Raw genomic sequence first — 57671 nt, forward strand, 5'->3', positions numbered from 1 at the left:
CAAAGTCTCTTCCAACCCCAGATCCTCTGAAGTGATGCGGGGCGCTGAACTTTATGAGAATGAAGGATGCGATCTCATTGTGGCCGTCGGAGGCGGTAGTCCTATGGACTGTGCCAAAGCAATAGGTGCTGTAGCTTCAAATCAATGTAGTGTTCTGGAACTTGAAGGTGTGGATGAAGTTGCTATGCCCGCCCCACCTTTGATATGTATTCCAACCACTGCAGGTTCTTCTGCTGATGTATCCCAATTTGCTATAATCAACGATGAAAAAGAGAAGCGTAAATTTGCCATAATCAGTAAAACCATGATAGCAGATCTGGCTCTTATAGATCCCGAAACCACGCTTTCAATGGATTCTCAACTGACTGCTGCTACTGGTATGGATGCTCTTTGTCACGCTTTTGAATCATATGTTTCAAATGCCTCCTCTGTGATGACTGACATGTATGCACTGGAAGCAACAAAACTAATATCGGAGTATTTGCCCAAAGTTTATGATGAACCTGATAATCTTGTTTACAGGGATAAGGTAATGCTTGGCAGCATGTATGCAGGACTTGCATTTTCAAACGCCAGCTTGGGTCTTGTTCATGCAATGGCTCATAGTCTGGGTGGATATAAGGATTCTCCGCATGGGGAATGTAATGCTCAGCTCCTGGGTCCGGTTGTCGAGTTCAATTATTCTTTTGCATCTGAAAAGTATAAGGAACTTGAAGCAGCTATGTTGGGAACTAAGTCTGTAGGTGACAAAGGCCCCGAAGGGGTTGTAAATGCGCTTTTGGACATTACTGAACATCTGGAAATAAAACCCGGATTGGCATGCATGGGCGTAAAAGACAGTGATATTGAACTTCTCAGTAAAAATGCATTCAAAGACCCGTGTCTGGCTACGAATCCCAATCCGGCTAAAATTGAAGATATAGCGAGAATTTTCCATGATTCACTCTGAAGAGGATGTTGAAATGAATGATCTCAGGCAGAAAATCATTGGATTAACTGAGACCTCCCATCGCAAGAGTTATTATCCTCAGCTTAAGGAACAAATCAATGAACTTAGCATTGCCATGGATGCCCTGCAGGAAAGTGAAAATAAGTACCGTACTCTTGTTGAGAATGTGAACATTGGTATAATCAGAACCGAACCCTGGGAAGGTGGAAGAATTATTCAGGCAAACCCGGCTCTGTGCAAGATGCTGGGATTTGAGAATGAAGATGAACTATTGAATTATCCTGTAGAAGGCATATATCTTCATCCGGAAGATCGTGCAGAGTTGATGGATAAATTGAAGCAACTTGGAAAAATTAAAGATCATAAAATCAAATTTAAGGTAAGGGATGGTTCTACTATTCTCTGTTCTCTTACCCTTTCCGCACAATATGATTCTGATGGTAATATCAAGTTTGTGGATGGTGTAGCTGAAGACATCACCGAGAAAGAACAAAAGGCAGAAGCCCTCAGGCAGGCAAACAATAAACTAAATCTTTTAAGTTCGATAACCCGTCATGATATAGTTAATCAGGTAATGGTTCTGGAAGGATATTTACTGCTGCTGGCAGAGAAAGTAAAAGATCCTGAACAACTTGAACTGATACAGAGAATGAAGGGCAATATCAGGTCTATAGATAAGCATATAATGTTCACCAAGGATTATCAGGAAATAGGAATTCATGCACCCGAATGGGTAAATCTTCGGGCTGCTCTGAAGGATGCTATGGTATCATTGGATAATTCTCTGGTTGATATTCATATAGAATCAGGGAGCTATATGATTTTCACCGATCCAATGGTTAGGAAAGTTTTTTACAATCTCGGAAACAATGTGGTGAAACACAGCCGGGCTGAACACCTTTACATTACTACTGATGAACAGGATGATCAGTTGCTGGTTGTTTTCCAGGATGATGGAATCGGTATTGAGGACAAGAAAAGGTTGTTTAAAAAAGGTAGTTCCTCTTCTGGATATGGACTTTTTCTTTCAAAAGAGATCCTTTCAATTACAGGCATTGGAATAAGAGAAATCGGCGCTTCTGGTGAAGGTGCTCGCTTTGAAATCATTTTTCCGCAAGGACAGTACAAATCTGTTCAATAATGTCCAGTGATATGGATGCTTACAGCATAATTTAAGTATGTATTTATAGCAAAACTGACAGAATTCATATACATGTCAGTAATTACTCTCACTACTGATTTTGGTTCCCTTTATCCTGCATCCATGAAGGGCGTGATACTCAGCATAAATCCGGGTGCTACAATTGTTGATATAACTCATTCAGTTCCTCCAATTGATATAAGAGCAGGTGCTTTTGCTATCTATTCTGTGGTCAAGCATTATCCTGCCGGAACAATTCATGTGGGTGTTATTGATCCGGGAGTAGGCACCGGCCGCAATGCAATAATTGTCAAAGCAGCTGATCATTGGTTTGTAGGACCTGATAATGGTCTTTTGATACCTCCGGCACGTCTGCTGGGGGATATTGAGGTCTATGAAATTATAGAGGGAAAGCTTTCTGAAAATATCTCATCAACGTTCCATGGAAGGGATGTTTTTGCACCGGCAGCTGCATATTTGTCAAATGGCAGGGAAGTTCTTGAAATTGCCCGCAAGACTGATGACTATGTTGATATGGACTTTTCAGGTTACATTATAGAGAAACAATTCATCGAAGCAACTGTTATTTATGTGGATGATTTCGGGAATATAATCACCAATATACCCGGTGACAAGGTTCTTGATGAAATAGAGCCGGGCACGATTCTCTCAATATCCGGCAGACAAATGTCTTTCCTGAAAACGTATGGGGAAGTTTCAAAATGGGGTCTTATTTCGCTAATCGGAAGTCACGGGTTCTTTGAGATAGCTGTGAACCAGGGCAGTGCTTCACGTTTGCTCCATCTGAGCAATGGAAACAGCTTAAGAATAGGAATTATGGGCAGAACTTAACTGCCCATATTCATTGTTTTGTCCTGAGGATATACACACAGCACATTGCAACTATGGCTATTATTGCACCGTTCTGCCCGGTTTTCGGACTTTCTTCTTCAGATGTGGTTTCCATATCAATTTCCTGAGTCTCCATTTCCACATCACCGACTGCTATCTCTGAATTTATTATTGTTACTGGTAGCTTGTCTCCTGCAGAGTTGGTAATAACTACATTTTTCATCTCAAGACCAGTAATTCCGGAATTGTCCTTTGCCTGAAGCTTGATGGTGGCAAAAACATCTCTGTCAAGCATGGTATCATCTCCCATTATTACTGAATAGATATTGGTTACAGTTCCGAGTTCATTGTCTATTGTTCCTTTTGAGAATATTGTGCTTTCTCCGCCCTGCTTGAAGAAGTTGCCTTCGGTTATGGATACTACTTCTACAAGTGTGGGGTCATATGCCAGTTGCATCTCTGCACCGGAAACATTGGCATCACTTTCTATCATTATATCAAGCGTGAATTCTTCGTTTTCCTCAACCTGTAATTGTGATGGGCTCAGGGTAACTGCTATCTCCGCACTTGCAGTCCCTGCGAGTAACAAGCTTAAAAGAATAAATAAAGAAACGGTTGTGAATATCCTGCATTGTCTGATATATGGAATATGATCACCTTCAATTATTCTATATAATTATTGGTGAGTTATTATATTAAAAACATTGCAGGTAATATCCCTGGTGAATTGGTCTTCACATCCATTCATAGTGCCTTGCAACTTCGGTATTGAAATTATACATGAGGCTGTTTTCAACATAACCAAAGAAAAGGCATTTCTGGCAATTATGGGCTTTCTCTTTTCGGAGGTCCTTTGTCCTTTCCCAAAACTTTGCAATACCTTCGTTGATGTGTCCGATTTGTTCCCGATATACCCTGCAGTTTTCTATACTGCCATCGGCCGTTACGTCAAGTATAATGTCATTTGCATGGCAGGTAAAATCAGGTTTCAGGTCACGGACCATTTTAAGATATGTATAAGAGTTAATTATCGGATAAGCTTCCTTTTTCATCTCGATTATCCTGTCTACGGTCTGATGATATTTTGCGATATCTCGAATTCCCATTCTGTTCCATGTGTCTGTTTCTATTCCCTGGAATTCGTACATTGGCTCGAATGATATTTTCACATGCAGGTCTTTTGCCATTGTTATGAGTTCTTCGATATCCTCTAGATTCTTTCCGCTGATTACGCAATTAAGGAGAAGTGGATTTTCAATTCTGTCTTTTGCTTTAAGGATTCCTGGCATTATCCTGTCAAGATCAACACCTCTGATATCCTTGTAACTGGAGGTCCCATCAACAGAAACAGAAAGATAGTCAAGGTCTGTGAGTTCATCTATCCGTTTTTCAAGTAAAAGTCCATTGGTTATGAGGGATGTTACCATTCCAATGCTTTTAGCATGAGCCAGAATTTCAGGAAGATCTTTCCTGAGAAGTGGTTCCACTGTCCATGCATTATATACAAGAATTCCAAAATCTCTGGCTTCATCAAGAAGTTTGAAGATGTCCTGGAGTTCCATCTCCGAACCTTCTGTTTTCCAGTACTCGCAGAATGAACATTTCATGTTACATCTGGAATTGATGGCATGGGACAACACAAAGGGACGTTTTCTGATATGCATTTGCCAGACAGCTTTTGCAGCAATGAATGGTGAATATTTAGCCATAGTGATTATCCGTTTTTATTGTTCTACCACTTTCTATTTTATATATCTTGGTTTTGATGATTCGGGAAAAGGTAATACGAATATTAATGATGTTAGTTCATTAAGTATATATACTTCCTAGTGTGTATCCACAAGTGTTACAAAATAGGACTATTTTCATATCATGTTTATAACTTAATGAGGATTTAAAATGCATATTCCGGATTCCTTTATACCAATTGGTCAGGCAATTGTTTATTGGGTGATTGCTCTGCCTTTCATATTTATGTCCCTCAAATGGGCTAGAAAAGAACTTGATGACATGAAAGTGCCCATTCTCGCAGCACTTGCAGCAGGCATATTTGCCATACAGGCATTGAACATTCCAATCGGGATGGGTACCAGTGGTCACATGGTTGGTGCAGTCCTTGTTTCCATTATATTTGGAAGTCCGTTTGCAGGCGTTCTCGTACTTACACTTGTGCTACTGGTTCAGGGTTTCATTTTTGGTGACGGAGGAATCACAACAATGGGTGTAAACATCTTTAATATGGGTGTCATCTCCGGTTTCACTGGATACTACCTGTTTGTTGCACTGAAGAACAAGATCGGTATCAAATCAGCTTCGTTTGTAGGTGCATGGATTGGTCTTCTGGTCTCTGCTCTTGCCTGTGCGGTTGAAATGTCAATTGCAGGTACATTCCCACTTGTAGCAGGTCTTACAACAATGGGTCTTTACCATCTGATCATCGGTGTAGTTGGTGAAGGTCTCATTACAGCAATTGTGATCACAGCAATTGAAAAGTCAAGACCTGATCTTTTAGATTCATCAGTTACAAATTCAAAAGGTGTGAGGGCATGAGTGTGACAGCAGGTTCCAATATGAACATGAAATTCCTTTATGCAGGAATTGCCATTGCTTTGTTGATTGCTATTGCAGCTCCTTTCCTGGCATCTTCAGATCCCGACGGTCTTGAAAGTGCAGCAGGGAGTGTTGTGGAAGAATCAAAATTAGCTGAAATGGAAGAATCAGCTCCTTTTCTAGAGTCTCCAATGCCGGATTATGCAATTGCAGGACAGGGCAAAATGGGTGAGGTAATTGCAGTGGTTGCAGGTACTATCCTTGTTCTTGGCATCAGTTTCGTATTAGGGAAAGCAATGAAGAAGGAATAATTATTTTCCTTTCTTTCCTTCCTTTCTTTTTTTCTCCATTTTATTCTCAGGCTAAAAAAGCCACAACCATTATTCCAATGGTAATCATCGAGAACAGAATATCACTTGTTTTCAGCTTGTTTTTATGCACATATATTTTATCTGCACTTGAATACCCTCTGCATAACATACTGATATAAGTTCTTTCACCCTGTTCGTATGAACGAATGAATAATGAACTGATGGTGTATGCAACCTGTTCGAGTATCCACTTATGTGGTACATCCTTGTTCCATAAGTAGAACAGACGAGTCTTCTGTGCAACTCTGATACGTTTAAGGATGATCCAGAATACGAAAAGGTATCTGACCATCATTGATAGGATGAGTGTAAATTCTGCTGGCATTCCAAGACGCCTTGCAGAAGTTACCATGTCGTTCATTTTCATAGTAGATGACATTAGTACAATTGCAGTGATGCAGACAATATATTTTGCAAGAAGTATGAGACCAAAAGATATGCCTTCATAGGTTACTGTTATGCCCAACGGGAGATCAAGCGGATAAACTGTGAATGAGTCTATAAATGGTTGTCTGACAAAAGGTTGTATCAGGACTATGGCAAGTCCAAATGGCAGTATTGAAAGAAATCTCATTATGGTATAAACTGGATTAAGTCTTGCAATTGCCATAAGTGTTATTATATAAAGCTCCAGAATTATCAGCTTTGAGAAATTTGTCTCATCCATGCGTGGCAAACTTACTGCAAAAACGATAATTGCAATGACTGCAAGTATCTTTGCTCTCCCATCAAGTCTGTGGATGGGGCTATTCTTGTATGCTTCCCTTTCAATGTCCGTGAGTGTGATTTCCATTGGCAGGCCTTTTATTTATTATTAATAAGTCGAATGATCTCATCCTTTGCATCAGGTGGTGTGATCTTTATATCAGCATCAAACCCTGATTCCTGAAGTAATTCGAATACCTCTGCAATACGCGGCATTCTAAGGTGGGCATTTTCAAGCAACTCATGTTTTTTGAATATCTCTTTTGCAGTCCCTCTGGCTTCTATCCTGCCGTGATGCATAATATAGACCACGTCTGCAAAAAGAGGAACAATATCTACATCATGCGTTGAAAGAATGACCGTTATGCCGAACTTTTTGTTCATGCCATCGATTATTTTCATTATATTCTCGGCACTCTGGGGGTCAAGTCCTGCGGTTGGTTCGTCAAGTACAACAACTTCCGGTTGCATTGCAAGCACTCCTGCAATAGCCACCAGTTTCTTCTGTCCTCCACTGAGGTGATGTGGTGAACGTTCTTCAAAACCTGAAAGGTTTACAAGTTCCAGAGCTTTCTTCACTCTATTGTTCACTTCTTCCATATCAAGACCCATGTTAATTGGTCCGAAAGCCACATCCTGCTCAATTGTCGGCGCAAGAATCTGGTCATCAGGATTCTGAAAAACGATGCCCACTGTGTGGCGTACTGTCCTGATGTTCTTCTTTGATATCTGCTCCCCTTTTACAAGTATTTCTCCGGATGCAGGTTTTAATATCCCGTTGAGATGTTTGAAAAGTGTGGATTTGCCTGCTCCGTTTGCTCCCAGAATTGCTATCTTCTCCCCAGGATAAAGGTCAAGGTCTATGTTGTCAAGAGCTTTTGTTTTGCTGCTTGCATAAAAATAGGATACTCCTTTTAGCTGAACTATGGGTTTTTGGTTCATTTTGGTCACGCTGCTTTGCAACCGGCCAAAAAGCCTGTTTTTGACAGGGAGCTTTTCATTCTACATAAGAATCCTGTTATAAATACTTGTTTGGTGTTACCAAATGAAATTATTTTTTTATTCAAGTGATTAAAAAATGAATTAGTTTTGCAGTTTTTACCTTTTTATCAGGTGACAAGAATTATTATAATGATACTAAGCTATATCTACTAACAGGACAAACATAGTATCGATGTTCAGGAAGATCCGCAGGTACATTACTATTTTCAGGGTATTTTCAAAGTATAATCTTTTTAGCCTTATTTATAGTGAGGTTAACCAGTATTATGTTTCCAACAGAAGAAACCCCTGTGTACTGGATTCCAAGAACAGGGACAATGCTGTAAAACTCAGAAAAGCCCTTGAGGAATTGGGACCAACATTCATAAAACTGGGTCAGATACTTAGCAAGAGGCCTGATATTGTTCCTGCTATATATATAGAGGAACTGGGGAATCTTCAGGATAATGTGAATCCTCTTGGTTTTGATACGATGAAAGTGGCTTTTGAGGGTTTTAGTTGCAGCATTGGAACTGAGGAGATCAATGAAACTCTTGAGCATTCTAATTTTGACATTCATGAGATTTTCGATGAATTCAATACTGAGCCAATAGCATGTGCTTCAATAGCCCAGGTCTATGAAGCAAAACTCGATGGAAAAAAGGTCGCTGTAAAGATAACAAGGCCCAATCTGATAAATACAATAAATCTTGATCTTGCAATTCTCAGTGACCTTAAACCTCTGATTGTGAAGATGCTGGGTCTGGGTAAGAATTTTGACATTGATGGTTTCCTTTATGAATTCAGTGAGCTTCTCAGCCGTGAGCTCGATCTGAGTAATGAAGCAAGGAATATCAGGCGTTTTGAAGAGAACTTTGCAGATGTGAAAGAGGTTCATGTTCCGCATATCTATGACGATTTTTCCAATGAGAATGTTCTTGTCATGGATTATATGGAAGGCGTTACCATCAGGAAACTTTCAGATGTGTCTGCTGAAAAGAAAAAATGGTATGCAGATATCATCAGTAAAAGTTACCTGAAACAGGTTTATATTGATGGGTTCTATCATGCTGATCCTCATAGTTCAAACATAATCCTGCAGGAGGATGGTATTGCTTACATCGATTTTGGTGCTGTGGGTACTATTGATGATGAACTTCGGCGCAACATGCTCAACCTTTTTTATGGTATTTACAAGAAAAGACTGGATGTTGTATTTGAATCATTCATGAAGATTACGGGAATAAACAAGGAAGATATCAATGTACGTCGTTTCAAGCTGGATCTTGATGACATTATATCGAAGCAGAATTATTCATCCGGTGAACGTCAGAGTGATAATTATGCGACCCTGGGACTGAAGTATGATCTGTCTCTTCCAACTGAGTTCTCAACACTTGAAAGGGCTCTTATTCTCATCGAAGCTAATTGTCTTGAACTTGATCCAAGATTTAACCTGCTGGAAAATGCAAAACCTGTTATCATGAAGGTTTTGATGAAGCGGTATTCACCATTTGAGGCTTTTGAGTACCTGCAGCTTGAAGGTGACAGGTATCTGGAAATTATCAAGGAACTGCCTCAGGGTGTCAACGATGTTATTGAGACCATCAGGGGTTATAAAATCGAAAGATTTGAAAAGAAGACCGATGAAATCAGGAAGTATAAGACAATTGATTCAATTTCAAAATATACCTTCCTTCTTGGTATTCTTCTTGCATCTTCATACTTTGCAATAAGTGGTGAAGGCTACCTGCCTGTAATGGGTATTGTGGGATTTATGAGTGCTATATTCCTTTTTGCAGTTATGTTTGTGAAGGATTCCTGATTATTTTTTAGTTCATAGATTCAATAATTGTAAATTTTATTTATGGTCAGGTTCATACTAATTATGGGAGTAAGCAGTTAATCCTGATTTCTGTTAACAATTAATAGGGGAAGGTGTGTTAAAATCAATCATGTAAAAGGAAATAATTTTGGATGGTTATTTGGTGGAAGACACTATGATTTTTTTGCAACAATCCTTGGTTTTGGAAATACATATTACAATCAGGTAGCTGAAGCTCTTCCGCTTGAAAACAGAATGTCTGTTCTGGATCTTGGATGTGGGACTGAATCTGTAGGTATTGCAATTTCCAGGCAGCTTGGAGGGGATGTGGAAATACATGGGCTTGATCTGTCGGGTACACAGCTGGATTATGCAGCTATAAAAAGCTCAAAATCAGGTACTTCTCTGAATCTTTATAGGGGTTCAATGGATCTTCTGCCATTTACCGATGAATCTTTTGATCTTGTAGTCACTTCTGTGGCATTCTGTGAGACAACGTCTGAAGTACGAAAGGGTGCTATCAGGGAAGTTTCTCGTGTTCTAAAGGACAAGTCCTGTTTTGCAATTGTTGATTGTGCAAAACCAATAATGGGACTTGATACTGTAATGATGCTTCCTTTCTTTATGTTTAAAGAAACAGCTGAAAGCTGGAATAATCATTATCCTGATATTTGCAGGGAAAACAACCTGATTCTTGAAAATGAGATTTATATCAAATCTTATGTAAAATGCCAGCTTTACCGGAAAGCTGATTAAAAAAAGAATATGTTGTCCGCACAAAGGCGGACAAGAAGTAGTTTGTTTATCCGAAAAGTGCTCCGAGACCAGCCATGCCGCTCTCTTCTGCTGCATCGTCTTCTTCTTCTTCAGCTGCTTCTTCTTCTGCTGGAGCTGCCTCTGCTGCTGCAGGTGCTGCTGCTGCAGGTGCTGCTGCGACTGCTGCTGTTGCCATTGCTTCCTCGATGTCTACGCCATCAAGAGCTGCGACAAGTGCTTTTGCACGTGCGTCGTCGACGTCTATGCCAGCTGCCTGGAGTACTGCTGTTACTGCTTCTTCTGTAATGTCTTTGCCTGCTTTATAGAGTAAAAGTGCTGCATATATGTATTCCATGTGAAATCACCTTTTATTTATATCAAAGTAAATTTTGTAGTTTGTAAATTCTGATTATCCAAAGAGTGCTCCAAGTCCGGCCATGCCGTCTTCTTCAGATGACTCTTCTTCTTGTTCTTCTTCCTTCTCTTCTTCTTCAACAGTTTCCGCTGGGGCTGCTGCAGCTGCGCTTGCTGCCGCACCAAGTGCTTCCTTTAGTTCATCGTCAACTGCTTCTTCATTGTTAGCAGATGCAATTGATGCAACTGAAAGCATTTCGGACTGTGCTTTTCCAAGAAGCACATCGACGATGCCTGGTTCCAGTACCACTGCGTTGACACCAAGGTTTCGTGACTCTGTGGTTGCTTTTGCAATGAGTGTCTTGATGTTTTCTTCAGTTGGATATGCTGCGAACACGGATGTGTTGAATGCCTGCTGTGCTGCCAGCACAATGTCTGAGAAGTATTTGTCTTCGTCGATAGCCAGTACATCTGGTGTGAAGATCATTCCGTTCTCAAAGGCTGCTCTGAGGTCAAGACCTACTTCCATTGGATAGATCTCAAGTCTTGTAAGCATTGCAGCGAGTTTCTGTGAAACTGCTTCGCCTTCTTTTGCTACGGCCTTTGTTTCTCTGATTACCACCTTTCCACCGTCGATAGCTGCAGGAATTCCTGCTGCCTGCATATCTCCGAGTATTGGTCCTGGTGGGAATGATGTTGGGCCCTTTTCGACGATAATGTCACGAGGTGCAATTGCACCTGCTTTGATTGGGGATGGGCTCTTGCTCTTTTCCAGTGTCTTGAACAGCTTGAATGGGTTCTGCTCTGTGAATACAAGGGCGGTCTGTACGTCTACGTACTCTTCCATGTCCTTTACTTCACTGGATTCGTCAAGTGCTCTTCTGATAAGTGTGTTTCTCGCAACTTTCAAAACAGCCTTGCCTTTAAGATCCCTTCTCATTTTCTGAAGTTGTTTTGCTGGGATTCCACCAATGCCAATGACACCAAAAATAGGGTATTCCTTGATGAGTTCCTTGATTGCCTCAACTTCATCCTTTTTCCACTGAGGGATGTGGGTTGTGTGGTGTTCTTCAGCCATTTTATACCACCTTCACTGACTTACCCATAGTGGTTGTAACATAAATTGATCTTATGTTGTGCTTGCCCTTTTCAAGGGAGCCTTCCACTCTATTAAGGACTGTTTCTACGTTCTCTGCAAGTTTCCGGACTTCCATGTCTCTGCGGCCAACGGATACGTGGAATGTAAGCTTGTCTTTTGATCTTATTCTGATTGAGCTTCTTGCGCTGTTGATAAGATCAGCCACGTTCTTTCCTGGCGGCAATGGAGTTGGCATTTTACCTCTTGGTCCCAATATGGCACCAAGTGCCTTACCGATCTGTGCCATATATTGAACTTCTGCAATGAAGAAGTCAAACTCATTGGCAACTGATCTTGCACGTGACTTGTCATCTGCCATATCTGCAAGATCTTCCTCTGAGAATACGGTTTCTGCGCCAGCATCTTTTGCCTGAAGGCCAACCTCACCTTTCGCAAATACTGCGATCTTGAGGTCTTTACCCAGACCGTGTGGGAGTAAAATCTCTTCATCAACACGGTTTTTAGGCTGACTCATGTCCAGATTCTTTAAGTTAATAGCGAGCTCAATACCTTCTGAGAATTTTCTCTCAGGTGATTCTGCTAATAACTTCTCAATAGTTTCTACTATATTTTCGTCTGCCATTCTTTACCTCCCGTAGTGTGAACTCATGGTTCAGGCAGGACCTTAACGGTCTACTACGGCTTTGTCTAGAGTTTCAGGTGTTCAAACCTTATCTCTGTCTATAAGTGGGCACACCAATTAACAGTATTTATATTAAAGTTATTGGTCAAAGCATGGAATTACCATGCTTCCTGTGCCAGTACATCGTCAAACTGTCCCTCGTCGATAGCTTTCTGGCATTCCTGTGGGGACATACCTTCTGCTGTAACGCCCATTGGGACACAGGATCCAAGAACCTCTTTTACAGCAGCTTTCAGCTCGTATGAAAGGATATCATCCTTCTTCATGCGTGCAATCTTTGCTGCCTGTGGGATCGTAAGGTTACCTACGATTGTTGTGTTTGGTTCGCCAGATCCCTTCTGGATTCCGATTTCCTGCATTATAAGTGCAGATGTAGGTGGAGTTCCGACTTCTATCTCAAAACTCTTGTCGTCTGCAACTATAACTTTTACCGGGACTTGCATCCCATTGAAATCTTTAGTCTTCTCGTTGATCTTGTCGATCACGTCTTTTATGTTAATTCCAAGAGGACCAAGTGCAGGACCAAGTGGTGGACCTGGATTTGCTTTTCCTCCTGGGACCAATGCTTCTACAACATTTGCCATTTGAATATCACCGTTGGATTAAATAATAAATATAAATTCAATTTTCATGCTTTCAGGAATTATTCTCTTCATCTTTCCTGAGGACTCTTACAGTATCTCCGCGAATAGTTATAGGTATCGGTACAACCGCATCGAACAGTTCTACTGTTATTTCCTCATGTCCTTCATCGACTCTCTTCACACGTGCCTTTTCACCTTTGAAAGGACCGGATGTTATTTCGATGATTGCGCCTTCGGAGATACCTGTAACAGTTGGTTTTGGTGTGAGGAAGTGTGATATCTCCTCTATGGAAGATTGCCCTTTTACCAATGCTCTGGCGTGTGGCACGGTCTGTATTGCCTGTTCCACATCTCCGGGAGACGAAGCTTCTATTAGCACATATCCTTTCAACTCATCCGGTGCAAGTATTGCCCTGATGTCCAGATGCTCTTTCCTTGCAGATTGAGTTATCATATTTGCTACTGATCTTTCCTGATTCGCAGTTGTTTTAACTACGAATATTGCTGACTCTGCGGTCATGACTACACCCATTTAGGCATTTCCACCAGAAGTACATATATAAGGAAACCTACGAATCCGATAGCAAGGATTCCCAGACCCGCAACCTTGGCTATGGTCAAGAATTCCTCTCTGGATGGTTTCTTTGTTAGTTTGAGTACCCTCAAATATGTCTTCAGGGTTTGGTTTATGTTTGCGCTATTGATGTTGCTTAAATCAAATGAATTTTCTGCCAAAGTACTTCACAACCGGTTATGATCATTTAATAATGCATGCGTTTATTTTGAAGCCGTATAATATCAGAACTTTGTGTCTGCTGTATATAGCGCCATCAAAACTACGTCTTTAATAAAATACCTTTCGATTGGATCGCGTATATGTGCAACCCCCTCGAAAGATTCTATGTTAAAAAAGGGAGAGATTCTATTTAACAAAATCGATTCCGTATTTTCGGGTTACGTTCTTTGCGCCACCGTGGCCATATATCTGTGGTGATTTCACACCAGTGACCACTATCATTGTGCGCACAGTCTGCTCAAGTTCATCGTTGACCTGAGCTCCCCATATAAGTCTTGCCTCTGGGTCGATTCTGCTGTATACCTCCTGCACAACGCTTTCTGCTTCTGCAATTGTCATGTCCGGTCCACCGATTACATTGACAAGAGCTGAAGTTGCGCCTGATATATCAACATCCAGAAGAGGACTGCGCAGTGCTTTCTGTACGGATTCAACTGCTTTTACTTCCCCATCTGCTTCGCCAAGTCCTATCATTGCCACGCCACCATTCTGCATGACTGTCCTGACATCAGCGAAGTCAAGGTTAACAAGACCTGGTTTTGTGATAAGCTCTGTGATGCCTTTTACAGCTCTCATGAGAACTTCGTCGGATACTTTGAATGCTGCTTGGAGTGGTAATCTTGGAACAACTTCAAGGAGCTTGTCATTTGGGACTACAATTACCGTGTCTGCAACTTCCCTGAGTCTCTCAAGACCTGCTTCTGCATTTGTTCTTCTTACCTGGCCCTCTACACTGAAAGGCAGTGTGACAACGGCAATGGTGAGAGCTCCGGCATCTCTTGCAGCTTCTGCAACAATCGGTGCTGAACCTGTTCCGGTTCCTCCCCCAAGTCCGCATGTAATGAACACCATGTCACTGCCGTTCACCACGGCTGCGATTTCATCAACGCTTTCAAGAGCTGCATCCTCTCCTATCTGTGGGAGACTTCCTGCACCAAGGCCTCTGGTCTTCTTCTTACCAATGAGTATCTTCTGATCTGCTCTTATATTCAGAAGGTGCTGAGCATCTGTGTTTACTGCAATGAACTCTGCGCCTTTTATTCCCTCTTCGACCATTCTCTGAGTACTGTTGGAGCCTCCTCCACCACAACCTATCACCTTGATATTGGTGTGTAGCTGACGTAGCATCTCCTCTAATTCTGCATTTATGTCTTTATGCTCGGGGCTTGCTGCAGGTGAACTGCGGATGTTTGCCTCCTGTTCAGACCTTGCAAGTGCCTCTTCTACTATGGATCTCATTCTTTTTCTCCCTCAAATGAAAATCGTATATTGGATTACAGGTATGATTATATATATTTAATCGGACAACCGGATACGCTTTATTTTTCTTTTGTGTACCATCTCGGGCGTGATGGTCTTGCCCTCTAATACTACCGGGTTACCTTTTGCAAGTTCCCCAAGCATTGGCCCGGGAGGGATATCCAGTTCATTTGCTGCTTTCGGATCAAATTTTTCACTGATGATACAAAGTATATTATCATCAGGAATATATTTAATTTCATAATGCTCTTTTAGTATTTTAATGCATTCATTTGTAACGTTCTGCATAGCACTTTTAGTATCTTCGCCTATTCCCAGGATGGTATTTGAAAGAGTTCCGTTATTTCTTTTCATGTAGATTGGTGCACAGCATGCAAGTATTTCTTCAGTACGCTTCCTGCTAGCTTTTACTGATTCCTGGAATAATTCTTCATTAATGCTGCACAGGACAATTTCACCGTCTGGTTTTTCAGTCTCCTGTCGAGATTTTTCAATTTGAGATATAAACATCTCAGTGGCTCTGAACTTTCCATCGGGGCAGAGTTCATTGCACTTATTCTTAATGTTCATAAATATGTTCCAGGGTATTTTTCCAATCTCTCTGATGTCACTTTCTCTTAGTATTATATAGTGCAGTTCATTCATGAGTGCGGAAAGTCTTTCCCTTTCTTTTGCACTCATAGATTTTTTGTCAAAATATGCAAAATCAGCACATGACTTCTCAAAAGCCTGAATTATCATCTTTTTGTCTACAAAGGCTAGTTGATAGTCCGGGAAATTATGCCCGAATGTAACTTCTGAATCAAGTATCAGTTCTGTTTGCCTGGATGCATAATGCCCTCCTCCAAAACCAACTGCTACCGGGATATATTCTCCACATTCTTCCCGGGATGTGAACTCTTTAACGGCGTTTATTATAACTTTTGATGCAATATTTCCTGCTTCTGAATCATTCCACTGTTTTTCAGAACTTCCTATCTCTGCATAGATCATTGGTGTTTTTAAGTCCGTGGGTCCGTGATGAGTAGACTCCATATTCACCTCATAATCTACTTTATCAGAGAATGTTTTCATATTTCTCAGAATAAGGCGCAACATATGTGGTGCAGCCACCGATAACTCCTTGGGTCTTCCTCCGAAATCTGCTTTATCCGGGTTTCCTGTGAAATGGGCAGTAAGTACAGATCTTCCATCTCCACTTTTGTGTTTTGAGGCGACAACTATCAGATCAGTATCATATCCTGATGACTTCATCTTCTCATCAATTCTGTCTTCGTAAATATGATGTCCTTCAATTTCCAGTATTCTCATTTCCTGATTTTCATAAACTGAAATGAGTTCTTTCCAGTTATCCGGAACCTGCTCAATTTTTTTCCAATATTCATTTTGAAGCAGGTGGTATTTTATGTTCTGGCTTGCTGCATCGGCAGCAGAACATAATATGTTGATCTTTTTCATGTTCAGTATCCCTGTCTCTCCGGTCAGTATCAGTGACTTTGATAATTAATTATCTCTCAGTAGCTTTAATGCTTATGATGTATTCATTTGGAATGAAGTTTTATCATTGTATTGGTCTTTTTGCGCAACTGTATTTGTGCATTGAGGCAGATACTGGCTGGAATCTAACTATTATCTCAAATTATTGTAGTAACATAAAGATGTGATACTTTGGCTGAAATAACAATTAAAGGTGTATTGATAAGAAAACTGGAATATGCAGGTTTCATGGTAAAGTCCGATGAAATGGTCCTTTATATTGATCCAAATGGCCTTGGAGATGAACAAATTCCAGAAGAGAATATGGCAGACCTAATTGTTATCACGCACGAACAATATGGTCACTGTGATCCAGATTCTATCAGGAAGGTTCGCAAATCCGATTGTACTACTCTTATACCTGAAAAAATGAGCTTGCAGTTCAGGGGTGATGCCAGAAGAGTTATGGAAGGCGATTCATTAACAGGTGAGTTAAGCATCAAAGGTGTGGATATTGAAGTTCTCCCTGCTTACGCCTCATGTGAGTCAGGTCGAACTCTGGGTGAAGGTGTGGGTTATTTCTTCACATTTGGGGATCTTAGTATTTATCACGCCGGGCATTCATGTGATATTGCAGATCTGGAATCTCTCTCTCCCGATATTGTAATGTTGCCGCTTGGTGATGAACAGCTAATTAGCATACAAAAAGCAGAAGAAGCAATAACTAAACTTTCACCAGATTATGTTATTCCTATGTGTTACGACGATGCAACTAATATTAATATCTCTGGATTTGTGGATCGAATAAAGTCAGAGTGTCCATCCACAGAGGTCTTATTTTTTAAGTCATAGGTGCTTATTCATGGCAAGATCTCGAAAAAAAAACAAGGCAGTAGCTCGCAGCATTGCACAGGAGAGAATCGAGTATCTATTCTCCCTTGCAAAAACAGAATTTCCAACGAATCCTGAAATGAGTAAAAGATATGTCTCTCTTGCACGTAAAATTGGGATGAGGCACAGGGTTAGTATTCCTTCAGAACTTAAAAGAACTTTTTGTAAAAGCTGTGGTTCACTATTAGTGCCTGGAAATAATTCAAGGGTGCGTCTGAAGGGTAACTCTATAATTATATCGTGTTTGGATTGTGGTAATATCAAAAGATATCCTTATGGTAAAGAAAAAAGTGAATGATTATGGATTTATCCATGCAAGCAATTTTGTTGCCAGAAAAGCCACAGCAAATATTATTGCTCCCATGGCTAAATAGAGAAATATATTCCTGAATACTACTTCTTTTTCGGAACCGGCTTTTATTCCAAGCCCGCCGCAGCACCCTCCTCCGCATGATGTGCAGGAAACATTGCTACTGGATTCAGATTCATTATCTGCTTTGTTCAATAAAGGAATTACTGTTTTTTCAGACATTGTATCATATTCTCTCCTTTATTCTATTAGCTCTTTTGCTACTATGGGATGATTACATCTGCTCTATGGTTTTGATATTTAAAAAATCAGACGACGAGAGGGGGATTCGAACCCCCGAGGCGCAAAGCACCACAGGATTAGCAATCCTGCGCCATACCGGGCTTGGCTATCTCGTCACATTTGTAGTGTTCGTTCCTAAATGCAATTCAGGTATTTAACGTTTTCCGGGTTTAAGTGACAGGCACGCCCGAAGTCGCTGCTTTTTCCATTATCAGGTGGTCTGAAATTTCTTCTCCACCCCGCAGCCCTCCAAGCGACGATTGTCTATGGTAGGCCTGCTCCCTTCCGGGCCTGGGCTGGTTCCCACAGTTAAGATATGAGTACATTCTCTCCAGAAAGCACCTATATCAACGTCATCCAAGCAGGACGGGGTTTCTCAGTTGAAATTACAGGTTTGAAAATGGTCCAAACATCTTCTTCAGGCTTCGTCCCCCGCGTATCGGCGATTTCGGGTTACAGGTAACGCCGGGCTACCCAGACTAGCCTGCCACCCTTAGATATGCATTACAGGTTATAAAAGTATCCATTAGTGGAATTTGTATCGGTGTCTTTGATAATGTTTTATTTATCCCGCGATTGACATGTAAAAGTAATATATAGAATGCTGGACAATATTAGATAGGAGGCCTAAAATGGAAGAATTGATTGGATTTGTAACTGGTAACAAAAATCGCCAGAAATTACTTGCTCTCTTAGGTTCTAAACATCAGCTTGATGCAGGAAAACTTGCCAAGAATATGCACATTGCACGTCCATCAGTGGAAAAAATTGTGGGTGAGTTACTCGAAAAAGAGTTGATAGTTCAGGAATCTGATATGTATATGCTTACAGAATTGGGAGAGTCTCTGGAACGCAAGGTTCAGAGCATTTAACTATATTCAACTCTCTTATTTTTTAGTATCAATCCTCAGATTCATATCAAGGTATCTGTTCTGAGTTTGATTCCACTCTCTGTTATTGCATATTCTTTTATGGAGCGCTTATGCTTTGCACCTCTGGATTTAGTAACACACATGTATCTGCGGTCTCTTGCTTTGGAATTATGTAATATTAGTACGGAATCCATGATAGATGAAATGTCTATTTTTTCATTTCCCGGACATTCAGAAGGGGCTATGTCTGTAGTGAACAAAGAAGTGATATTCTTACTTTTGAGGTAACTTGTAATTGAATATATGTATCCTCTAAGTTCAAGGATGTCAGGGATAGATATCTCCATGTGGTTAGTACCATCGAAAAAGACTCTTTTAATATCATTTAATTCTGTAATTTCCTTAATCCTGTCCGCATGCTCTGCAGGATACAATTGGTTTGGGTTTGTGCAGATAAAATGCAAAAGTCCATTGTCTATGTACTTTTCTAAGTTCCATCCTATCCTTCTGGAATCCAGTATCATTTGATGGGGTGTATCTTCAAAAGTTATGATCATTGCAGCTTCATTATTGTCTAACCCTTGCAATATGAATTGCAATCCGAACAGTTTCTTACCAGTGCCGGGAACACCTGCCACCAGCAAGCTGTTGTATCGGTATAAGCCACCTTCAAACATACTATCAAGACCAGGGACTCCAATTTCGACCCTGGTGTCATCAAGATTAATTTCCTTTACTGGTCTTAAGTGTGGATATACCGTAAAACCGGATGAGTTGATGTTGTAAAGATATTTATGTGAGGTAATCTCAGAACGTTTCCCAGGATCAATTCCTCTCATTTTTATGAATTCTAGACGATGATCTGCTCTTGTGTTCCTGTCTTCTCTGGTCAGATATACTATTCCGTCAGAGAGGTGACTGACAACAGAATTATGGATCTCTGATTTTTGCAATTCCCCAACAAGGAATGTAATCATATTCCTCTCTTGCAACATGGAATCAAGTGTATAAAAAAATCTTCTTTTTTCCTGTTCAATAAAACCATATCCAAGTGGAGTAATGGGATCAATTACAAGTCTATCTGGTTTTGTCGACTCAATGATGTTTCCAATTTCTATTAATGTAGTCAATGGATCTTTTTCAGCCAATTGTCTGTTAATAGGGTGGACTTCAAAAGAGTCTTCATAAAAATCGAGTGTTGAGTTGTAAAGTTTCAGTTTTTCAGGATTTTCGGTTGTAATTGGAATGTAAAGTGCTTTCTCTCCATTTTTGGAAGCGTTTGATAACATCTGGAGTGACATTATGGTTTTTCCCACTCCTGCAGATCCTGCTATGAGTATTGTTGAGGGCGACATGATTCCCCCAAGGATTGTGTCAAGTCCTTTGATTCCACACGAAATATGTTTCAATTGGTCCATGTTATCTCTGGTTTTTCTGTCGTCTGAATAAATGTTTATTCGTTAATTTAATATATACTTTTATATAATTACTTGTTGGTGAAAATGGTGAATTACAGATGCCCTGTTTGTGAAGGTAAAATGAATCGTTGGAGATACCCTGTATTAAAAAGGTATGATCACTTTGGCCGCTCACTTGCAATTTACAAATGTGTAGAATGCGGCCATGAGGAAATGTTCCCTGATTTATGATCACTTAAAACATTGAATATACTTCTTCATGTGGATGGATAACAAATCCACCAGGGGTTATATCGTATGGGTGGATCTTCTTACTATGATCGGATCCTCTCATTTTGTATATTTCCATGCTTCGCATTCTGACGTTCTCATGCCGCTTATAATATAGTACTATAGTACCGTCAGTGACGAAGTTTTCGACACCAAATCTTGAAGGTTTGGATTCGTCAATTAATTCGCAGGTCATCATTGAAGTAAGGCCAATAACTTCCAGTGTGGTGCTGAGTTTGAGAAGTTCAATTCTGATTTTTGCAGGATCCTGCAGGTAGAAACTAACAGATGTTGTAGAATCAACAAGCGCACGTTTAGCATTAATTTCTTCCTGTGTAGCAATAATCTGATCCATCATAGATCTGATGTCAAATGGTCTCACATCAACATATTTTTCCTGAGAAGGAATGCCTATCTTGGTTGAACATGCATCAATTATTACAAGTTTGTTTTCATCTTCAAGTGCCTGAAGATCCCATCCGAACTTAAGGACATTTTCCCTTATCTGTTCAGGTCTTTCCTCAGTTGCCACAATTATTCCATTCTCACCGTATTTCGTGATTCCGTTGTAGATAAATTGTATGGAAAAATTTGTTTTTCCTGCACCTGATGTGCCTGATATAAGATATGTTCGGTCGCGTATCAGGCCACCACCACATAATTCGTCAAAACCAGGAATGCCTGTTTTTACACGATTTGTTTCATCTTCCATTGATATTTCTTCAGAAACTGCACCATCGAACATTTTATTGTTTCACTCCTAATGATTAGTAATATCCCTCATTATGTCGAAAATTTTCTGAATTATGCCAGACTTTTATTTCATGTCTCTTTTATGTAATAACATATATAAATATGTTGAACTATTCCAGCTTTAATGGCATTGATTTTATAGACATTATTCCACAATTCAAGTTTTGACATCGACGATTTGTGAAGATTAATTCATCATTTGTCTGTTTTTTCATTTAAATTCCAAAATGAATTCGACATTTACCGTTAATTGCATCGATGTTTGCCAATGCAATGCGATAATTGTTCATAATTAGACCACAAAAGATTTAATACGGCAATTGTTTAATAGAACACTTGTAATCCAATATGACGGGATTAGGAGGGTGATGAAGTCTCCTTCGGCAAAAGACGAACTCTAATGTTTATCTCAAGCTAGAAGATCAATAGGGCGAAATTCGCTTTATTTTTTGATTCTCACTCTTTTACACGAATTAAATACGGAGGAAAATTTAATGAAAAGATTTACAACAATCGCATTAGTTGCTCTTCTTGCTCTTGCTGCATTAGTAGTGCCAGCAACAGCTGTAGACGCAACAGTAGAAGTGCGCAGTGAAGTCTTCAATGGAAGTAACTTTGCTGACATCTTCGATCAGGAAACAGGCGATATCGTAATCAACAGCACGAACTTTGCTGGATTCTGGTATGATATCGATGACGACCTTTCAAGTGAAACACTCACAATCATAAATGACTCATCTGTAAGTGGAGAGGCTATTGAAGAAAATGGTCTTGTCTACAATGCAACAATCGTACAGGCAGACTATGAGGGAGACTTTGGTGGAGAAGCTGGTACAAACGCTGATGGTGACAATATCACATACCCACTCGTCGGTCTTTTTGCAGACAAGTATGTTGCAACAGATGATGAAGATGCAGGGGAACTTGTAAAGCTTCTTCTCGACACCGATGACAAGTACACTCTCAGAACCGGATCCGCAATCGAGCTCGCTGGTGGCTATGAACTTACCGCAAAGCAGATCGATGTAGAAGGTGACAAGGTCTGGATGGAACTCTCCAAGGACGGAGAATTCGTCGAGGATGAAGTTATCGATGTTACAGACGGTGAAGCAACCTGGGACTACGACGTTGATGTCGGAGACCAGTCCGATGTAATCGTCTTCAGATGTCTTATCACCGATGTTTTCCAGGGTCAGGTAGACAGCCTTGCTGTTGTTGAAGGTCTCTGGCTCATTGACTACGAGGACATCATGGAAGTTGAGACTTCAGATGAGTTCGGAGAACTTGAGGTCGACGCAGTTAGTGACACAATTACAATGAAAAACTCCGGTACAATTACACTTTCACAGGATAAGACAGTAGATATTGCAGAAGGACTTATGTTCATAACTGCAGATTCCACTGACCTCAGATTCGCTCTTGTAAAGGAATACACCGATGCTGGTACCTATGAAGTAAGAGGTTCCATTGCAGGAACAGGTACTACTACATGGACTACAAACGAATTTGCAGGTTTCTGGTATGATCTTGATGACAACGAGGGTTCAGAAGAACTTGCTATTCCAGTATCTGGTACAACCGTAGCAGAAGAAACAATGTTCTACAACACAACCATTGTCCAGACCTCCTATGAGGGAGACTTTGGTGGAGAAGCTGGTACAAACGCTGATGGCGATAATATCACATTCCCTATCATTGGTCTCTTTGCAGAGGAATACGTCTCACTAGACGATGAAGATGCAGGAGAACTTGTAAAGCTTCTTCTTGACACCGATGACAAGTACACACTCAGAACCGGTTCCGCACTCGAACTCGCTGGTGGCTATGAACTTACCGCAAAGCAGATCGATGTAGAAGGTGACAAGGTCTGGATGGAGCTCTCCAAGGACGGAGAATTCATAGAGGACGAAGTTATCGATGTAACCGATGGCGAAGCAACTTGGGACTACGACGTTGATGTCGGAGACCAGTCCGATGTAATTGTCTTCAGATGTCTTATCACCGATGTTTTCCAGGGTCAGGTAGACAGCCTTGCTGTTGTCGAAGGTCTCTGGCTCCTTGACTATGAGGACATCATGGAAATCGAGTCTTCCGATGAGTTCGGAGAACTTGAAGTTGATTCAGTAACAGATACAATTTCAATGTTCAACTCAGGTACCATTACTCTCTCACGTGACAAGGAAATCACTCTTGCAGAAGGCTTCATGCTTAAGACAGCTGATGATTCAACACTCAGATACTACCCATTCGTCGAGAGAACAATCGGTGGAACTGTAGCTGAAGAAGAGGAAGAAGAAACTCCTGAAGAAGAAGTAGTTGAAGAAACTCCTGAAGAAGAAGTAACTGAAGAGACTCCTGAAGAAGAAGTAACTGAAGAAATGCCTGAAGAAGAACCAGAAGAAGAACCTGAAGAAGAAACCGCTGATGACCAGGCACCTGGATTTGAAGCAGTCTTCGCAGTAGCTGGTCTCCTTGCAGTAGCATACCTCGTCAGAAGAGACTAAATTTCTAAAATGAAGAAGGGTTAATCCCTTCTTTTTATCTTTTTTAATAATGAGTTATTTTTCAAAGAGGTGTAACCATGAAAAAAATATTATTGGTATTAATACTAAGCATTTTAATGTTATCAATCTCCGGTTGCACGGATGAAGTAGTCGAAGAAACGTCTGTGACGACGGAAAATGTTTCTGAATCCGAAGTCGTTACAACGGCAGATACTATTGCTGATTCAGCAACAATTGTTGATCTTGTACCAACTGAGAATCTTCCGGCAAACTATGAATTACTTGGTACTCGTGAACTGTCCGCAGAAACAGTAGGTTCTGATTATTCAGTGGTAGAGGGCGTTGTAGGGGGATTAGAAGGTCTCTATACCTATATGGAATCCACAGATGTTTATGTCGATGTTATTGAAACAAGCAGTGCTGAAAATGCTGAAGAATTTATATCTTCATATAAGGATGAATTCAGTAACCTCGTAGTTGGTGACAGATTTACTGAAACGTCTGTTAACGGGCACTCTGCTGTGCAAATACTTGATTATGCAACAATAGGTACAAACGACGTTAAAAGATATACTTACATATGGAGTAATAGTAAGTTTGTATTTGTTGTAGGCGGCGCAACAGATGATTCTGATGTTCTTCTCACATTGGCCGAATCAACCGGATATTGATCCGGGCCAATATCCTTTTTAGTTCCAATTTTATTCTTTTGACAGTCTCTCTTTCAATCGATATGCTTTAATATTACCTTGTCCTTTTAGGTGCTGCACTGCCCGGATAGCCTAGTTGGTTGGGGCGCCAGACTCATAGGGAATAAAATTCCGTGCGTCCAAAATCTCCTGAGATATCTGGAGGTCGCGTGTTCGAGTCACGCTCCGGGCACTCTTCCTTATTTTTCTTTTATTTCAACGCAAAGCATATATGTTGCAAGTCAGTAAGGTTAGTCATGAACTTTCAGATACTGGATGCTGATTACATAGGGCATGAAAGCGGTCCTGTGATCCGTCTTTTTGGTCGAGCTGAAGATGGACAAAGCGTCTGCTGTTTTGTACCGGGATTCGAGCCTTATTTCTATATGAATGCAGAAGGGGAGCTTGATAAGCTTGCCACTATGTTAAAAGAAAGATTTGATGTAATCAAAAAGGTTGAGATTGTCCCTAAATATGAACCTGTAGGTTATCAGGTTTCAAAGAAACCAATGTTATGTATCACTACAATGGAACCACGCAATGTTCCTGAAATACGTGATGATGTTCTTACTCTCCCCGGTGCTAAAGAAGTATATGAAACTGATATTCTTTTCAGAAATCGTTTTATGATTGATATGGATCTGCATGGGATGGGTTGGGTCACTGCTGAGGAAGTTTCAGATAGTCAATTTTCCAACGATCACATTTATTGTGATTCTGTTTTTACGGCTTCTTCTCTCAAAGAAACTGAAAAGCTCTCCATTGCTCCACTTAAGCATGTATCGTTCGATATAGAATGTCTTCCCATAGACGGCTCAATGCCTGTTCCGGAGACATCCCCTGTTATCATGATTAGCATGTCTTTCAGTCCTGCATTCAAAGGTCATGATACTCTTGTTCTGGTCTCAAAGAAGGTGGAAGGTGCAGGGGAAGATGTCATGTGTTTTGATTCCGAAACTCAAATGCTTAACAATTTTTTTGAGTTATTCCAGGAGTATGATGCTGATATAGTATCAGGTTATAACATAAATGATTTCGATATTCCTTATATTGCTGACCGTGTTGCTATTCTTTCCAATTCCGGTGAAATCCTCCGGCCAACAGTTGGACGTGATGGCAGGGTATTGAGCTACCGTAAGATTGGTAATAGAACAATGGTTTCAATTCCGGGTAGGGTTGTAGTGGATGCATTGCCGCTTATACGAAGCCAGTACAGTCTTAAACGTTACACACTCAGGAATGTCTCAAAAGAGCTTCTGGATATGGAGAAACTGGATGTTGCACCATCTGAGATGGAGGAATACTGGCGAGACGATGGTGAAAAACTCCTGAAATTCATAGATTATGCACGTAGGGACTCTGAGCTTGCAATAGAGCTTTTCCTTAAACTTCGTCTTCTCGACAAGCACATAGCAGTGGCTCAGGTGAGCGGTTCTCTTCTACAGGAAGTTGTTGATGGCGGCCAGACCTCAATGGTTGATAATCTTCTTTTGAGGGAATATGGTAAACAGGGTAGAGTTATTCCTCCAAAACCAAGTGATGAGCTTGTAGCAATGAGAAATCGCAGTAGTGAAGGCTTGAAGGGTGGCGAGGTGCTGGAACCTAAAAAAGGCCTTCTTGAGAATGTTGTAATTCTCGATTACAAATCACTTTATCCTACTATTATGATGGCTCACAATCTCTGTTATACGACTGTTGTGGAGCAAGACCGTCCTGCAGAAGATGAAACTATAGTTCCTCCGTCTGGTGGTGAGTTTGTATCTGCAGATGTTTCTAAAGGTATAATGCCATCAATTCTTGAAAGTCTGCTTCAGAGGAGAGTTGAGACCAAAAAGAAAATGAAAAATGCATCAGATGCATCTGAATATCGTGTACTTGATGCTACTCAACTTGCACTGAAAATTCTGCTTAATAGTTTTTATGGTTATTCCGGATATACCCGTGCAAAACTTTACAGTCTGACCCTTGCAAATGCTGTTACCAGTTTTGGCAGGGAAAATATTCTCAATACACGAGCTCTTGTTAATGGTGGTATAAGTAAGGTTATTCTTAAGGATGGTTCTGCTTATTTCACAGAGGAATTATCATCCATTGATCCTGATGATCACGTAGTATCCCTGTCAGTTGTTTATGGTGATACTGACAGTGTCTTTGTCCAGTGCAGTTCAAAACAGCAAATCTCTCTTGATGATGCCGGTCTGGTGGGCAGTAAAATAGCTGCAACAGTTTCAGCTTCTCTTCCTGATCCAATGGAACTGGAGTTTGAATCCATTGCAAAACGCGCTTTGTTCATTGCAAAGAAGCGTTATGCTATATGGGTTTTTGAACGTGCCGGGGATGAATGGAAAGATGATATAAAGGTAAAAGGTATGGAAACAGTGCGCAGGGATTGGTGTGAGCTCACATCCAAGACTCTTAACCGTATCCTTGAGCTGGTGCTTAAAGAAGGTAATGTAGAGGCTGCTGTACAACATGTTCGAACTGTGGTAGATGGTGTAAGAAATATTGATGTCAAGAATGATTCTGATATTATTGAAGATCTGACTATGACTCGCATGTTCTCAAAAAAGGCAACCAGTTATAAAAATAAACAACCTCATCTGACTGTGGCGGAAAAAATAGAAGAAAGGACAGGAACTCCTCCTCCGGTTGGGGAACGTATTCCTTTTGTGATCATAGCAGGCAAGGATCTTTTTGTGAACCGTGCTGAAGACCCTGAATACGTCAAGGATAACAATATTCCTATTGATGTGGACTATTATATCAAAAAGCAGCTATTGCCGCCTGTAGAGCGCATTCTGGGCGTTTTTGGAGTGGATATGGCAAACCTTGACTATGATTCAAAGCAAAAAGGTTTGTTTGACTTCTCCGACAAGCCACAGGAATCTCCCGTTAAAAAGTATGAACAAAAGGAATCAGAAGTAAAAACTCAGCAAACACCTGTGAACAGGAAGTCACAGAGTTCGCTGTTTGATTTCTAATATTTTAGTTGCTTTTTAAGTTCAATTAAGATCTTTTCTTTTGGCTTCTGCAATGTAAACTATACTTTCACATATATTGCATGCATGATCTCCTATTCTTTCAATGTAACGGAGCACAAACAGGAGGTGTGATGCGTTGGTAATTATGCTTTCATCTGCAACCATCATTTCAATAAGCTCTTTTTCAATGGAATAGAACATTCTGTCTATTTCATCATCTTTTTTTGCAGTGGCTTCCGCAAGTTCGGCATCATTAGTTTCAAAGGCTGTCATTGCCTTTTCAAGCATTCCACTAGCAATTTCTGCCATTTTAGGGATGTCTACAAGTGGCTTGACATGATCTCCTTCCATCCTTTCTGCAATTTCTGCTATATTGACTGCAAGATCGCTCATTCTCTCTATATCTATTGCTATTTTAAGGCAAGCTGTAACAAATCTCATATCTTTTGCAGTAGGACTTTGAAGCGCTATTATTTGGGATATTGATTTCTCAATTTTCATTTCATAGTCATCAATTGGTTGATCTCCGTCAATAACGCTTTTTGCAATTTCTGTGTCAATCTCTTTTAATGATTTAATGGAATTATTAATAGCCTCGGTTGCAAGTTGGCCCATGTTTATTACGTCATTTTTCAAAATATCAAGAGATTCATGGTATTTCTCACGTGTCATTTTGTCTCTCCTCGTTCTCTTTAGTTCACTCAATATATTATGGTTAAATTTTATATTTTTGTAGATTTATATGTTTGGAATGATCGTGTCACTATATATTATATATAGTCATATTTAGTTTATTTATTTATCATGCTATAAATAAAATGTGATTTTGTATGATGTCTTTTTAAGATGGCATCTATGCTTGATTCAAGCATTATTATCCATTTTTAATAGTTGTTTAATCTTCCAGATAGCAGAACTAATCTGGTATTTAGAAAAGTGAAAGTTCGGTTTAACCATTATAATAATTTATATCTGGTTAAACCTGATTGCCTGTTGCAATTAATTAAGATTTACTCTTTTGCCTTCAGTCATGTACACAATACTCTCGCAGATATTGCATGCGTGATCTCCCATTCTCTCAAGATAACGTAATACCAATAGAAGGTGGGATGCATTGGATATAATGGCCTTGTCCTCAATCATCATATCAATAAGCAGATTCTGGGTTCCATAAAATAGACGGTCAACTTCATCATCCTTTGAAGCAGTGTCTTTTGCCAGCTCTTCATCAAGTGTTTCAAAGGCCTTGATAGTCTGTTGCAGCATCTCGTCACATAGATTTGCCATTCTTGCTATATTATTCAATGCTTCTGAGTCTTCTTTTTCCATACATTTTGCAACATTGGAAATATCAACTGCAAGATCACTCATTCTTTCAAGATCAATTGCTATTTTAAAGCAGGATATCACAAGTCTCATATCGCCTGCAGTCGGATTCTGGCGTGCTATTAACTGTGTAGTGCATTTTTCGATTTTCAGTTCGTATTTGTCAATTTCCTCATCGCCCTGAAATATCTTCTCGGCAAGTTCCGCGTCCTGTGTTTTGAGAACCTGCACAGAGTCTACAATAGCATTATGGGATAATTTCCCCATTTCAATTACGAATTCTTTAAGTGTATTCAGATTTTGCTGGAATTGATCACGTGGCATATAACTTCACCCGAATCTGCCGGTGATATAATCTTCAGTTTCTTTCTGCTGTGGATTTTCAAAAATCTGGTTTGTTTTACCAAATTCTATCAGGTCACCCAGCAGGAAGAATGCTGTATAGTCAGATATCCTGGCAGCCTGTTGCATATTATGTGTTACAATGACGATTGTGTAATCTTTTTTGAGCTCGAGAATGAGATCTTCGATTTTACTTGTGGATATAGGATCAAGTGCACTACATGGTTCATCAAAGAGGATTACTTCAGGTTTTACTGCAAGTGTTCTTGCAATACAGAGCCTCTGCTGTTGTCCGCCACTTAGGTCAAGAGCAGATGCATCAAGCCTGTCTGAAATCTCTTCCCAGAGTGCTCCGGATTTGAGTGCATTTTCAACAATTGCCGGCATCTCTTTTTTGCCCATGCTGTGGATTTTTGGTCCATACGCAATATTGTCGAATATTGACATTGGGAAAGGATTTGGTTTCTGGAAAACCATTCCTACTCTTTTCCTAAGGTCTACAACATCTGTATCCTTGGAGTATATTTCTTCACCACTGATGTTTACGTGACCTTCTATCCTACAACTGGGAATGAGGTCGTTCATCCTGTTAAGGCATCTCAGAAATGTTGATTTTCCACATCCTGAAGGGCCTATAAAAGCTGTGACGCTGTTTTTGGGAATATCTATCGATATGTCATGGAGTGCGTGATTGTCCCCATACCAGAGATTAAGGTTTTTAACCTCAATTTCGGTACCGTTATCGCTGGTTTCTGGCATATGTTATCCTCTTGGTCTGATATTGAATTAGGCTTAGATTATCTTTTGAGCTTTTTTCTGTAGTGTGATCTAACAGTCACTGCAACTATGTTCACACTCAGTACGATTATTAGCAGTATCAGGGCAGTACCGTATTGAATCGGTCTTGTCTGGGTAATGCTGGTGCCTGAAGTTGCAAGCACATAAAGGTGGTATGGCAGTGCCATGAATTCTGAGTATATTGAATCCGGGAGTCTTGGTAGGAAATATGCTGCTCCTGTTAGCAGAATTGGTGCAGTTTCACCTGCTACTCTTCCAACACTAAGGATTGCTCCGGTTATCATTCCGGGAATTGCAGCTGGAAGGACTACTCTTCTAATAGTTTCCCACTTTGTTACTCCAAGGGCAAGTGAGGCTTCCCTGTACTCTTTAGGTACTGTGAGTAGTGCTTCCTGGCTTGCTCTGATTATAACCGGAAGTATCAGCAGTGCAAGTGTAAGGGATGCAGAAAGAATTGAAGGCCCAAAGCCAAGGTACTTTACAAACATTGCAAGTCCAAACAGTCCAAAAACTACGGATGGTGTTCCTGCAAGGTTGCTAATGGCCATTTCAATTGCCCATGTTGTTTTTCCGGGTTTTGCATATTCTGTAAGGTAAATGGCAGAAAGCATGCCAAGTGGCATTGCAACAGCTATTGAACCTATTATAAGGTATGTTGTACCCATAATTGCAGGGTATATTCCACCTTCTGTCATTCTGTGCCTTGGCATCTCTGTTATGAATTCGATACTTAGGGCACTGTATCCGTTAGATACTATATAATAAAGAATTACCAGTACAAAGAGAACAACCAGTCCCGTTGCCAATTTCAATATCCCGAAGGCTATCTTTTCGTTTGTTTTTGCATTGGAAAACATGGCTATCACAGGTCGAACCTATATCTCCTTTTAATGTAGTTGGCTATGATGTTGATTATGAATGTAGTAATGAAAAGTACGGAACCGATTGCAAAGAGTGCATGGAAGTGGTCGCTTCCCTGTGGGACTTCTCCCATCTCGAGGGCAATTGTTGCTGTCATCGTTCTGACAGGTGCAAAAAGGCCGGAGGGGAATCCCGGGATTACGGCTGAGTTACCTGTAACCATCATTACTGTCATTGTCTCGCCGATAGCTCTTCCGATTCCAAGCATGACAGCTGCAGATATCCCAGAAAGGGCTGCAGGGACTGTTACTTTGTATATTGTCTGCCATCTTGTGGAGCCCAATGCAAGTGATCCTTCCTTGATGGATCGTGGTACTGCGCTGATGGCATCTTCTGAAATTGATATGATTGTAGGCAAAGCCATAATGCCTAGCATGATTGAACCTGTAAGTGCTGTCTGGCCAGTGGGCAGTCCCAGTGTCTTCTGCACAATAGGTACAAGTATAACAAGACCAAAGAAACCGTAAACAACAGAAGGAATTCCTGCAAGTATTTCGGTTATTGGTTTCAATAAATTAGCAATTTTAGGATTAGCAAGTTCTGAAATGTATATTGCTGCTGCCAGTCCAAGTGGGACTGAGAATAATATTGCTCCAACAGTTACTATCAATGACCCAAGAAACAGTGGTAATAATCCGAAATGTTCCGGGTCGGCTGTTGGGTACCATTTAGTGTCGGTTAAAAAATTACTAACCGGATAATTTTCAAATAATAATACTCCGTCACGGAATAAAAAAATACAAAGGAGGAAAAGGACAATAACTGCCACTGCTCCCGATGCAAAGAGGAGCGACTCTATGCCCTTTTCCTTCAGGTATCTGTTTAACATCTATTCCTCTGATACCCGTGTTGTTTTTAGTTTACCGGGAAGTATCCGACGTCAGATACTATTTCCTGTCCGGCAGTGCTCATTACATAGTCTATGTATTCTTTCGCAAGTCCTGTTGGCTCACCATCTGTGTAGTAGTGAAGAGGTCTTGCAAGTGGGTAGTTTCCTGCCATGATGTTCTCAGGGGTAGCTTCTACAAAGCCGTTTCCGCCATCAAGTGCAAGTGCTGTGGTTGTATCATCAAGGTATGCGTAACCGATGTATCCGATTGCTCCTGTGTTTTGTCCAACTTCCTGTACTATTGCACCAGTTGCTGGCTGTACAAGTGCATCTGCGCGGTATTCTTCATCAAGAAGAACTTCTTCCTGGAAGTATCCGTATGTTCCAGAGCTGCTGTCACGGGTAATTACTGTGATTGTAAGATCTTCGCCGCCGACATCTGCCCAGTTGCTAACGCTACCGTTGTAGATTGACTTAAGCTGGTCAAAGGTAAGCTCTGTTACTGGATTTTCAGGGTTTACTACTACTGCAATTCCATCCCATGCGATGATATGCTCTACAGGGTTAATGCCGTTTGCCTCTGCATTTTCAATTTCTGAATCCTTGATCTGTCTTGAAGCCATTGCAATTTCAACTTCGCCGTCTACGAGTGCTGCAATTCCAACACCTGACCCGCCACCAATTACAGTTATGTCTGCGTCAGGGTTTTCATACATGAACTCTTCAGCTTCTGCCTGGGAAAGTGGAAGTACTGTATCTGATCCTTTGATCATAATGCTTCCGGTAGCACCGGTGGCTTCTTCTGTTGCAACGTCATCTGTAGTTGTATCTTCGTTATCTACACAACCGATTCCAATGAATGCGGATGCAATAATTAACATTACCACGGAACAAAGTGTAATGTTTTTGAATAATTTTCCTGATATCATATTCTGGTTCACCATTTTTTTATGGATTCTACGTAACTTGTCAGTGAACCATTACAAAATCGATACATAAGGGTTATGTACGTACAATATATATTCCTATGACTTAGCTAGACTCATATAGTGCATATATAGTGGATATGTATCTATATAGATTCTATGTATTTCTATTATCTCCTGTTTATCATAAAAAGCATATACTTCTATGGGGATATAGGACACTATGCCTGATATTCTTATTAAGAACACCAAAGTCTTTGTTAATAACTATCTCCAACCTGCAGAGGTCCTTATTGAAGATGGTAAAATATCCCGTATTGCGAAAGAGATAGATGTTCAGCGCTTAAACCAGACAATTGATGCTAAGGGTTCACTTACTCTTCCTGCCGGCATTGATGTTCATGTCCATTTCCGAGACCCTGGTTTGATTGAAAAAGAAGACTGGTATACAGGATCCTGCTCTGCAGCAGCAGGTGGCATAACTACTGTCGTTGACCATCCAAATACCATCCCTCCAACAATTGACAAAAAAACGTTCAAAGATAAGCTCAAGATTGCTAACCGCAATTCTATAGTTGATTTCGGACTATATGGTGGAGTAACAGGGAATATTGATAAGCTTCCTGAGTTATGGGAGAGCGGCGCCACAGCGTTTGGTGAGATCTTTATGGCAGAATCCACAGGTGCTCTTAATATAGATGAAAAATGTCTTGATGAAGCATTAGGTGTGATGAAACAGCTTGATGCATTGCCATGTATCCATGCTGAAGATGACAAGATCAGGCTGGAATGTGAAGCATTTCTTAAAAATGATTATGCTCCGGATTCTCATTCTCGCGCACGCCCTAATCATTGTGAGGCACTTGCTGTTGAGAAAGCAATCAAGTTGATACGAAAAAATGGTGTAAAGGCGCATTTCTGTCATATCAGTGCAATGGAGTCTGTTGGACTTTTGAGAAAAGAGCGCTATCTTGATTCCCAGGGTGGATTTGCGCCTACGATCACAAGTGAAGCTGCGCCGCATCATCTGTTCCTTTCAACCAAGGATTGGGATCGACTTGGTTCATTTGGCAGGATGAATCCTCCTCTGAGGGATCGCAGAAGCGTAAAGATGCTGTTAAATTCTTTAAATGATGGTACAATTGACGTAGTAGCATCGGACCATGCACCGCACACCGAGGCTGAAAAAGATGTCGATATAAAGAGCGCTCCTTCTGGAGTTCCGGGCGTTGAGACCTTGGTTCCGTTAATGCTTGTTGCAGTCAAGAGAAACCTGCTTCCTCTGGGGCGAATGATAGATGTAACAAGTAAGAATCCTGCAAAGATATTCGGCCTGAATCGTTTTTCAAAAGGTGTGTTTGCTGAAGGTTATGATGCTGACATCATTATAGTTAACCACTCCAGGGTTACTGAAATTAAAGGTGATGATCTCCACAGCAAGGCAGGATGGACTCCTTATGAGGGAATGGATGGTATCTTTCCTGAATATACCATTGCACGTGGTGAAGTTGTATGGGATGGAGACCTGATTGCACCAAGAGGTCGAGGCAATTTCCTTCCGGGTAAAGGTTTCAAGTCAGCTGACTTTGAATAACTATGTTCATAATTTAGAATGTGTGTTCACAATACCATAACATTTTAAATATATAATCACCTATTATGTACATATGGTGGTGTGATGAAAACCAAATTCCCCATTCATACTACATTAAGCGCAGATGCTATTAAGGTTCTCGAAAGATACGAGAAAGAACTTGGTGCAAAGAATGTTGTACTGGAAAAGGCACTTCTGAATCTTGATTCTACACGTTTCAAGGCCAAGCTTGATACTCAGAATATAGATCGTATCATCAAGAGAGTCACAACTGGAATTCCAGGGATGGATGATTTCCTGGAAGGCGGATTTCCTAAAGGATTCGCTGTTATTGTGACGGGCCCCCCTGGTACTGGTAAGACTACTTTTTCAATGCAGTATCTCATGGAAGGTGTGAAGAATGGCGAGCGTTGTATTTTCTTCTCATTTGAAGAAAGGGCGCAGCAATTAGTGCAGCATTTTGCAAGATTTGGATGGGATGTTGGAAAGTTTATTGATGATGGCTATCTGGAAATCTTTGGTATATCGATGTTAACTTCAGAGGAAATGATGGAGATAATAGATTCTCACAAACCGGAGAGGGTTGTCTTCGATTCAATGAATGTGCTTACGGCACCAAGTGATTTCCGTACATCTACTTCGTGGCGTGGGCTCCATCGTCTGCTAAAGAAAAATCAGACGACTGCTATTCTTGTAACTGAAAAATCTCACGGGATTGAAGTAAAAGAGTATGACGATTTTGATTTCCTTGGTGATGGTGTTGTTTTCCTTGACTTTATTCAGACAAATGATATCGATACGACTCCAATGCCTGTGATGGCAGTTCAGAAAATGAGGGCAACACGTGTAGATCATACTCCTCAACCGTTCAGGTTTACAAATAATGGTATAGCCAAATACAGGGCTCTTAACATTCCTTCAAAGGTTCTGCAGGACCGGATCGAAAAGCGCAGGGCTGAAAGGCTTGGTGGTGGGATGTCACTGGACGAAGTATGATAATAAACTGGCAATAATTGTTGTCAGGTATATTGCTTTAAAGCTACCAGCGCCTCCTATGCTGATAAAGGCGCTACCTGTTCTTTCTTTATTGAATGTGAGTACTGAGATTATATTGCCTGTCAGGATTCCGCCAACTCCTGCTATGAATGTGACTGATGCAGCATTTTCTGGTGAAACTATTAGTGAGAATGGTAATGCTATAAGTCCGATGTAGTCGGGCACGATTAATCCGATTCCTCCCATCATTTCGCAAAGGAGACTTACGGCGACAACTACAATGAGCATTATTTCCAGTGCTGTGTTATTTGGTTGTGTCAGCAGGAGGTATATCACTGCAAGCGCAGGGATTATTGCACCGCCAAGATTTGCGGTTACTGTTGTATCAAAAACTCTGTCTTTCCCAATATTCAATTCTTTTACTACCGGGACAGAATATATGTCCTCAAGGATAGGTGCATATCTGAATAATTGTTCCAGTTTTTTAGTTCGCGTCCTGAACAATGGTATCTCGGCAATCGAGCCAAGGAGCATGGTAAAAAGGATGATCATCAGTGCAAAGGAACCAATCGTTCCCATTGCAAGTTGTTCTTTGTAACAAAGGGCTGCTGTGGGGAGCAGAATCAGTACAAAAGCTGCGTATGTCCGAATTTCGGAACTATTAGTATATCCTCTCATCTGTCCTCCGATACTAATTAGGATTCCAGAGCTTTAATATTTTTGGTGAGATATACTATTAGTATATCTCTAATTGTTTGTTTATAGTTTAGTAGTAATCAAGTTGTGACTGGAGTAATTCCTGCCTTTTCTTTTCCAGGTAGCTGTAAACACTTCCGTGATTTGCTCCTTCCATAAGCATCTCTATTGCGGTTCTGGCGATCTGATTTTGTTCCGGGTTGCCTATTACGCTAACAGTTTTCCCATAGACTGACATTTTCACACCTATCAATCTTTCAGTTATTTCACGTGTTTTGCCACCTTTTCCAATGATTCTTCCTTTAAGGCGCAATAATTCTTTTTGAGTTCCTGTTTGTTTTGAAAGATCGATGACTTCAAGCATCAGCATATCATCATCGAACATTGCAAATGTCTTGTCAGGATTGAATCCCCTTGCAATTGCATTTATCACGTCTTCTGCCTTCATGGCACCTACCGGGTCGTCACCTGGTATGATCTCTACAGTTCCTTCTTCACTGTCAATATCCAGACTTGCTGTTGATTTTTCTTCAATTATCTGTTTGACGCGGCCTTTTGGCCCTATTATTGCGCCAACTCTGTCTTTAGGAACTTTGATGTGTGTCATAATCGTCTACCTTTGTACTTTATAGGTCATTTTCTTCGTTTTTAGGTTCTTTGTTCCTGATGGTTGTATATAGCTGGTGTGGATCTTCGCGAATGCCATATTTCTTGAAATAGCGTGCTATGTTCTCAATATCTCTTATCAGGAATTCTATTGAACGTGGATGTTCCCTGGTTACTGACTGGCCCATGTCTATGAACACTGGTTCTTCTGTTTCAGGGATTATGAGTATGTTATATTCACTTAGATCTCCATGGACAAGGTTTGCTTCATTGTACAGGAGATCAATGTAATTTATAATTGTGTCGAATGCTTCTTTTGCAGTTTCCTTCTCCATCCTGTAATCTTTTAGTTGGGGAAAAGGTACTCCTTCATTTCCCATAAATTCCATTACAAGGATGTTGCGCTCTGCCACAATAGGTTCTGGCACTCTAAGGCCTGCTTCTTTTGCACGTACAAGGTTTCTTTGTTCTTTTTTAGTCCATGCAAATATTATGTCGCGTTTTGAATGCCTCACATTTCTGAAACGTGGGTCTCCGAGGATATAATCTTCCATTGAATTGAAGGTGCTTGAAGATATTCTGTATATCTTCACAGCAATGTCCTTTTCGTTATCTTCAGCAAGGAATACATTTGCTTCTTTTCCTGTGCTGATGGAGCCTCCGATTGCTTCAATTATTCCTTTATTAGATAATGTATAAAGGGTCTTTAAAGTGGGCTCGTCAAAGACATTCTCTTTCACTTTAAGAGTATCGGTGTCTTTGCGCCTCATTCTTAGTTTATCAACTTCTGTATCAATACGCTTTACTTTTCTGGTAACTTCTTTTTTCATGTTTTTTATCCTTTCAGGTACCCTTTGCGATCAAGCCAGTTTACCTGTGGACGTGTATACTTCCATATTACGTCTGCTTTCTCGTTCTGGAAGTCCCAAGGGACTGCTATTACAATATCTCCTTCCCGTATCCATGTTTTCTTTTTCATTGATCCGGGAATTCTGCCCATCCTCACGACGCCATCCATACACCTGAGTCTTACGTGATTTGCTCCGAGCATATTTTCCACGGTGGCTAGAATTTCGTTGTTTTCTTTACGCGGGGTGCGAACTCTTGTGACTTCGCCTGTGTCTGGAACATTGTTTCTTTTCTTATACTGCAAGCTTATCCCTCTTGCATTTTTGTGGGTGAGTACTGCTATGTCACTTATATTGTTAAAGCTTGCGTAGCTCTGTTTTTGTTTATGTTTTGTCTCTTTTTATTTCACAATTCATTATTTCCTCCTTATTATTTAGTTAAAATTAATTAAATACGTTAAGTTTATATGCAATGTGTGGCTTGTATGAACTCCCTCTGAGGTCGCTTAGAGGGGTCATAAGTGCTTTTCTGCCATAATGGCAGCAAGTTTTATGGCAATGCCACAAACTCCAAATAGGATCAAATCATACAGATATAATCCGAGTGGAAATGTGGGCATTCATATATGCTCCAAAGGTTCATCCTTTGGCTTCGAACCGGGTGTTCGAAAGCCTTATATACGATGGTGTCCTTTGAAGGAGTCCGCGCAAATCGCGCGAAAACACTTACAATCACCGCCTTACAAGTGGAGACAGAAGTTTTTTCTGTCTGACGTTGGATTTGGCAGTTCGGTTAATTCTGACCGGTAGTGTATAACTACAAACAATTAAGGAATTAACCAAACTATGTGCAAATAGGAAATTTTCTCTCAAAGAGAGTTCTTTCCGACTGATTCCTAAATGACTTCCAAAATAACAAATCTTTGTGTGTGATCAACATTAATTCTGGTTGATCCTGCCAGAGGTCACTGCTATCAGTATTCGACTAAGCCATGCGAGTCAAATGTTTTTCGTAAACATGGCGTACTGCTCAGTAACACGTGGATAATCTGCCCTAAGGTCAGGTATAACTCCGGGAAACTGGTGATAATCCCTGATATATCATAGAAACTGGAATGTTCTGTGATTAAAAGCTCCGGCGCCTTAGGATGAATCTGCGGTCTATCAGGTTGTAGTGGGTGTAGAGTACCTACTAGCCTACGACGGATACGGGTTGTGAGAGCAAGAGCCCGGAGATGGATTCTGAGACATGAATCCAGGCCCTACGGGGCGCAGCAGGCGCGAAAACTTTACAATGCGGGAAACCGCGATAAGGGGATACTGAGTGCCAGCATATTATGTTGGCTGTCCACCTGTATAAACAGCAGGTGTTAGCAAGGGCCGGGCAAGACCGGTGCCAGCCGCCGCGGTAACACCGGCGGCCCGAGTGGTGGCCACTATTATTGGGTCTAAAGGGTCCGTAGCCGGTTTGATCAGTCTTCCGGGAAATCTGACAGCTCAACTGTTAGGCTTCTGGGGGATACTGTCAGGCTTGGGACCGGGAGAGGTAAGAGGTACTACAGGGGTAGGAGTGAAATCTTGTAATCCTTGTGGGACCACCAGTGGCGAAGGCGTCTTACCAGAACGGGTCCGACGGTGAGGGACGAAAGCTGGGGGCACGAACCGGATTAGATACCCGGGTAGTCCCAGCCGTAAACGATGCTCGCTAGGTGTCTGGGACGGTGCGACCGTTTCAGGTGCCGCAGGGAAGCCGTGAAGCGAGCCACCTGGGAAGTACGGCCGCAAGGCTGAAACTTAAAGGAATTGGCGGGGGAGCACTACAACGGGTGGAGCCTGCGGTTTAATTGGACTCAACGCCGGAAAACTCACCTGGGGCGACAGCAATATGTAGGTCAGGCTGAAGGTCTTACCTGAATCGCTGAGAGGAGGTGCATGGCCGTCGTCAGTTCGTACTGTGAAGCATCCTGTTAAGTCAGGCAACGAGCGAGACCCGTGCCCACTGTTGCCAGCATATCCTTAGGGATGATGGGTACTCTGTGGGGACCGCCGGTGCTAAACCGGAGGAAGGTGCGGGCTACGGTAGGTCAGTATGCCCCGAATCTCCAGGGCTACACGCGGGCTACAATGGCCGGGACAATGGGTCCCTACCCTGAAAAGGGTTGGTAATCTCATAAACCCGTCCGTAGTTCGAATTGAGGGCTGTAACTCGCCCTCATGAAGCTGGAATCCGTAGTAATCGCGTTTCAATATAGCGCGGTGAATACGTCCCTGCTCCTTGCACACACCGCCCGTCAAACCACCCGAGTGAGGTATGGGTGAGGGCATGGACTAGTGCCGTGTTCGAACCTAAATTTCGCAAGGGGGGTTAAGTCGTAACAAGGTAGCCGTAGGGGAATCTGCGGCTGGATCACCTCCTAAGCATGATAGGCAAAAAGCCTATCACCACATACCGGTCAGAAATCGAAAAACTGTCAGATTCAAGAAAAAAAGGCAAGATTCAATAAGTGAATCTTCTATGGGCTTGTAGATCAGTTGGAAGATCGTCGCCTTTGCAAGGCGAAGGCCCAGGGTTCGAATCCCTGCAAGTCCATTATTAGTGCACTCACAGAGTAACGTCTGTGGGGAAGGATGAAGCGGCTGAAGCAACAACAGCTGCTATGAAATCGTGTATATGCATGCATATATCAGACGCTCACTGGACAAAGTGAGATGGACTCTGGTAAATATGCCTTCAGGTGGATGGCTCGGCTCAAGAGCTGATGAGGGACGTGCCAAGCTGCGATAAGCCCAGGGTAGGTGCATGGAGCCTATGAACCTGGGATTTCCTAATGGGTCTTCCTAACACATTTTGTGTGTTGATCAACAATGATCGGGAACGCCCCGAATTGAAGCATCTTAGTAGGGGCAGGAAAAGAAATCGAAGAGATGCCGTTAGTAATGGCGAATGAACACGGTAAAGTTCAAACTGAATCCCACTGGAAACAGATGGGAGATGTGGTGTTGTAGGTTTTCTCTAAAGATCCCACCTGGTTGAAGTTTAACTTTTCTGGAACGTTAGACCATAGAGTGTGATAGTCACGTAAGCAACAACCAAAGGATCTGGATTATAACCTGAGTAGCGTGGGTCGGAATTCCCGCGTGAATTTGGGAGGCACCAACTTCCAAAACTAAATACTCCTTGAGACCGATAGCGAACTAGTAGGGTGACCGAAAACTGAAAAGTACCCCAAGAAGGGAGGTTAAAAGTGCCTGAAACCTGGAGGCGATAGAGCGATATGGCGTTAAAGGATCTTTATTATGAAGGAAACGGTCGCGAGGCCGCAGTACGGGTAATATTGCCAATGTCATATCTTACGTTTTGAAGAACGGGCCAGGGAGTATATTCAAATGGCGATGGCTAACTTGCAAATAGGAAGCCGAAGCGAAAGCAACATGCTCGCAACCGTAAGGTGAGGAGCGACGTATACAAGTGCGTGGAGTCATTAGGATATGACCCGAAGCCGGGTGATCTAGGCGTGGGCAGGTTGAAGCGTGGCGAAAGCTACGTGGAGGACCGCAAGCGGTATTGATCTGCAAATCATTCGTGTGACCTGCGTCTCGGAGTGAAAGGCTAATCTAACCCGGCATCAGCTGGTTCCTTCCGAAACATGTCGTAGCATGACCTAACTGGAGATAGTCGGTGAAGTAGAGCACTGATTGGTGGTCCCGGGGAAGAAATTCCTCAGCTGCTTGTCAAACTCCAAACTCACCGTCGTCGAAGAAAGTTGGAGTCCGGACTACTGGGGTAAGCCTGTAGTCCGTAAGGGAGACAACCCAGCCCGTGGTTAAGGTCCCTAAGTGTCGACTAAGTGTTAATACTAAAGGGCGTCCTAAGCCCTAGACAGCTGGAAGGTTAGCTTAGAAGCAGCTATCCTTTAAAGAGTGCGTAACAGCCCACCAGTCGAGGTTTGGGGCCCCGAAAATGGACGGGGCTCAAGTCGACCACCGATACCACGGAGTACCGAAAGGTAATCTTGTAGGAAGGCGTTGCGTTCGGGCAGAAGCAGGGCTGTGAAGTCCTGTGGACCGTGCGGAAACGAAAATCCTGGTAATAGTAACAGCATAGTTAGGTGAGAATCCTAACCGCCGAAGGGGCTAGGTTTCCTCGGCAATGATCGTCAGCCGAGGGTTAGTCGGTCCTAAGACGTACCGTAATTCGAGTACGCCGAAAGGGAAACAGGTTAATATTCCTGTACCTCATGACAATGAAACCAACGTTTTTGGGCAGGCCAAGCGGCGCCGTCGCGCCGTCTAAGCAGCGAATCCTGTGGAGAGCCGTAATGGCGAGAAGCAGGCGAATCTGTAATGGCGAAAGTTGGCTGCACCCGGGAACCCGTGAAAAGGAAGTCATGGGTCCGTACCGAGAACTGACACAGGTGCCCCTAGCTGAAAAGGCTAAGGCGTGTCGGAATAATTTGGCTAAGGGAATTCGGCAAATTAGCTCCGTAACTTCGGGAGAAGGAGTGCCTGCTATGAAGATAGCAGGTCGCAGTGACAAGAGAGCTCTAACTGTCTAATATCAACATAGGAGATCGCAAACCCGTAAGGGCTAGTACGATCTCTGAATCCTGCTCAGTGCAGGTACCTGAAAACCCGGTTCAACGGGACGAAGGGCCTGTAAACAGCGGGGGTAACTATGACCCTCTTAAGGTAGCGTAGTACCTTGTCGCTTAATTGGCGACTTGCATGAATGGATCAATGAGAGCTCTACTGTCCCTAGCCAGAGTCCGGTGAAGCTTACTTTCTAGTGCACAGTCTAGAGACCTCTAGGGGGAAGTGAAGACCCCGTGGAGCTTTACTGCAGCCTGTCGCTGGGTTGTGATTTTGGATGTACAGTGTAGGTAGGAGACGTCGAAGTCGGTGCGCCAGCATCGATGGAGTCGCCATTGGGACACTACCCTTCCAGAATTACGACCCTCACTCCGAGAGGAGGACCCCGATAGGTGGGCAGTTTGCCTGGGGCGGGACGCCCTTGAAAAGATATCAAGGGCGCACAAAGGTTGACTCAAGTGGGTCGGAAACCCACTGAAGAGTGCAAGAGCATAAGTCAGCCTGACGTTATTCAGCACAGTAGTGGATGACGAGACGAAAGTCGGTTCTAGCGAACTTTTGAGCTCGCTTGGTGCGAGCCAAAAATGACAGAAAAGTTACCCCGGGGATAATTGAGTTGTTGCCGGCAAGAGCACATATCGACCCGGCAGCTTGCTACTTCGATGTCGGTTCTTTCCATCCTGGCCGTGCAGCAGCGGCCAAGGGTGAGGTTGTTCGCCTATTAAAGGAGATCGTGAGCTGGGTTTAGACCGTCGTGAGACAGGTCGGTTACTATCTACTAGAGGTGTCTGTAGTCTGAGGGTAAGCTACTTTTAGTACGAGAGGAACAGAGTAGCGGCGCCACTGGTGTATCAGTTGTCCGACAGGGCATTGCTGAGCAGCTACGCGCTAAGGAATAAGAGCTGAATGCATCTAAGCTCGAAATCTGACTTGAAAAGAGACTACATTAAGGATCCCGGTAAAAGACCGGTTTGATAGGGTCGGGATGTACGCACCAAGGCAACGAGGTGTTCAGTCCGCGGCTACTAAAAATCCGTGCCTGTCTGTCTTGCTTTGTCCAGGCGAAATCTGATATGTGTATGAGAGTATTCACGATTCATTGATAAAGTATTTATACAATGGTTCCATCCATGTATCGCTCATTGCCAAGATGGCGGAGCGGCTACGCAATCGCCTGCAGAGCGATTCCATTCCGGTTCGAATCCGGATCTTGGCTTAAACTTTATCGTTCATCGTGAGTGAGTTTGGCGGCCATAGCGGCGGGGCAATTCCTGTACCCATCCCGAACACAGAAGATAAGCCCGCCTGCGTTCTATACTGTACTAAAGTATGAGAGTCTTTGGGAAATATGGAACGCTGCCATCTCACTCACACATGATTTCTAAATTCTATTTTCTACAATTCCTTTCTATTACAAATGACTAAACTTACAGTTTTGGCTGTTTATTTTGGTAATCTAAAATGATTGATTCTTCTTATTTTATTTATCATGAAAATCAATAATGTACGGCGCAAAGCGCCGCACAGAGTGGTAATAAAAAATATGTTTGAATAATTAATTATCCACATTTCTACCCATTGCTTCGTTTACATCAGGAATAAAATCTGCTTTTGTAACAATAATAACTTCATCCTTTTCCCTGAGTTTTGGATCTTTTTCTGCAAGGATGAAATCACTCTTTCGGTAAATTCCAATGAATGCACTATCATCAGGCAACGTTATCTCCGACAATTTTTTATCAATCACACTTTCAGTTGCCACAATTCCCATAAACCTAACTTCTGAGCGTACCAGATTACTCAGCTCCATAGTGTTAATTCCTCTAAGCACATCTGCAATGTATCTGGATGAAATGCTTGAAGGATTAATCATATAGTAAAATCCAAGCTTATTGGCAACATCCATAAATTGTTTATCGTCTATTTTCAGTATAATCTTCCCAACTTTTGCATCCCTGGCAATTAAACCAATAAGGATATTGTTCTGATCATTACTGGTACAGGCAACAATAGCATCAGCACTGGGAAGATCCGCTTTTTCCAGAATATCAGGTCTTGTACCCTCTGCATTTATTACAGTACAATCAAGAGTTTCAGCAAGTTCTTTAGCTATTGTTTCATCTTTCTCAATAAGTATGACTTCTTTTCCCTGATCGATCATATTCTTTGTCAGAAGTATCCCAAGTGAACCCGCACCTACAACGATAACTCTCATGTTCTCACAATCCTCTTAGTTTTCCTTTTTCTTTTAATCCATGTTCCCGGCATAAACAGCAGTATCAATGGTATGATTTCAATTCTGCCAAACAACATATCAACAATAAGTACTGCTTTTAGCATTGCTGGCATTGCAGCACTGGTGGCTCCTGCAGAAAGCCCTACTGTGCTAAGTGCACTTGATGCTTCAAAAACAGATGTAATGGTATCCACTCCATAAAGCATGAATATGAATGCTGAAGCTACAAGTATAAGTGTGTAAAGCAGCATAAATGTCACCAGATTGTATATCTCCTCACTTTCGATTATGTGTTCTTCTATCTTTATGGGAGTAATAGTCTCTCTTGGAAGGAATAATCTTACAAGCACATTATGTACTACCTTGAAGAGCAAAAGTAGCCTGAAAACTTTAATTCCACCAGCAGTTGATCCCATACAGCCTCCTATCCACATAATAAATATCAGTACTGCCTTTGATGCTTCCGACAGGATTGACAGGTCAAAAGTAGAGAAACCCGCAGTTGTAATTGCAGAGATAATCTGGAATAAATTGTCTTTGATTGCTGCATATTCAAAATTCTCTCTGGATAATGTCAAAGCAAATACAATTGAACCAAATACTAGGACTGACAGGAAATATTTCAGTTCTTTATCTCTGATAAACTTCTGTGGTTTTTTCAACAGATATGGGTAGAGTACGAAACTAATAGCTCCTAGTATACACGAAATACTAATGGCAGTGGGTATCAAATTTCCATTGTAAGCACCTATACTGGCAGTTTGTGTTGAAAATCCACCCGTTGATACGCAGCAGAAGGCGTGACAAATTGAATCAAAAAGTGACATTCCACTGAGTAGCAGCAATACTATGGAAACAAGTGTTATGACAACGTAAACCTTGCCAAGTGTACGGGTTGTTGATATTACAGTTGGTTTTATTTTCATGTCTCCATAATTGGCTTTATACATCCTGAAAGCCGTCGTTCCTGGCCTAATCAGGACTGAAAGCACAATCAGGATAATTCCTATACCTCCAACCCATTGCCCCCATGAGCGTGCAAAGAAAAAAACAGGACCGACGTCAGCAGGAGCAACACTGAGTCCGGTTGTAGTAACGGCAGAGACACTTTCAAAGTAAGCATCAAAGAACGGCATGCCCGTTGACAGTGACATAGGTATGGCGCTTAAGAATGCAGAAATAGGGAATACCAGAGCTACAATGATCAGTGCCTCTTTTGTTTCAAGCTCATAGTCCGGTAGAGTGCGGTAAATGAAGGAACCCAGAACAAAAGCAGCTATTGCAGTAACTCCATAATATCCTGTAGCCTGGAAATTATGAAATATGATTGCTACAATCATCGGAACAACAAGAACAAATGAAAAAGCCAGAAGATAATAACCCATGTACTTGGCTACAGCCTTGATATGAACAGGGGTATGTAGTTCGTACATATAGTATAATGATGCCTGACTCATTATATATTATGTAGTAAGTAATTGCAAGTTCCACTTTATCCGTTTTGATTTGGAACTTATAACGACCTTCCCAGAGGAAGCTTAAATATATCTTAACTTCATCTAGGAACTCATGTCACAATTCGATATTATACACAAGGATGCGGCAGGCCGTATCGGCAAACTCACAACGCCGCACGGTGTGGTGGAAACTCCTACCGTAATGCCTGTTATCAATCCAAATATCCAGACCATAAAACCTTCCGAAATGAAGGATTTTGGTGCTGAGATCCTTATTACTAATTCCTATATTATCTACCGTAAAGACGAGTTAAGGGAAAAAGCTCTCAAAGACGGTTTGCATGCATTACTCGATTATGACGGTCCAATCATGACCGACTCGGGTTCTTTCCAGTTATCAGTATATGGAGAAGTTGAAGTCACAAATCAGGAAATTATCAATTTCCAGCAAAAGATAGGAACTGATATCGGTGTTCCTCTGGATATTCCAACACATCCTGATGTCACTTATGAGAAAGCAAAGGAAGATATGGATATCACAATAGAGCGTCTCAAGGAAGCAAGAGGACTTGTGAAAGAAGGCGGTATGCTCCTTGCCGGTCCTGTTCAGGGTGCTACTTACAAAGACCTTCGTGAAGATTGTGCCCGTGAACTTTCAGATGTCGGTTTTGATGTTTATCCATTTGGTGCAGTAGTTCCACTCATGGAAGCTTATCGCTATTCAGACCTTGTGGATGTAATCGCTTCAGCCAAAAAAGGTCTGGACCCGGTAGCACCTGTTCACCTTTTCGGTGCCGGTCATCCAATGATGTTTGCACTTGCTGTTGCTCTTGGATGTGATCTTTTTGATTCTGCAGCCTATGCACTTTATGCAAAAGATAGACGTTACATCACTTCAAGAGGCACCTATCATATAGACAAGCTCAAGTACCTGCCGTGTTCCTGTCCTGTATGTATGGCACACACAGCAGAGGAGCTTAAAAAAGCTCACAACTGCACTGAACTTCTGGCAAGACACAATCTCTATGTTACATTTGAGGAAATGCGCGAGGTCAAGCAGGCTATCTGGGAAGGAAACCTTCTGGAACTTGTAGAACAGCGCTGCCGTTCACACCCAAGAATGCTGGAAGCCTTAAAGCAAATGACCAATTATTCCTCATGGCTGGAAGAATGCGATCCTTCATCTAAGTCCACTTTCTTCTATTGCGGTCCTGAATCTGCAAAGAGACCTGAGGTTCTTCGTTTCACCAAACAGCTTGAAAGACTCACCATCAAAGGTTCAGTGCTTATCAGGCCATATCCAACAAAGAAGGACAAAGAGTACGATAATGTCATGGTGTTCAAAGCACCGTTTGGTTCCTATCCGCAGGATCTTGCAGAGGTGTATCCTTTCAATGCAGAAGTTGTAAGGACTCCTGACTATGAATCCCTGGAAACTGCTTTCCTTAATACTATAAAGCTGATTGAGTTGAATCCTGAGGCAACCTACACTTTCCTGATGAGAGAAAGTTTTGTCCATCCTCTGGTTGAGAAACTTAGCAAGATGGACAACGTAACAGTAGTTCCACCGAAGAGCGAATAAATTTTGACAATCTGTTTCTGAATATCTCTTTTTAAGATATTCATATCACTTTTTTCCATTCTTTAAACCCGAATTTGAGTCTATTTGATTCACCAACCCTAATACTAATATATAATACAGGGAATTAGGTGCTATAATCTATCAGGTGATATACTTGGTTTCCACTTCAGGCTCTAAAACACGAAATCCTTATCTTGAGATGTTAAGGCCGGAAATATCTGACATGGACTTAGCCCTGCCTGCAGCCAGCGCTTTACTTGCATCTTATCTGGTTACCGGTGGTTTTCCCGGACTAATACCGTTCATCATAGCTGTGATTGGTGGGTATGCGGCAATCACCAGTTCATATGTTTACAACGATTGCTGCGATATTGATATCGATGCCATAAATCTGCCAGATAGGCCGCTTGTAGCTAATAAACTCAAAAGGAATCAGGCCCTGAAGTATGCAGGACTCTTATTTTTAGTTGCCAGTGCAGCCGCTCTTTATCTTAATCCAGAATCATTTGTGGTTCTTGTGATTGCTGTTGTAACCATCAGTATATACTCAAAACTCGCAAAAAGAATGACATTTTTGAGTTTTGTTCCTGTGGGAATTGCATACGGACTTGTGCCCATTGGTATATGGCTTGCTTTTGATCCCGCAGGGTTCCTGAAAACACCTGATTACGGTTCAATACTTCCACTTCCTGCGATATTCCTTGGTCTGATGATGTGTTTCACAGACTGGGGATTCACACTCTCAGGTGTGGCAAGGGATGTAGAAGGTGACAGGGCCAGAGGAGCACCAACATTCCCGGTGACATTCGGTATTCCTGCAACATCAAAATTCGTTACATTCATGTGGACAGTAGGTGTTATTGCTTCCGTTGCAATTGGAATTACTGCAGAGATCGGTCCTATATACTTTGCAGGTGCACTGCTTGCAGGCGGGTGGATGCTCATCCAATCATTTGATTTCATAAAGAACCCAACAGAAGAGCGTGGGGGAAGACTTTTCCTTCAGGGCTCAAGATACAGAGGAATAATGTTTGGTTCTCTCATACTCGATGTAATACTTTGCATACTCGTACCGGCTTATTCCGGAATCTTATGGTAATTCTTATATTTTTGGTAGCTTTGTTAGATTAGCAACTAAGAGGTTCAAAATGGATGCAGATATCATAGTAATAGGAGCTTCCCCTGCGGGAGTCATGGCAGCCAGAAATGCATCGGCAAAAGGCTGCAAAGTTATTCTCCTGGATAAAAAGGAAGCAGTGGGAGTGCCCACTCATCCTGCAAACACATTTTTCAAAGGAATGTTTGACAGGACAGGGGAAGAAGTAGACCAGAGTTATGTAGTTAAGAACCTCAAAGGTGCCTATATCATCGCACCTTCCGGGAAGAATGTGATTTTTGAAGGAGATGCTTATTTCCTTGACAGGAAGAAGTTCGATGAATTCTATATTAAGCAGGCCAAAGATGCAGGTGCAGATGTTCGCTTCGGTATTGAAGTTCTCAATGTTCTCAAAAATGATGATGGCTTCATTGTAAGCACATCAAAAGGCAAGATTAAGTGTAAACTCGTCATTGTTTCTGATGGAATCAACTCAAGGGTCGCTGCACTTCTTGGTATGAAGCCAATTAAACACACTCAGGATATTGCCTGGTCACTTGAGGCTGAGATTGAGGCAGAAGGCATCGGTGAACCGGATTACTTTGAATATTATGTAGGAAACCATGCTCCTGGGTGGAAATCCACATATTCTCCTTGTGGTGGCAACAGAGCTACACTTGGAATGTATGTGCGCAGGCATGGTACAGATGTTTCAGACTTTTTCGATGCATGGCTTGAAAAGTTCAAGGAACTCAAAGGTCTTGATGACGTAAAGATCATAAGCAAATCCACCGGTGGCGATCCTATTGTTGCAATTCCCGGTGAGCTTGTGGCTGACGGCGTGATGATAGTCGGCGGTTCAGCAGCACAGTCCGGAATTGGCTATGGAATGCATGCAGGACAGATGTGCGGTGATGTTGCAGCAGATGCTATAGCAAAGGGTAACACATCGAAAAACTTCCTGTCCGAATACCAAAGACGCTGGAATGCAGCTTACAGGACGGAATACCATCTTGGAAGATTCGCCATGGAAACTCTCAGGAAGATGACTGACAAGGAAATCGATGGGATGATGGAAGTCTTTGAAGGTGAGGATTTGAAAGTTCTTAGCGGAACACCTTTTAACCAGGCGTTACAGGTATCAAAGATGATACTGAAAAATAATCCATCTTCTATATTATCATACAGGGCAGTTTTCAGGAACAAATAGTGATGAAACCAAAATATTATTTCTATAAGAATCCGGTTTTCAAGGTATATGCCCAGGTTGAAAACAACCGGGTAAGGATGAAGACCTCAGGTATTGCATCATCTATTATGGGTTCTTTTATAGCGGATATGATGGAAATATTCGAGGATACAAAACCATCCAAGGTTGAAAAGGATAAACTCATCTATTCAACATGGATGCCTCCAATTCCAAGCAAGGCTTTTGACAGGCTTGTTTCAAGCCAGATGAAGGCCATGAGGGGAAAATATGTTCCTGAACAAATTACAATTTCAATTACGGAAGAATGTCCGAACAGGTGTCTTCACTGCGCTCTTCCTGACACTAAGAATAAAGCAAGGCTGGATCCAGATACTGTGAAAAGTGTTATTGACCAGACAATCGACCTTGGTACCACGCTTATTATTTTTGATGGAGGCGAACCACTTCTTTACGATGGCCTTGAAGATCTTATCAGCTATGTAGACCAGTCACGTGCAATACCAGGTCTTTTTACATCAGGTGTTGGAATGACTCCTGAGCGTGCAAAGAGTCTCAAAAATGCAGGTCTTTCCATGCTAAGTGTGAGCTTTGACAGTGCTAATGAAGAAGGACACGACTATATGCGTGGCAGACCGGGTGTTTTTAAGGAAGCTGTAAATGCTCTTAAAAATGGACTTGATGCAGGCCTGCTGGTTGGAATTTATGTAGTTCTTTCACCACGCAACGTTGATGAACTTGACGATTTCTATGAGCTTGCAAAGGAACTTGGAGTACACGAATTATCTTTCTATGAGATCGTTCCAACAGGCAGGTGGCAAGGCCATGAGGGGGAAGTAATTACTCCGGAACATATCAAAAAATTCGATGATTTTGTTGAAAGAACATCCCATGCAGAAGGTCCTCGTGTATTCCCGATTCCTCAGATTATCAGGAAAATGGGATGTTTTGCAGGAAGAAAATGGCTCCATGTTACTCCGGAAGGGAATGTACTTCCATGCGCATGCATGCCAAAACCATATGGTAATGTTCACGAAGAAAGTCTTGCATCCATATGGAAAAAGATATACACTGATCCTGTATTCTGCTCTGGTCCATGTCTGATGCGTGATTCTTCATTCAGGATTAATCATCTTGGTCTTGAGCGCTGAGGTGCTTTCTTTTTTAATCTTTCAGACCTTCGTCTCTGATTTAAGCATCTTTTTACTTATGGATTAATTGTAAATTACAATTAGAATTTATTGATAAAAAACAGTTGAAAAAAGGGTGAAAAAGTCACCCTCTTAAATTTGATTATTTCAGGACTCCAGATCTCTGGATTGCCATCAGATTCTCCATGGTGAGCTTTTCGCCGGACTTGAACTTGTCAAAGATGTCTTCTGCATCCTTGCGCGCCTCTGCCCTTGAAGCCTCTTTCTTACCATCGACATCTCCCTTCTTGAGTTTGCGGAGTTCCTTGTCGATATCACGGATTTCTTTCTGGGCTGTGATGAAAAGTTTGTGCTGTTCATCAGCCTTTTCCTGGAAGTGAACGAATTCTTTGTGAGCAGCATCAGATTCTGCACGGACCTTGTCAGCCTCTTTGAAGGTGGTGATCATCTTGTCGTGATATTCCTGTGCCTTCTGTGCGTATTCTGAAAGTGTAGTGTGATAGGTGGATGCCTCGTCCCTGATCTCCTGTGCTTCAGTCAGCAGGTTCTTGAGCTCATCGTTGCTTTCAAGCTGCTGTTTCTTTACAACATACTGTTTCTGGAGTTCAGTAATTTTATTGACCAGCTCTCTTTCCTTGTTGGTTGTAAGGACTTCTGTCTGCTGTGCAAATTCCAGCCTGTCGATCTCCTTGCGGATATCTTTGATAGAAGGACCACCAAGGTTGTTTTCATTGCGTATCTGGTCTATCTTGGCAAATACTTCGTTAGCCTTGTTGTTGACCTCATCACGGAGTGCTTTGTTTTCCTTTACCTTCTCGTTGTTCTCGTCACGGAGCACCTTGTATTCCTGTGCTTCATTGATAAGGTCTTTAGTCTTTTTGTTCAGCTCATTACGCTTTGCTGCGAGTGTACTTGCTTCTGCGTTGAGTTCGTTACGTTTCTTCTTATATTCTTCAGACAGGTTCTTAAGCTCTGTCTTCTTTTCGTTCAGTTCTTTAATCACTTATTATCCTCCCGGTCCAGCAAAAAAGCTGGCATTTCATGCATCTCTAATGCACGATACTTGGCATCACTCGCTGTCCAGTGACTGGACAACCGGTATTACTGCCTCAAGATTCTTCTCTGTAATGACAATATTGGCATGTTCACGCAGGATAGGTTTGGAATTAAATGCAATGGCATATTTTGCCTTTTTGAATATACATATGTCATTGGCACCATCGCCAACTACTATACATTCATCAGGTTTTATCCCATATTTTCCAGAAATCTCTTCCAGAACAAACTCTTTAGAGCCTTGATCTGTCAGCGGACCTCTAACCTCTCCTGTAAGACAACCATTATCCGTAAGAAGCTCGTTTGAAACCACATGATCCATTCCCAGTGTCTCTCCAACACGGTCAGCAGCTATTGTAAAGCCGCCTGAGATCATTGCGGTTTTATAACCTCGGGATTTCAGGTAAGAAACCAGTTCTTTCGCACCTGGCATGAAAGGCATTTTGGCAAGAGCCTCATTTGCACTTTCAAGTGACAGTCCTTTAAGAAGCCTGACTCTTTGCTGAAGAGCTTCGGAAAAGTCAAGTTCCCCATGCATTGCTCTTTCAGTTATGGCGGCTACTTCGTCTCCCACTCCTGCGGCTTCTGCTAGCTCGTCAATGGTTTCAGCATCAATAAGGGTGCTGTCCATATCAAAAACTATTAACTTTATCCTATCAGAATTATTGCTGGTACGACTCACTTCATCAAACCTGGAATTTGAATCCCGTATTGAAACAGTATTTAAGTGCCGAGATTGATGTGAGATAAGTTACATTGCTTTTAAGGTTTTCGATAGATGTATTTGACAGCATTTCTATTTTCTGAAAGTTACCGGGGATATCAAAGATTGGAGTAATATTAGTTTATATATTATATTGCAAATTAAGCTATTCAGAATATATATGTTATTATTTCAGTGTATAAGTGATATGGTTCAGGGTCTATCTGCGGATAGCAGGATACACGGTAGCTGGCAGGTAAAACGCTACAGGTATATGATCGAGGTATGACTGTACTGGAATAATTAAAGAGGTGATGCATCATTATCGGATCAAACATCAATGAGAGATATTATGGAATACTACAGGGTTATGTTTCCTCACATGATGAAAAATATCTTCTAAGGTCAAGAGATCTTGGTTCTGAATTTGTAAGATATGGTGTCCCACCTGATGAGATTGTTGAAATGCATGAGAGGACGGTAAGGAAGCTAACAGGCAATCTTTCCTCAAAAGATATTATGCAATGTGCATTGCTTGTCTCAGTTCCTCTTGTAGAGGTCATGGTGGCTTATGGACTTGCTTTCAGGGAACTTGTAAAGGAACTTGAAGTCAAATCCCGGGAATTACAGCATTCTAATGAACTCAAAGAGTTGTTTGCAGATATAATGCGTCATGACCTTTTGAATCCTGCTTCTCAGGTAGATGGCTTTGTCTCTGTTCTGCTTGAATGTGAGGATGATTGCACTAAACGGTCAATGCTTTCCAATATTCATAAGAGCAATAGTAATCTCATTTCAATGATCGATAAAGCTGCAGAATTTGCAAAGCTGGATTCCGTTGATGAACTTGACTTTTCAGTACATGACCTGGCTTTAATTCTTAGGGAGGTTACGGATAGTTTTGCTTCGAAACTGGAGGGAAATAACATGACTATGAGCCTGGAAACTGAAAGTTCCTGTCCTTCGATGGTAAATCCTGTAATAGGTCAGGTATTTTCAAATCTTATATCCAATTCTATCAAATACAGTCCAAAGGGCAGCCATATGGATGTGAATATCTGTGACGAAGGGGATAAATGGAAAATTACTGTGAAAGACAATGGTATTGGTATTCCGGAAACCGACAGGGACCTTATCTTCACCCGCTTTTCAAGACTGAATAAAGTAAAGAAACGTGGAATCAAGGGAACAGGTCTTGGACTTGCAATCGTCCACAAAATTGTTACTCTTCATAATGGGGAAGTTGGCGTGGAAAGCAATTCTCCTGAACCTGGCAGCACATTCTGGGTACGCCTCAATAAAGTAAAAACAGATTAGTGTTCCCATTCATATTCTCTCATTTTTAACTTTATTTCTGGTATATTTATTCATTTTTGGATTGTAGCGGTGTCATTCCAAAAGTAATATATGCTACACTGCCCATTGCACTACTGTGATTTTACATGGCAAAGATTGGATTCATAAAGCTAGGTAACTTAGGTATGAGCCAGGTCATCGACCTTGTACAGGACGAGATCGCAGCAAGAGAAGGAATTACCGTCCGTGTATTCGGAACCGGTCCTAAAATGGGTAAAGACGAGGCAGCAGCAACAGAAGAACTCAAAAAATTCGATGCTGACTTCTACGTTATGATCAGCCCAAACTCAAGCGCACCAGGCCCAACCGCAGCTCGTGAGATATACAAGGACGTTCCATGTGTTGTTATCTCAGACGGTCCAACAAAGAAGGACGACCGTGCAGCACTTGAAGAAGCTGGCTTTGGTTACATCATTATGACCGTTGACCCACTCATCGGTGCAAAGACAGAATTCCTTGACCCTGTAGAGATGGCATCATTCAACTCAGATGCAATGAAAGTCCTTTCAACCTGTGGTGTTGTAAGACTTATTCAGGAAGAACTCGACAAACTCGCTGCAATGGCAGATGAAGGTAAGGAACTTGAGCTTCCACACATCCTCGCAAAGCCAGAGAAGTGCATCGAGAGAGCAGGATTCAACAACCCATACGCAAAGGCAAAGGGTCTCGCAGCTCTGCACATGGCTGACATGGTCGCAAAGATCAACTTCCCAGCATGCTTCATGATGAAGGAGATCGAGCAGGTTACACTTACAACTGCAGCAGGTCACGAGATGATGCGCGCAGCAGCACAGCTGGCAATCGAAGCAAGAGAGATTGAGAAAGCAAACGACAGTGTCTTCAGGCAGCCACACTCCAAGAAGGGCAATCTGATGACAAAGACAGCTCTCTACGAGAAGCCACAGTAAGTACCTCTAAGGTACTTTTCTTTTTTTTATGGATACTCTTTCTGCGATACTGATCGGTATTGCTCTCTTTGTTGCATTTGTTCTTCTTACTGCCTATTTCATGAAGTCAACTTTGTACATGAATATGCAATCAAAAGTTGAAGAAGAAAACAGTGAATCTGAAAAAGACGAAGATGATGTTAAAAATAAGAGTGGGAATTAGTTCCCATTAAATAACTGATTTTAAAACCTGATTTTGTTATTGTTTTGGCTCTTCCTTGGCTCTTGGCATTGCAATGATTTCTCTTACCTGGTTGCCGAAGAAATCAAAGGAATGTGCGGCTCTGAGGACTACTGATACATCAGCTCCCCATCTGGTTCCGCCAATTGCTATTATCTCTGTGTCCTTGTCCACTGGTATGTGACCAGAGTCTGCTGCCATCATTGCACTTTCAATAGCGACCTTGAATCCTTTTCCAAATACTGCTCTTAATGTGTCGGATATGACATCAGCACGGCTGGCACCGCCAATACGCTTCTGGATTGCACGCTCAACACCTGAGAACATGTGTGACTGTGTTGTCATTACAACTCCAAGTTCATTGAGTTTTGCAAGTTTGTCCTCATCGACTTCCCACTTTCCAGGTTCCTTGAGTCCGTACTGGTGTGTGATTGCTATTATCTTTACGTCCTGTCCTTTGAATGCTTCTGCGGCAATAAGTGCTGTTTCCCCACTTGTGCTTGCCAGCACAACGTATTTGATCCCAAGCTCTGCTGCTCTTTTTGCAGATAAATTCATGACCTCTTCAGTGTTTGCTTTTCCAACTTCGTCAAAGTATGTGATTGTCTTTTCCATGTTATCGCCTTTGTGATTTTATCATAGCGTTAGTAATTTCTTAAAAAGCTTCTCATCATTGGATATAAATGTATTTCTAGGTAGTGATTATACTGCAAAAAGGAATGTGCTGAAATACAACTTACTTATGTGCTGTCTAAGAGAGATGAATTTTACCTGCGGTCTCAAAAAGTAAAAAAGTAGTTTTGATGTGTCTTATTTAATCGACAACATTATACCCAAGACTTTTCAGGTTTTCGAAAATTTTCTTTCCAAATGATGGTATGAATGCTATGTAAGGTTTCTCATTCATTTTGTTGTGCTCTATCAAAAAACCAACATGTGTCTGTACGGAATCGTCTTGTTTCCTAATCTTCTTATGTCTTCTGATGACCACAACGTTTTCCTTCCTGATTTCCACTCTTGTCAGGATTCCTTTTATTGTAATCTTGTTTGTGTCCGCCTTTAATTTCAGGAATGGTCCTGAAGAGTAGGTAAAGTTCTTTTCGTCCTTGCCTCTATAAAGGCCTCCGTATGCTGTATATGTCGTTATTTCATCAACTCCTTGCAAATAATTTCATGACCACTTCCGTGTTTAACTTTCCGAAATCGTTAAAGTATGTGATTGTTTTTCCATGTTATCGCCTTCGTGACTTTGTGATATGGAATTGGATGATTCCTTGCTCAATAATGTAGATATCTCAGTATATTATCCATTGATTGCGTATATATGTATATCAGAGATTATATATAGAGCCTATTTCAAAACCTTTCCCCTATCTTTTTCCAGCATAACAAGAAGCATGCAATATCTAATAACCCTTTGAAAACAATATTCAGTCTTTCATACCTACTTGCTATTTTCCTGAATCCCATCTTCAACCATGCAAAGAATCGTTCTATAGTTCCTCTTTTATGATATGACTCATACTCGAATCTTGTAGGTCTTCCTCTTTTTCTGTGTTTTTCATTCCTGCTGTTGACTGGAATGTTACTTTTTATAGCTCTGGATCTTAGATACTTCCGTATAGCAACATTATCATAAGCTGAATCTGCAAGTACTTCTAATGGTCTTGTTCTTGGTTTTCTATCAGTCTTAACCTTGATACTTTCCATGATCTTGATAAATTGTTGACTATCATGTTCCTTTCCAGAAGCAATTTGGATCGTCAATGGAAAACCGTCACAACTTACACAAACATGAATCTTTATGCCTTTCCTTTTTTTATGACCGTTGTATGTGGAGTCTTCTCCCCTTTTTTAGTTTCAATGAAACTGCTATCAACACATACAACATCCATAGAGAACTTACCATTCTGGTAAGCGGAATCCCGAAGGGATTCCATTATCCTGTTCCATATACCTTCCTCTGACCATCTTTTCAGCCTTCTCCAGGCAGTTGCCTGGGAACCATAAATAGCTGGCATATCTCCCCATCTGCAACCAGTTATCAGAACAAAGAGAATACCATTGATGACCTTACGGTCATCAGCCCTCTTTCTTCCGGTTATTGGTTGTGGTGGTAAATGTGGCTTAATAAATTTCCATTGATCATCAGAGATTTCTCTGAATTCCATTCATATCCCCATAATAACATTCAGAGAGATAGTATTTATAGTTTTGATATGGGTTCATAGTAATAACTAGCACCATTTTTTAATGATTGATCTGAGAACCGTATTTGTTTGTACAATTGCAGTTGAGCTTTTTCTTGTATTAGTCATGTTCATGTATTGGAAAAATCAGAAAACTTATCCTGGTTTTCTCAAATGGACACTTGGTATTTTTTCATTATTAATTGCTCATATATTTTATTCACTTAGAGGCAATGCTCCTGATTTAATAACAATTGTGCTGGCAAATACATTTGTAATTCTTAGTGTGTTTCTCAAATTAGAAAGTCTGAAACTTTATTTTCAGGTTCCTGCTTTTCGTAGGGATGTATATTTGCTATTTTTTCCTTTGGCATTGGTATTTTACTTTTTCACAGAGTATATTGATAGTCCTCTGATTCGTACTATCATACTCACAGTATTGGCAATTCTTATATTATCTATATCAGTGTATGTTCTTTTGACTCGAAGTAGTCCTGAAGAGATGCTATTTTCCAGGCTATTTGCATCCCTTTATATGCTTTTTATTCTGGTTCTTTTTGGAAGGTTGCTTGAGTGGTGGATTGCACCACTAACCAGAGATTTGTTAACATTATCATTTTTCAACAACATTCTCGTGTTTGTAGATCTGATTATCTCTCTCGGCACGACTATAGTATTTCTTTTGCT

General features: G+C 41.5%; 56 protein-coding genes, 4 tRNA genes, 3 rRNA genes and 1 other RNA gene (2 of these 64 only partly in view). 29 read left to right on the forward strand and 35 right to left on the reverse strand.

From position 1 onward, the window contains the following. The 3 genes from ercA to METTI_RS08610 all read left to right on the forward strand — a co-directional run. On the forward strand, positions 1–949 hold the 3' portion of the coding sequence (gene ercA, locus METTI_RS08600) for an alcohol dehydrogenase-like regulatory protein ErcA (RefSeq protein ID WP_023845431.1). 242 nt of this gene lie to the left of the window's left edge; only the last 949 of its 1191 coding nucleotides appear in the window; its start codon lies beyond the left edge, outside the window; its stop codon occupies positions 947–949. Continuing rightward, positions 936–2090 carry a PAS domain S-box protein gene (locus METTI_RS15140; RefSeq protein ID WP_023845432.1) on the forward strand — a complete coding sequence of 385 codons (1155 nt, stop codon included), beginning with the start codon at positions 936–938 and terminating at the stop codon, positions 2088–2090. Before ercA ends, METTI_RS15140 begins: the two co-directional genes overlap by 14 nt. A 72-nt stretch (positions 2091–2162) precedes the next feature. After that, on the forward strand, positions 2163–2942 hold the full coding sequence (locus METTI_RS08610; RefSeq protein ID WP_023845433.1) for an SAM hydrolase/SAM-dependent halogenase family protein: 780 nt from the start codon (positions 2163–2165) through the stop codon (positions 2940–2942). A 10-nt stretch (positions 2943–2952) separates the two neighbouring features. On the opposite strand, the gene METTI_RS08615 is transcribed toward METTI_RS08610, so the two are convergent. Then, entirely contained in the window at positions 2953–3531 is a 579-nt protein-coding gene (locus METTI_RS08615; protein WP_023845434.1) for a cohesin domain-containing protein, read from the reverse strand. Positions 3532–3676: 145 nt separating this feature from the next. Then, entirely contained in the window at positions 3677–4651 is a 975-nt protein-coding gene (locus METTI_RS08620) for a radical SAM protein (RefSeq protein ID WP_023845435.1), read from the reverse strand. Positions 4652–4841: 190 nt separating this feature from the next. Between METTI_RS08620 and cbiM the strand changes: the two genes are divergently transcribed. Beyond that, positions 4842–5492, forward strand: coding sequence for a cobalt transporter CbiM (cbiM, locus tag METTI_RS08625; protein WP_023845436.1), 651 nt, complete (start codon positions 4842–4844; stop codon positions 5490–5492). Beyond that, positions 5489–5803 carry a PDGLE domain-containing protein gene (locus tag METTI_RS08630; RefSeq protein WP_023845437.1) on the forward strand — a complete coding sequence of 105 codons (315 nt, stop codon included), beginning with the start codon at positions 5489–5491 and terminating at the stop codon, positions 5801–5803. Before cbiM ends, METTI_RS08630 begins: the two co-directional genes overlap by 4 nt. Before the next feature lie 46 nt (positions 5804–5849). Here METTI_RS08630 and cbiQ read toward each other — a convergent pair whose 3' ends face one another. Beyond that, positions 5850–6656 (reverse strand): cobalt ECF transporter T component CbiQ, encoded by an 807-nt coding sequence (gene cbiQ / locus METTI_RS08635; RefSeq protein ID WP_023845438.1) that lies wholly within the window; start codon positions 6654–6656, stop codon positions 5850–5852. 11 nt (positions 6657–6667) lie between these two features. Beyond that, the gene (locus METTI_RS08640) at positions 6668–7510 is read right to left on the reverse strand and encodes an energy-coupling factor ABC transporter ATP-binding protein (RefSeq protein ID WP_023845439.1); all 843 of its coding nucleotides are present in this window, start codon (positions 7508–7510) and stop codon (positions 6668–6670) included. Positions 7511–7742: 232 nt separating this feature from the next. On the opposite strand from METTI_RS08640, the gene METTI_RS08645 reads away from it, so the two are divergent. Beyond that, a complete protein-coding gene (locus METTI_RS08645) occupies positions 7743–9374 on the forward strand; it encodes an ABC1 kinase family protein (RefSeq protein ID WP_023845440.1) in 1632 nt (543 codons plus the stop codon). A 123-nt stretch (positions 9375–9497) separates the two neighbouring features. Then, on the forward strand, positions 9498–10130 hold the full coding sequence (locus METTI_RS08650) for a class I SAM-dependent methyltransferase (protein ID WP_048135333.1): 633 nt from the start codon (positions 9498–9500) through the stop codon (positions 10128–10130). A gap of 46 nt (positions 10131–10176) precedes the next feature. Here the strand turns inward: METTI_RS08650 and rpl12p are convergent, their stop codons facing one another. The 8 genes from rpl12p to METTI_RS15145 form a co-directional block, all read right to left on the reverse strand. Beyond that, positions 10177–10485, reverse strand: coding sequence for a 50S ribosomal protein P1 (rpl12p, locus tag METTI_RS08655; protein WP_023845442.1), 309 nt, complete (start codon positions 10483–10485; stop codon positions 10177–10179). Positions 10486–10539: 54 nt separating this feature from the next. After that, a complete protein-coding gene (locus METTI_RS08660; protein WP_023845443.1) occupies positions 10540–11562 on the reverse strand; it encodes a 50S ribosomal protein L10 in 1023 nt (340 codons plus the stop codon). Between the two features lies 1 nt (position 11563). Next, the gene (locus METTI_RS08665; protein WP_023845444.1) at positions 11564–12205 is read right to left on the reverse strand and encodes a 50S ribosomal protein L1; all 642 of its coding nucleotides are present in this window, start codon (positions 12203–12205) and stop codon (positions 11564–11566) included. Between the two features lie 158 nt (positions 12206–12363). After that, a complete protein-coding gene (locus METTI_RS08670; protein WP_023845445.1) occupies positions 12364–12849 on the reverse strand; it encodes a 50S ribosomal protein L11 in 486 nt (161 codons plus the stop codon). Positions 12850–12901: 52 nt separating this feature from the next. Next, positions 12902–13369, reverse strand: coding sequence for a transcription elongation factor Spt5 (locus METTI_RS08675; RefSeq protein ID WP_048135990.1), 468 nt, complete (start codon positions 13367–13369; stop codon positions 12902–12904). 2 nt (positions 13370–13371) lie between these two features. Beyond that, positions 13372–13554, reverse strand: a complete 183-nt coding sequence (locus METTI_RS08680) for a protein translocase SEC61 complex subunit gamma (RefSeq protein WP_394296225.1) — start codon at positions 13552–13554, stop codon at positions 13372–13374. Positions 13555–13771: 217 nt separating this feature from the next. Next, the gene (gene ftsZ / locus METTI_RS08685; protein WP_023845448.1) at positions 13772–14884 is read right to left on the reverse strand and encodes a cell division protein FtsZ; all 1113 of its coding nucleotides are present in this window, start codon (positions 14882–14884) and stop codon (positions 13772–13774) included. Positions 14885–14941: 57 nt separating this feature from the next. Then, positions 14942–16363: a D-aminoacyl-tRNA deacylase gene (locus METTI_RS15145; protein WP_023845449.1), complete on the reverse strand. Its 1422-nt coding sequence runs from the start codon at positions 16361–16363 to the stop codon at positions 14942–14944. A 210-nt stretch (positions 16364–16573) separates the two neighbouring features. On the opposite strand from METTI_RS15145, the gene METTI_RS08695 reads away from it, so the two are divergent. Further along, a complete protein-coding gene (locus METTI_RS08695; RefSeq protein WP_023845450.1) occupies positions 16574–17233 on the forward strand; it encodes an MBL fold metallo-hydrolase in 660 nt (219 codons plus the stop codon). A 10-nt stretch (positions 17234–17243) separates the two neighbouring features. Beyond that, positions 17244–17570, forward strand: a complete 327-nt coding sequence (locus METTI_RS08700) for a ribonuclease P protein component 4 (protein ID WP_023845451.1) — start codon at positions 17244–17246, stop codon at positions 17568–17570. Here METTI_RS08700 and METTI_RS08705 read toward each other — a convergent pair whose 3' ends face one another. The 3 genes from METTI_RS08705 to ffs form a co-directional block, all read right to left on the reverse strand. Next, positions 17571–17804 (reverse strand): hypothetical protein, encoded by a 234-nt coding sequence (locus tag METTI_RS08705; RefSeq protein ID WP_023845452.1) that lies wholly within the window; start codon positions 17802–17804, stop codon positions 17571–17573. Between the two features lie 91 nt (positions 17805–17895). Beyond that, positions 17896–17980: transfer RNA gene (locus tag METTI_RS08710), tRNA-Ser, on the reverse strand. A gap of 59 nt (positions 17981–18039) precedes the next feature. Beyond that, positions 18040–18354: signal recognition particle sRNA (gene ffs / locus METTI_RS15565), an RNA gene on the reverse strand. A gap of 142 nt (positions 18355–18496) precedes the next feature. Between ffs and METTI_RS08715 the strand changes: the two genes are divergently transcribed. Further along, positions 18497–18736, forward strand: a complete 240-nt coding sequence (locus METTI_RS08715; RefSeq protein ID WP_023845453.1) for a MarR family transcriptional regulator — start codon at positions 18497–18499, stop codon at positions 18734–18736. 41 nt (positions 18737–18777) lie between these two features. Here the strand turns inward: METTI_RS08715 and METTI_RS08720 are convergent, their stop codons facing one another. Both METTI_RS08720 and METTI_RS08725 read right to left on the reverse strand, forming a co-directional pair. After that, positions 18778–20154, reverse strand: a complete 1377-nt coding sequence (locus METTI_RS08720) for an ATPase domain-containing protein (RefSeq protein ID WP_023845454.1) — start codon at positions 20152–20154, stop codon at positions 18778–18780. A gap of 235 nt (positions 20155–20389) precedes the next feature. After that, positions 20390–21169, reverse strand: coding sequence for an ATPase domain-containing protein (locus METTI_RS08725; RefSeq protein ID WP_023845455.1), 780 nt, complete (start codon positions 21167–21169; stop codon positions 20390–20392). Between the two features lie 502 nt (positions 21170–21671). Between METTI_RS08725 and METTI_RS08730 the strand changes: the two genes are divergently transcribed. The 4 genes from METTI_RS08730 to METTI_RS08745 all read left to right on the forward strand — a co-directional run bounded on the left by METTI_RS08730 (position 21672) and on the right by METTI_RS08745 (position 27351). After that, on the forward strand, positions 21672–23681 hold the full coding sequence (locus METTI_RS08730; protein ID WP_023845456.1) for an S-layer protein domain-containing protein: 2010 nt from the start codon (positions 21672–21674) through the stop codon (positions 23679–23681). 116 nt (positions 23682–23797) lie between these two features. Then, entirely contained in the window at positions 23798–24352 is a 555-nt protein-coding gene (locus METTI_RS08735; protein WP_156916269.1) for a hypothetical protein, read from the forward strand. 100 nt (positions 24353–24452) lie between these two features. After that, a tRNA-Met gene (locus tag METTI_RS08740) sits at positions 24453–24563 on the forward strand. Between the two features lie 64 nt (positions 24564–24627). Beyond that, positions 24628–27351, forward strand: coding sequence for a DNA-directed DNA polymerase (locus METTI_RS08745; protein WP_023845458.1), 2724 nt, complete (start codon positions 24628–24630; stop codon positions 27349–27351). A gap of 21 nt (positions 27352–27372) precedes the next feature. Here METTI_RS08745 and phoU (METTI_RS08750) read toward each other — a convergent pair whose 3' ends face one another. The 6 genes from phoU (METTI_RS08750) to METTI_RS08775 form a co-directional block, all read right to left on the reverse strand. After that, a complete protein-coding gene (gene phoU, locus METTI_RS08750) occupies positions 27373–28023 on the reverse strand; it encodes a phosphate signaling complex protein PhoU (protein WP_023845459.1) in 651 nt (216 codons plus the stop codon). A 327-nt stretch (positions 28024–28350) separates the two neighbouring features. Beyond that, the gene (phoU, locus tag METTI_RS08755; protein ID WP_023845460.1) at positions 28351–29001 is read right to left on the reverse strand and encodes a phosphate signaling complex protein PhoU; all 651 of its coding nucleotides are present in this window, start codon (positions 28999–29001) and stop codon (positions 28351–28353) included. Between the two features lie 6 nt (positions 29002–29007). Next, entirely contained in the window at positions 29008–29778 is a 771-nt protein-coding gene (gene pstB, locus METTI_RS08760; RefSeq protein ID WP_023845461.1) for a phosphate ABC transporter ATP-binding protein PstB, read from the reverse strand. Between the two features lie 38 nt (positions 29779–29816). Further along, entirely contained in the window at positions 29817–30674 is an 858-nt protein-coding gene (gene pstA, locus METTI_RS08765) for a phosphate ABC transporter permease PstA (RefSeq protein WP_023845462.1), read from the reverse strand. Positions 30675–30679: 5 nt separating this feature from the next. Further along, complete coding sequence (gene pstC, locus METTI_RS08770; RefSeq protein ID WP_023845463.1) at positions 30680–31567, reverse strand: phosphate ABC transporter permease subunit PstC; 888 nt, start codon at positions 31565–31567, stop codon at positions 30680–30682. 26 nt (positions 31568–31593) lie between these two features. Continuing rightward, positions 31594–32496 (reverse strand): PstS family phosphate ABC transporter substrate-binding protein, encoded by a 903-nt coding sequence (locus METTI_RS08775; RefSeq protein ID WP_023845464.1) that lies wholly within the window; start codon positions 32494–32496, stop codon positions 31594–31596. Between the two features lie 220 nt (positions 32497–32716). On the opposite strand from METTI_RS08775, the gene METTI_RS08780 reads away from it, so the two are divergent. After that, positions 32717–34087, forward strand: a complete 1371-nt coding sequence (locus METTI_RS08780) for a dihydroorotase (protein WP_023845465.1) — start codon at positions 32717–32719, stop codon at positions 34085–34087. Positions 34088–34171: 84 nt separating this feature from the next. Beyond that, the gene (locus METTI_RS08785; RefSeq protein ID WP_023845466.1) at positions 34172–35083 is read left to right on the forward strand and encodes an RAD55 family ATPase; all 912 of its coding nucleotides are present in this window, start codon (positions 34172–34174) and stop codon (positions 35081–35083) included. Here METTI_RS08785 and METTI_RS08790 read toward each other — a convergent pair. The 4 genes from METTI_RS08790 to eif1A all read right to left on the reverse strand — a co-directional run bounded on the left by METTI_RS08790 (position 35066) and on the right by eif1A (position 37538). Further along, on the reverse strand, positions 35066–35761 hold the full coding sequence (locus tag METTI_RS08790; protein WP_023845467.1) for a DUF1614 domain-containing protein: 696 nt from the start codon (positions 35759–35761) through the stop codon (positions 35066–35068). The genes METTI_RS08785 and METTI_RS08790 overlap by 18 nt on opposite strands. Before the next feature lie 88 nt (positions 35762–35849). Beyond that, a complete protein-coding gene (locus METTI_RS08795) occupies positions 35850–36386 on the reverse strand; it encodes a KH domain-containing protein (protein ID WP_023845468.1) in 537 nt (178 codons plus the stop codon). Positions 36387–36405: 19 nt separating this feature from the next. Next, positions 36406–37215, reverse strand: a complete 810-nt coding sequence (locus METTI_RS08800) for a serine protein kinase RIO (RefSeq protein ID WP_023845469.1) — start codon at positions 37213–37215, stop codon at positions 36406–36408. A 5-nt stretch (positions 37216–37220) separates the two neighbouring features. Then, entirely contained in the window at positions 37221–37538 is a 318-nt protein-coding gene (eif1A, locus tag METTI_RS08805) for a translation initiation factor eIF-1A (protein WP_023845470.1), read from the reverse strand. Positions 37539–38175: 637 nt separating this feature from the next. Here eif1A and METTI_RS08810 point away from each other — a divergent pair. The 5 genes from METTI_RS08810 (at position 38176) to rrf (ending at position 43188) form a co-directional block, all read left to right on the forward strand. Continuing rightward, positions 38176–39649 (forward strand): 16S ribosomal RNA (locus METTI_RS08810). Positions 39650–39750: 101 nt separating this feature from the next. Further along, positions 39751–39823, forward strand: a tRNA-Ala gene (locus METTI_RS08815). 121 nt (positions 39824–39944) lie between these two features. Further along, positions 39945–42870: ribosomal RNA gene (locus METTI_RS08820) — 23S ribosomal RNA — on the forward strand. A 97-nt stretch (positions 42871–42967) separates the two neighbouring features. Beyond that, positions 42968–43039 (forward strand) — tRNA-Cys (locus METTI_RS08825). A 27-nt stretch (positions 43040–43066) separates the two neighbouring features. Next, a 5S ribosomal RNA gene (gene rrf, locus METTI_RS08830) occupies positions 43067–43188 on the forward strand. Together the 16S, 23S and 5S rRNA genes with 2 tRNA genes alongside form the textbook arrangement of a ribosomal RNA operon. Positions 43189–43378: 190 nt before the next feature. Here the strand turns inward: rrf and METTI_RS08835 are convergent. Beyond that, on the reverse strand, positions 43379–44038 hold the full coding sequence (locus tag METTI_RS08835) for a potassium channel family protein (protein ID WP_023845471.1): 660 nt from the start codon (positions 44036–44038) through the stop codon (positions 43379–43381). Beyond that, positions 44035–45492 carry a TrkH family potassium uptake protein gene (locus METTI_RS08840; RefSeq protein WP_023845472.1) on the reverse strand — a complete coding sequence of 486 codons (1458 nt, stop codon included), beginning with the start codon at positions 45490–45492 and terminating at the stop codon, positions 44035–44037. Before METTI_RS08840 ends, METTI_RS08835 begins: the two co-directional genes overlap by 4 nt. 136 nt (positions 45493–45628) lie before the next feature. On the opposite strand from METTI_RS08840, the gene tgtA reads away from it, so the two are divergent. The 4 genes from tgtA (at position 45629) to METTI_RS08860 (ending at position 50552) form a co-directional block, all read left to right on the forward strand. Beyond that, a complete protein-coding gene (gene tgtA, locus METTI_RS08845; protein WP_023845473.1) occupies positions 45629–47098 on the forward strand; it encodes a tRNA guanosine(15) transglycosylase TgtA in 1470 nt (489 codons plus the stop codon). A 154-nt stretch (positions 47099–47252) separates the two neighbouring features. Next, complete coding sequence (locus METTI_RS08850) at positions 47253–48197, forward strand: UbiA prenyltransferase family protein (RefSeq protein WP_023845474.1); 945 nt, start codon at positions 47253–47255, stop codon at positions 48195–48197. Between the two features lie 49 nt (positions 48198–48246). Further along, entirely contained in the window at positions 48247–49404 is a 1158-nt protein-coding gene (locus METTI_RS08855; RefSeq protein WP_023845475.1) for an NAD(P)/FAD-dependent oxidoreductase, read from the forward strand. Positions 49405–49406: 2 nt separating this feature from the next. Further along, positions 49407–50552, forward strand: coding sequence for a radical SAM/SPASM domain-containing protein (locus METTI_RS08860; protein WP_023845476.1), 1146 nt, complete (start codon positions 49407–49409; stop codon positions 50550–50552). 142 nt (positions 50553–50694) lie between these two features. Here the strand turns inward: METTI_RS08860 and METTI_RS08865 are convergent, their stop codons facing one another. Both METTI_RS08865 and serB read right to left on the reverse strand, forming a co-directional pair. After that, a complete protein-coding gene (locus tag METTI_RS08865; RefSeq protein WP_023845477.1) occupies positions 50695–51555 on the reverse strand; it encodes a coiled-coil protein in 861 nt (286 codons plus the stop codon). Between the two features lie 66 nt (positions 51556–51621). Continuing rightward, on the reverse strand, positions 51622–52239 hold the full coding sequence (gene serB / locus METTI_RS08870) for a phosphoserine phosphatase SerB (protein WP_245596102.1): 618 nt from the start codon (positions 52237–52239) through the stop codon (positions 51622–51624). 408 nt (positions 52240–52647) lie between these two features. Here serB and METTI_RS08875 point away from each other — a divergent pair, with 408 nt between their 5' ends. The 3 genes from METTI_RS08875 to METTI_RS15795 all read left to right on the forward strand — a co-directional run bounded on the left by METTI_RS08875 (position 52648) and on the right by METTI_RS15795 (position 54777). Further along, positions 52648–53628, forward strand: coding sequence for an ATP-binding protein (locus METTI_RS08875; protein ID WP_281170058.1), 981 nt, complete (start codon positions 52648–52650; stop codon positions 53626–53628). Between the two features lie 125 nt (positions 53629–53753). After that, on the forward strand, positions 53754–54575 hold the full coding sequence (locus tag METTI_RS08880; RefSeq protein WP_023845480.1) for a F420-dependent methylenetetrahydromethanopterin dehydrogenase: 822 nt from the start codon (positions 53754–53756) through the stop codon (positions 54573–54575). A gap of 28 nt (positions 54576–54603) precedes the next feature. Continuing rightward, positions 54604–54777, forward strand: a complete 174-nt coding sequence (locus METTI_RS15795; RefSeq protein ID WP_023845481.1) for a hypothetical protein — start codon at positions 54604–54606, stop codon at positions 54775–54777. 36 nt (positions 54778–54813) lie between these two features. Here METTI_RS15795 and METTI_RS08885 read toward each other — a convergent pair whose 3' ends face one another. The 4 genes from METTI_RS08885 to METTI_RS08900 form a co-directional block, all read right to left on the reverse strand. Beyond that, the gene (locus tag METTI_RS08885) at positions 54814–55410 is read right to left on the reverse strand and encodes a pyruvate kinase alpha/beta domain-containing protein (protein ID WP_023845482.1); all 597 of its coding nucleotides are present in this window, start codon (positions 55408–55410) and stop codon (positions 54814–54816) included. A gap of 199 nt (positions 55411–55609) precedes the next feature. Then, a complete protein-coding gene (locus tag METTI_RS08890; RefSeq protein WP_023845483.1) occupies positions 55610–55960 on the reverse strand; it encodes a hypothetical protein in 351 nt (116 codons plus the stop codon). 191 nt (positions 55961–56151) lie between these two features. After that, positions 56152–56601, reverse strand: coding sequence for a transposase (locus METTI_RS08895; RefSeq protein ID WP_084323981.1), 450 nt, complete (start codon positions 56599–56601; stop codon positions 56152–56154). After that, positions 56598–56966 carry a transposase gene (locus METTI_RS08900; RefSeq protein ID WP_048135209.1) on the reverse strand — a complete coding sequence of 123 codons (369 nt, stop codon included), beginning with the start codon at positions 56964–56966 and terminating at the stop codon, positions 56598–56600. Before METTI_RS08900 ends, METTI_RS08895 begins: the two co-directional genes overlap by 4 nt. A 496-nt stretch (positions 56967–57462) precedes the next feature. On the opposite strand from METTI_RS08900, the gene METTI_RS15150 reads away from it, so the two are divergent. Then, a protein-coding gene (locus METTI_RS15150; protein WP_169729107.1) for a PAS domain-containing sensor histidine kinase crosses the window boundary here: on the forward strand, positions 57463–57671 show its 5' portion. Its footprint extends 1075 nt past the window's final position; 209 of the gene's 1284 nt are visible here — the first part of the coding sequence; it begins with the start codon at positions 57463–57465; the stop codon falls past the right edge of the window.

Origin of the sequence: Methanolobus tindarius DSM 2278 (assembly GCF_000504205.1) — an archaeon.
Lineage (GTDB): Archaea > Halobacteriota > Methanosarcinia > Methanosarcinales > Methanosarcinaceae > Methanolobus > Methanolobus tindarius.

Coding starts and splice junctions, on each gene's coding strand:
- cbiM (WP_023845436.1), top strand. CDS start 4,842: ATGCATATTCCGGATTCCTTTATACCAATTGGTCAGGCAATTGTTTAT.
- METTI_RS08735 (WP_156916269.1), top strand. CDS start 23,798: ATGTTATCAATCTCCGGTTGCACGGATGAAGTAGTCGAAGAAACGTCT.
- METTI_RS08665 (WP_023845444.1), bottom strand. CDS start 12,205: ATGGCAGACGAAAATATAGTAGAAACTATTGAGAAGTTATTAGCAGAA.
- METTI_RS08780 (WP_023845465.1), top strand. CDS start 32,717: ATGCCTGATATTCTTATTAAGAACACCAAAGTCTTTGTTAATAACTAT.
- METTI_RS15140 (WP_023845432.1), top strand. CDS start 936: ATGATTCACTCTGAAGAGGATGTTGAAATGAATGATCTCAGGCAGAAA.
- METTI_RS08725 (WP_023845455.1), bottom strand. CDS start 21,169: ATGTTCGATGGTGCAGTTTCTGAAGAAATATCAATGGAAGATGAAACA.
- ftsZ (WP_023845448.1), bottom strand. CDS start 14,884: ATGAGATCCATAGTAGAAGAGGCACTTGCAAGGTCTGAACAGGAGGCA.
- METTI_RS08800 (WP_023845469.1), bottom strand. CDS start 37,215: ATGAAAAAAGAAGTTACCAGAAAAGTAAAGCGTATTGATACAGAAGTT.
- phoU (WP_023845459.1), bottom strand. CDS start 28,023: ATGACACGTGAGAAATACCATGAATCTCTTGATATTTTGAAAAATGAC.
- METTI_RS08700 (WP_023845451.1), top strand. CDS start 17,244: ATGGCAAGATCTCGAAAAAAAAACAAGGCAGTAGCTCGCAGCATTGCA.
- METTI_RS08880 (WP_023845480.1), top strand. CDS start 53,754: ATGGCAAAGATTGGATTCATAAAGCTAGGTAACTTAGGTATGAGCCAG.
- METTI_RS08900 (WP_048135209.1), bottom strand. CDS start 56,966: ATGGAATTCAGAGAAATCTCTGATGATCAATGGAAATTTATTAAGCCA.
- METTI_RS08675 (WP_048135990.1), bottom strand. CDS start 13,369: ATGACCGCAGAGTCAGCAATATTCGTAGTTAAAACAACTGCGAATCAG.
- phoU (WP_023845460.1), bottom strand. CDS start 29,001: ATGCCACGTGATCAATTCCAGCAAAATCTGAATACACTTAAAGAATTC.
- METTI_RS08785 (WP_023845466.1), top strand. CDS start 34,172: ATGAAAACCAAATTCCCCATTCATACTACATTAAGCGCAGATGCTATT.
- pstA (WP_023845462.1), bottom strand. CDS start 30,674: ATGTTTTCCAATGCAAAAACAAACGAAAAGATAGCCTTCGGGATATTG.
- METTI_RS08730 (WP_023845456.1), top strand. CDS start 21,672: ATGAAAAGATTTACAACAATCGCATTAGTTGCTCTTCTTGCTCTTGCT.
- METTI_RS08745 (WP_023845458.1), top strand. CDS start 24,628: ATGAACTTTCAGATACTGGATGCTGATTACATAGGGCATGAAAGCGGT.
- METTI_RS08705 (WP_023845452.1), bottom strand. CDS start 17,804: ATGTCTGAAAAAACAGTAATTCCTTTATTGAACAAAGCAGATAATGAA.
- METTI_RS08885 (WP_023845482.1), bottom strand. CDS start 55,410: ATGGAAAAGACAATCACATACTTTGACGAAGTTGGAAAAGCAAACACT.
- METTI_RS08835 (WP_023845471.1), bottom strand. CDS start 44,038: ATGAGAGTTATCGTTGTAGGTGCGGGTTCACTTGGGATACTTCTGACA.
- METTI_RS08670 (WP_023845445.1), bottom strand. CDS start 12,849: ATGGCAAATGTTGTAGAAGCATTGGTCCCAGGAGGAAAAGCAAATCCA.
- METTI_RS08775 (WP_023845464.1), bottom strand. CDS start 32,496: ATGATATCAGGAAAATTATTCAAAAACATTACACTTTGTTCCGTGGTA.
- METTI_RS08795 (WP_023845468.1), bottom strand. CDS start 36,386: ATGACACACATCAAAGTTCCTAAAGACAGAGTTGGCGCAATAATAGGG.
- METTI_RS08620 (WP_023845435.1), bottom strand. CDS start 4,651: ATGGCTAAATATTCACCATTCATTGCTGCAAAAGCTGTCTGGCAAATG.
- METTI_RS08860 (WP_023845476.1), top strand. CDS start 49,407: ATGAAACCAAAATATTATTTCTATAAGAATCCGGTTTTCAAGGTATAT.
- cbiQ (WP_023845438.1), bottom strand. CDS start 6,656: ATGGAAATCACACTCACGGACATTGAAAGGGAAGCATACAAGAATAGC.
- METTI_RS08645 (WP_023845440.1), top strand. CDS start 7,743: ATGTTCAGGAAGATCCGCAGGTACATTACTATTTTCAGGGTATTTTCA.
- METTI_RS08610 (WP_023845433.1), top strand. CDS start 2,163: ATGTCAGTAATTACTCTCACTACTGATTTTGGTTCCCTTTATCCTGCA.
- METTI_RS08790 (WP_023845467.1), bottom strand. CDS start 35,761: ATGAGAGGATATACTAATAGTTCCGAAATTCGGACATACGCAGCTTTT.
- METTI_RS08840 (WP_023845472.1), bottom strand. CDS start 45,492: ATGTACGAACTACATACCCCTGTTCATATCAAGGCTGTAGCCAAGTAC.
- METTI_RS08715 (WP_023845453.1), top strand. CDS start 18,497: ATGGAAGAATTGATTGGATTTGTAACTGGTAACAAAAATCGCCAGAAA.
- pstB (WP_023845461.1), bottom strand. CDS start 29,778: ATGCCAGAAACCAGCGATAACGGTACCGAAATTGAGGTTAAAAACCTT.
- METTI_RS08660 (WP_023845443.1), bottom strand. CDS start 11,562: ATGGCTGAAGAACACCACACAACCCACATCCCTCAGTGGAAAAAGGAT.
- pstC (WP_023845463.1), bottom strand. CDS start 31,567: ATGTTAAACAGATACCTGAAGGAAAAGGGCATAGAGTCGCTCCTCTTT.
- METTI_RS08640 (WP_023845439.1), bottom strand. CDS start 7,510: ATGAACCAAAAACCCATAGTTCAGCTAAAAGGAGTATCCTATTTTTAT.
- METTI_RS15145 (WP_023845449.1), bottom strand. CDS start 16,363: ATGAAAAAGATCAACATATTATGTTCTGCTGCCGATGCAGCAAGCCAG.
- METTI_RS08630 (WP_023845437.1), top strand. CDS start 5,489: ATGAGTGTGACAGCAGGTTCCAATATGAACATGAAATTCCTTTATGCA.
- rpl12p (WP_023845442.1), bottom strand. CDS start 10,485: ATGGAATACATATATGCAGCACTTTTACTCTATAAAGCAGGCAAAGAC.
- METTI_RS08855 (WP_023845475.1), top strand. CDS start 48,247: ATGGATGCAGATATCATAGTAATAGGAGCTTCCCCTGCGGGAGTCATG.
- serB (WP_245596102.1), bottom strand. CDS start 52,239: ATGGACAGCACCCTTATTGATGCTGAAACCATTGACGAGCTAGCAGAA.
- METTI_RS08720 (WP_023845454.1), bottom strand. CDS start 20,154: ATGGACCAATTGAAACATATTTCGTGTGGAATCAAAGGACTTGACACA.
- tgtA (WP_023845473.1), top strand. CDS start 45,629: ATGTCACAATTCGATATTATACACAAGGATGCGGCAGGCCGTATCGGC.
- METTI_RS15795 (WP_023845481.1), top strand. CDS start 54,604: ATGGATACTCTTTCTGCGATACTGATCGGTATTGCTCTCTTTGTTGCA.